The sequence below is a fragment of the Streptomyces sp. NPDC021622 genome (genome assembly GCF_040640795.1).
Lineage (GTDB): Bacteria > Actinomycetota > Actinomycetes > Streptomycetales > Streptomycetaceae > Streptomyces.
The window spans coordinates 1-44864 of record NZ_JBFACK010000025.1 but is presented as its reverse complement, the minus strand read 5'-3'; the positions used below and the strand labels follow the sequence as shown (position 1 = coordinate 44864).

Here is a 44864-nt window from a genome sequence, read left to right as displayed (position 1 = left end):
ACGCCGACCGGGCCAATCGCGCCGCCCGCGCCGTCGGCGGCACTGCCGTCATACGCGCCGCCCCCGCCGCCCGAGTTGCCCGGATGACGCAAAAGCCCCGGATCCTGCCGCAGGATCGCCTCGTGGAGTGCCGTCACCTCCGGCCCCGGATCCAGGCCCAGTTCATCAGCGAGCTGCTCCCGCAGTTCCGCGTACGAGGCGAGTGCCTCGCTCTGGCGGCCCGTCAGGTACAGGGCCCGCATCTGGACCGCGCGCAGCCGTTCCCGCAGCGGATGCCGGGCCACCCGGTCGGTCAGTTCCCCGACCAGCAGGGTGTGGTCACCCGATGCCAGGCGCGCCTCGGCCTGTTCCTCGATCACACCCAGGCGCTGTTCCGCGAGGCGGTGCGCAGCGGCGCGTACGAACTCCTCGTCGGCGAAGTCCGCGTACGCGGGCCCGCGCCACAACTCCAGTGCCCGGGTGAGCAGTCCGGAGCGCAGGAGCGGATCGTCCGTCGTCCGGGCCTCGGCCACCAGGTCCCGGAAGCGGTGCGCGTCGACCTCGTCCCCGGCAGCGTCGACGCGCAGCCGGTAGCCGGGTGTCTGGCGCACGACACGGTCGCCGCCCAGCGCCCTGCGCAGCTGGGACACCTTGGACTGCAGGGCGTTGGCGGGACGGCCCGGCGGCTGCTCTCCCCAGAGGTCGTCGATGAGCCGGTCGGCCGAGACCGGCCGCCCCTCATGTACGAGAAGATCGGCGAGGAGCGCCCTGACCTTCGCCTCGGGAACCCTGACCGGTTCCCCCTCGTCGTCCCACACCGTCAGTGGACCGAGCACCCCGAACCGCATACGCGCCACCGTACACAGCGCACGTCGGACGATGATCAGCGGACCGTCGGCGGAGGGCCGGACGACCGTCAGCGGAGGGCCGGACGACCATCAGCGGACCGTCAGCTCTTCCGAAGCGGGCACCGGCACAGTCGTCCCAGACGGCGACGGAGAACAGTCGGCCGCAGACACCGCAAAGGTTGGTACCGCCATGTCCCGCTTGTTCGAAACCACTCAGCTCGGCACTCTGGACCTCCCCAACCGGCTTGTGATGGCGCCGATGACGCGCAACCGCGCCGACGCCGACGGCGTCCCGCAGGCGATCATGGCCACCTACTACGCACAGCGCGCCTCCGCCGGGCTGATCATCGCCGAGGCCGCCACGCCCAACGCGGTCGGCCAGACCTACCCGAACATCACGGCGATCCACAGCGATGCGCACGTCGCCGGGTGGCGCCAGGTCACCGACGCCGTGCACGCCGCGGGCGGCCGGATGTTCCTGCAATTGCAGCACGGCGGCCGGGTCGGCCACCCCGACACCAGCGGTCTGACGCCGGTCGCGCCGTCGGCCGTGCCGCTGCCGGACACGATCTTCACCCCGAGCGGGCACCAGCCGGCCGCCGTGCCACGCGAGATGACCCTCGACGAGATCGCCTCCACCGTGGCGGACTTCGCCGCGGCCGCCCGCCGCGCCGTCGACACCGGCTTCGCGGGAGTGGAGGTGCACGCCGCCAACGGCTACCTCCTCCACCAGTTCCTGGCGAAGGGCACCAACCGCCGCACCGACGCCTACGGCGGCCCGGTCGCCGGCCGCATCCGCTTCGTCGTGGAGGTCGTCGAGGCCGTCGCCGCCGAGATCGGCCCCGAGCGTGTCGGCGTCCGCATCGCTCCGGGCCTGACCGTCAACGGCATCGACGAGGGCGACACCGAGGACATCTACCCGGCGCTCGTCGACGCCCTGGCGGACATGGGCGGCCTCGCCTACCTGCACGTCGTCTTCGCCGACCCGGAGCAGGCCGTCTTCCAGGAGATCCGCAAGAACTGGCCGGGCGCGCTCATCGCCAACCCGGTGCTCGGCTGGGGAGGTCCGCTGCCCGCCGACGGCGGACGGGCGGCGGGCGAGCGGCTCCTCGCCGCGGGCGCCGACCTGATCTCGCTCGGCCGCGCCTTCCTCGCCAACCCCGACCTGGTCGAGCGGATGCGCATCGGGGCGCCGCTCAACCCCGTACGCGAGAAGGGGCTGATGTACACGGGCGGTGAGGCCGGGTACACCGACTACCCGGTGCTCGCCGAGGCTCAGGTGCCTGTGCTGTCCGCACCTTGAGCGGGCAGCACGCGGGCGCGCTTCGCCTTGCTCGCCCGGCGTCCCGCGACCGGTACGTCGAGCGGGCGGGCCAGGCCCACCACGCCTTCGTCGAGGCGCTGCAGATGGCGCAGGACGCGGTAGGTCACCGTGCCCGAGCGCAGCGCGCCGGAGCCGTCGGCCTCCAGCATGGAGGCGATGCTGGCGCCGGCCCTGACCTCGCCCTCCGCCTTGTCGTCGTCCACGTACGCGGTGATGACGTCGAGGTTGTGGGCGATGTGCCGGCCGGCCTTGGCCAGGCGTGGATCGGCCGCGACGGTCTTGCTGTACGGCACGAGTTCGGCGGTCGCCGCCAGCGAACGGGCGTGGTACGCGCAGGTCTCCAGGAGCGCCACCAGATAGCGGGCGGTCCTGCGGCGGCCGCGCAGCGGGGTGATCGGATGGGTCAGCGGCTGGATGGAGGCGCGCAGATCGTCGAGCGCGGTGTCCAAGTCGCGCGCCCTGTCGAGGAGATCGGCCGCGGGCCCGCCGCTCAGCTGCTCCACCGAGGCGGACACCACGTCGGCGAGCCGGGCGAGGACCGTGCCGAGCAGCTCGTCGGTGCGGCGGTCGGTGTGCACCGGCAGGACGAGGACGGCGGCGATGATGCCGCAGGCCGCGCCGAGCGCCGTCTCCTCGATGCGCAGCCAGAGCACGGAGAGGCTGTAGGTGTTCAAGAGGGTGTAGAGCAGGCCCAGCATCGCCGTGACGAAGAAGGACATGAGCGCGTACGACAGGGGAGCGGTGAAGAACATCGCGAAGATGAAGAGCAGTACGAGGCCGAAGGCGAGCCAGGTGTGGCCGCCGACGAGCCCCGCGAGGGCCACACCGGCGACCACTCCGAGGACCGTACCGAGCAGCCGCCGGTAGCCCTTGACGAGGATCTCGCCCGTCGAGGCGGTGTTGAGGAACACCACCCAGCAGGTGAGCACCGCCCAGTACCAGCGCTCGGTGGAGAGGAACTCGCCGCCGATGATGGCGAGCGTCGATCCCACGGCCACCTGGAAGGCCGCCCTGGTGGTGGGGCGCCGGAGGCCGGCCTGCTCGTCCTGCGGCTCCACGTCCTGCTCGACACCGGCGATCGCGATGTCCTCGGCGTCGAACTCCTCGCGGGAACGGGTCGTCGCCGGAGAGTCGTCGGACTCGTCCTGCGGCCCGTCCAGGGCGAGCCGCAGCCCCAGCACGGCGCGGGCGGACTCACCGATGCCGCGGAAGACGTCCTGGACGGCGATCGAGGCCCGCGGCAGATTGTCCTCGTCGCGGTAGCCGAGCAGCCTGTTGCGTACGTGTGCCAGGGCCGTGCCCCGGTCGGCGGAGACCGGCCTGGACACCAGCAGGTGCAGCGCCCGCAGGTCCCGGCGCAGGGTGAGCGTCGCGTCGTCCTCGGGGTGGATCCGGGTGCCGGTCTCCGGTACGGGCGCGTGCGGCAGATGCAGGGTGAGGGTGTCCGCGCGTTCGGCGCTGCGTGCGTTCAGGAGGAGGACGCCGAGACGTTCGGCGGCGATCTCCGCGTCCGCGACACGGCGTTGCACCAGGGCCGCGGTCGCCGCGTCCGGTGTGCCCTCCTCCAGGCGGCCCTGGATCATCAGGGCCGTCTCGTGCAGCCGGGCGGTGCCACGGCGCAGCTCGTCGAGGACCTTCTCCAGCTGCTCGGGGGTGGCGTCCAGGAGCTCGATCTGGGTGGCCACCAACTGCGCGAGCCGCGCCCGGAAGGCGACCCGGAGCCGGCCGAGGTCACGTTCGGGCGACTCCGGCACGACGGCGAAACGGACGACGGCGCCGCACACGAAGGCGACGGTCAGGGCCAGATACAGCTCGGGCAGCGCCGCCACGGTCGCGCCCACGAACAGCGAGACGAAGTAGACCTGGAAGCCGATCAGGCCCAGGGCCGTGCCACGGTCGCCGAAACGGCGGCTGTAGACGGCGCCGAAGATCAGCGCCACGAAGAACACGTCACCCGCGATGACCTGGTCGTGCAGGAGCGCCGCGAGGGATATCGCCGCCAGCGAGACGGGCAGGCCGAGCGCGAGCGTGACCGCCTGGTCGCGTACCTCCTTCTCCTTGATGGCGAAGGTGGCGACCATGGCCGTCATGGCGCCCGCGACCATGTGCGTGACGTCCGTGCCGAACAGGGCGAGCACGACGAGCGTCAGGGCGATCGCCGCGACCGTCCGGAGCCCCGCCATCAGCCGCAGCAGTCCCGGGTCCGATGCCACGAAGCGGTCCCATGTGCCGGTCCTGGTCCGCCGTGTCACTGCGCTCACACCCTCATCGCCGCTGTTCAGGCCGAGATTCTGTCACGGGAAGACGCAACCGGGGCTTGAGGGTTGGGGGCGTCTCGACCCGTAAGACGAGGGGCGGAAGCGGCGAAAGTCTCCGGAGCGACTTCAACGAAAGACTTGAAGTCATGAATCCGTCAGACAAGGAAATCCCCGGGGCACAGCTGTGCCCCGACACCGCTGACACCGCCGACAGCCTTGACGCGCGCCCGACCGCCGCGCGCCCCGCACCAGGACCACGCCGCTTGTGGACCCTCCTCGCCGTCAGCGCCGCCCAGCTCCTCGTCGTCCTCGACGGGACGATCGTGAACATCGCGCTGCCCTCCGCGCAGAGCGCCCTCGGCCTGTCCGACGCGAGCCGCCAGTGGGCCGTCACCGCGTACGCGCTCGCCTTCGGCGGGCTGCTCCTGATCGGCGGGCGGATCAGCGGGGCGCTCGGCCACCGGCGTACGTTCCTCATCGGACTGATCGGCTTCGCCGCCGCGTCCGCGCTCGGCGGGGCCGCCGCGAACCCCGAGATGCTGTTCGGGGCGAGGGCCCTGCAGGGGGCCTTCGCCGCGGTGCTCGCGCCCGCCGGGCTCTCGCTCCTGACGATCACCTTCTCCGAACCGGGGGAGCGGGGGCGGGCGTTCGGCGTGTTCGCCGCGGTGGGTGCCGCCGGATCGGCCGTCGGCCTGGTCGCCGGGGGACTGCTCACCGAGTACGCGAGCTGGCGCTGGTGCCTCTACGTCAATGTCCCCGTCGCGCTGTTCGCCGTACTCGGCGCTGCCTTCGTGCCGAGGGACCGGCCGGTGCGCGGGGCGGGCGGCCGGCTCGACGTGGCGGGCGCTCTGCTCAGCGCCGCGGGCTTCGCCGCGATCGTGTACGCCTTCAACGAGGCCGAGCCGCGCGGCTGGGACGCGCCGCTGGTCCTCACCCTCCTCGCGGTCGGCGTCCTGCTGCTCGTCGCGTTCGCGGCCGTGGAGGTCAGGGCGCCGCAGCCGCTGCTGCCGATGCGGGTGCTCCTGGACCGCGCGCGGGCCGGCGCGTTCGTCGCCATCACCCTGCTGTTCGTCGCGATGTTCGGCTTCTACCTCTTCATGAGCTACTACACGCAGACGGTCCTCGGCTATTCGCCGGTCCAGGCGGGCCTCACGCTGATCGTCAACGCCGTTGCCGCGCTGGTCGGCGCGACGCTCGTCGCCGGGCGGCTGCACGGACGCGTCGCACCCGCGGCGCTGATCCTTCCGGGGCTGCTCGCGGCGGCCGCCGGGATGTTCGTCCTGACCCGGCTCACCGCACAGAGCACGCACGTCCTGCCGGCGTATCTGCTGCCCGCGCTGGTCCTGGCGGGGCTCGGCCTGGGCTGTGTCATGCCGCCGACCGCGAGCCTGGCCACCGCGGGAATGCGCCCGCAGGACGTCGGGGCCGCGGCGGCCGCCTACAACGCGTCGCAGCAACTGGGAGCCGCACTCGGCACCGCCCTGCTCAACACCGTCGCGGCGAGCGCGGCCGCCGCCCACCTGGCGTCCCGGGCCGACGCCACGCCGATGGCCGCGTCGGTGCACGGCTACGCGGTGGCCCTGACCGTCGCGTTCGGCATCCTTCTCGCCGCGGCGTGCGTCACCGCACCGCTCATCGGCCGGGGGCGCCGGCCCGCAGTCCGTCCATGACGAGGTCGAGGAGGCGTCCGGCGCGCACCTGCCAGTCGCCGTGCGGGTCGAGCTGCCAGAGGCCCGCGATGGCGAGCATGAAATCGTCGGGGGTCACGCCGGGGCGGATCGTGCCCGCCTCCTCGTTCGCCCTCAGGAGGGCCTCGACGGCAGCGGACAGCGAACCCTTGCTCAGCCCGATCAGGGTGCCCTTCGCGAGGGTCGCCCTGCGCATCGCGTCCGCCAGACCGGCCTTGGCCATGGCGTACTGCGCGAGCCGGTCCATCCACTCCCGCAGCGCCTCGTCGGGGGCGCGGGTGTCGAGCAGCTGGCACGCCGTGTCGCAGACCTGCTGGACCTCGTAGCGGTAGACCTCGAGGACGAGTGCCTCGCGGTTGGGGAAGTTGCGGTAGAAGGTGCCCTGTCCGACGCCCGCCTTCTTCGCGATCGCGCTCAGCGGGGCGTCGGCCGATCGCGTCAGTTCCGCGAGGGCCACTTCCAGGATGCGCTCGCGATTCCGTTGCGCGTCCGAGCGCAGCGGTGCGTCCTTCTGCTCCCGCACTCGTCCTCCTCCCGGGAATCACGGCGTGGGTCAGCTCGTTGCAGCCCGTGCCGGCCTTGCTAAGCGGACAACTGTCCGCTAAATTCAATGCTTGCGGACAGCTGTCCACTTAGGCTCACCATACCGGCAGAATCAGTCGGCGGGGGATGGCCGGTCGCGATCGCGGCCGACCGCCTCTCGCCGCACTTCGACGGTGTCGCGTGCGGCACCCCTACGCACAGCGCCATCTCTTCCCGAACTCACCGTCGGGATCGCCTCGTTCCACGCTCCCGCTCTTGAGCGGCACTTGCTGAAGAAGCTGCACTTGCTGAAGAAGCTGACAGAAGCGAAAGAAGGCCGATCGTGGCTCCATCGACGTCCAGCGCCATCACTTTGAACATCAACGGCGAAAAGCACACGCTGCCCGTCGACCACCGCACCACCCTGCTCGACGCGCTGCGCGAGCGCCTCGATCTGACCGGCACCAAGAAGGGCTGTGACCAGGGCCAGTGCGGCGCCTGCACGGTCCTGATCGACGGCCGCAGGGCCGTCTCCTGTCTGCAGCTCGCGGTTGCCGCCGAAGGCCGGGTGATCACCACCATCGAAGGCGTCGCCGACGGCGAGCGACTGCACCCCGTGCAGCAGGCCTTCCTCGACCTCGACGGATTCCAGTGCGGTTACTGCACGCCGGGGCAGATCTGTTCGGCCATCGCGGTGATCGAGGAGCACGCCGCGGGCTGGCCGAGCGCGGCGACCGCCGACGTACGGCCCGATGCGGTCGTGCCGCAGCTGACCGCCGACGAGATCAGGGAGCGGATGAGCGGCAATCTCTGCCGCTGCGGCGCGTATGTGTCGATCGTGCAGGCGGTCGCCAAGGCGGCCGCGAACGAGACCGCGAACGAGACCGCGGGCAGTACGGAGGCTGTGGCATGAGGGAATTCGACTACCGGCGCGCGATCGACGTCCCCGGCGCGCTCGCGCTGCTCGGCGCCGACCCCGACGCGCGCGTCCTCGGCGGCGGCACCAACCTCGTCGACCTGATGAAGACGGGCGTGGAGCGGCCCGCCCTGCTCGTCGACGTGCGCGAGCTCCCCCTCGACCGGATCGAGGTCACCGACGACGGCGGCCTGCGGATCGGCGCGACCGTCACCAACAGCGACCTCGCCGCCCACCCCGAAGTGCGCCGCCGCTACCCGGCGTTGGCGCAGGCCGTGCTCGCCGGCGCGTCGGGACAGCTGCGCAACATGGCCACGGTCGGCGGGAACCTGCTCCAGCGCACCCGCTGCGGCTACTTCACCGATCTGTCGAAGCCGTGCAACAAGCGCGCCCCCGGCAGCGGTTGCCCCGCCATCGAGGGCGAGCACCACAACCACGCCATCCTCGGCGCCTCCGGACACTGCGTGGCCATCCATCCCTCGGACATGGGGGTGGCGCTCGCCGCCTTCGACGCCGTCGTGTCGTACGAAACGGCCGAGGGGACCGGCGAGTTGCCGCTCGCCGAGTTCTACCTCCCGGTGGGCGAGACACCCCACCTGGAGACCGCGCTGCCGACCGGCGCGCTGATCACCGGCATCACCCTGCCGCCCGCACCGGTCGCCACCGTCTCCCGCTACCGCAAGGTGCGCGAGCGCGCGTCGTACGCCTTCGCGATCGGCTCGATCGCCGCAGCGCTCGACGTCCAGGACGGTGTCGTACGCGAAGTGCGCATCGCCTTCGGAGCGGTGGCGTCCCGGCCGTGGCGGGCTCTGGAGGCCGAGCGTGTGCTGACCGGGGGCCCGGCGACCGCCGAGGCGTTCGCCGCCGCAGCGGACGCCGAACTTGCGGCCGCACAGACGCTGCCCCACAACGGCTACAAGGTGACGCTGCTGCGCAACCTCGTCGTCGCGATGCTGACCGAGCTCACTGAGGAGGCACCCCGATGAGGACGCCGACGACGCCGACCACGACCACCACATCCACCGGGGTGACGGGCGCCGTCGGCGCTTCGTACACCCGCGTGGAGGGCCGGGCCAAGGTCACCGGCGCCGCCCGGTACGCGGGAGAGATCCCCTTCGCCGAACTCGCCCACGGCTGGCTGGTGTTGTCCACGATCGCCCGCGGCCGGATCAGCTCGGTCGAGTCGGACGCCGTGCGCGAGATGCCCGGTGTCCTGTCGGTCCTGCACCACGGGAACGCGCCGCGCGTCGACGGTGACTACATCAGCATGCTCGGCCCGCCCGACCCGATCGTCGAGGTCTTCCAGCACGACCGGGTGCCGTTCGTCGGCTGGCCCGTGGCGCTGGTCGTCGCCGAGACCTCCGAGCAGGCGCGAGAGGCCGCCGAGGCGCTGGTGGTCAAGTACGAGGCGGAGCCGCACGACGTCGCGTTCTCCGCCGCACACCCCGACACGTACACCCCGGACGGCGACAACCACCAGATGGCGAAGGGCGACCTGGACGCCGAACTCGCCGCGTCCGCCCATGTCGTGGACGAGGAGTACAGCACACCCGAAGAGCACCACAGCTCCATGGAGCCGCACGCCGCGATGGCGCGCTGGGATGCCGGACGCCTCGAAGTCGTCGACTCCAACCAGGGCAGCACCTGGGTCGCCGACGAGCTGGCGAAGCTGTTCTCGCTCGACCCGGCTTCGGTACGGGTGCGGTCCGAGCACGTCGGCGGAGCCTTCGGTTCCAAGGGCGTACGCGTCCACCAGATCCTCGCCGTGATGGCGGCGACCGTGCTCGACCGCCCCGTCAGGGTCGTCCTCACCCGTCGCCAGCTGTTCTCGCTCACCGGCTACCGCAGCCCCACCGCCCAGCGCGTCCGGCTCGGCGCCGACGCCGACGGGCGGCTGCGCGCCGTCGGCCACCAGGCGCACAGCCTCACGTCGAAGGTGCATGAATTCGTCGAGGGGAGCGCCGGGTTCGGGCGTCCGATGTACGCCGCCGACGCCCACCACAGCGTCAACCGCGTCGTGCGGCTCGACGTGCCGACGCCCACCTTCATGCGCGCGCCCGGCGAGGCTCCCGGATCGTTCGCCCTGGAGTCCGCGATCGACGAACTCGCCGAGCGGACCGGCCTGGACCCGATCGCGCTGCGGGCGCGCAACGAACCGGACGTCGGCCCCGTCTCCGGGCTGCCGTTCGGCTCCCGCAATCTCGTGTCCTGCTTCGATGAGGGGGCCCGCAGGTTCGGCTGGGCGGACCGGGACCCGCGCCCCGGCCTGCGGCGCGAAGGCCGCTGGCTGATCGGCACCGGCACGGCGGCGGCCACCTTCCCGGTGCTCGCGATGCCGTCCACGGCGGCCGTGACCGCGGAGGCCGACGGCACCTTCACGGTGCGGATCACCGCGTCGGACGTCGGTACGGGGGCGCGGACCGCGCTGACCCTGATCGCCGCCGAGGCCCTCGAAGTGGCGCAGGACCGCGTCCATGTGCGCATCGGCGACAGCGACTTCGGCCCGGCGGCGATCTCCGGCGGCTCGATGGGCACCCGCTCCTGGGGCTGGGCGGTCACGGCCGCGGTGCGTGAGCTGCGGGAGCAACTGGCCCTGGGCGGCGACATCCCGCCGCAGGGGATCACCGTGCGATCCGACACCAGTGAGTACGTCTTCGCGCTCGCGCAGAAGGAACGGCACTCCTACGGGGCGCAGTTCGCCGAGGTCGCCGTGGACGTGACCACCGGCGAGGTGCGCGTACGGCGGATGCTCGGGATCTTCGCGGCGGGCCGCATCGTCAACCCGCTGACCGCACGCAGCCAGCTCGTCGGCGGCATGATCTGGGGCCTGTCCATGGCGCTGCACGAGGAGGCGGTCAGGGACCAGGCGACGGGCGGCCATGTCGGCGCCGACTTCGCGGGCTACCACTTCGCCGCCAACGCGGATGTGCCGGACATCGAGGCGGACTGGGTGGACGACCCGGACGCGGACGACCCCGTCGGCATCAAGGGCATCGGCGAGATCGGCATCGTGGGCGCCGCCGCGGCGATCGCCAACGCGGTCTGGCACGCGACCGGCGTACGCCATCGTGCGCTGCCGATCCGCCCCGACCGCGTCCTGGACGCGGCAGGAGTCCGGGATGCTTGACATCGCCGCCGAGCTCGACCGATGGGTGCGGGAGGGCCGGGCGTTCGCCGTCGCCACCGTCGTGGCGGTGGGCGGCAGCGCCCCGCGCCCGCCCGGCGCCGCCATGGCCGTCGACAGCGAGGGCACCGCCATCGGTTCGGTCTCCGGGGGCTGTGTGGAAGGGGCCGTGTACGACCTGTGCGTGCAGGCCCTGGAAGACGGCACGGCGGTGCGCGAGCGCTTCGGCTACAGCGATGAGGACGCCTTCGCCGTGGGCCTGACCTGCGGCGGGGTCATCGAGGTCCTGGTCACGCCGGTGACCGCGGATGCGCCCGTCAGGGCCGTGTTCGCGGCGGCCCTCTCGGCCGCCGCGAACGGCGAGGCGGCGGCGATCGCCCGCGTGGCGGAGGGCCCTGCCGAACTCCTTGGCAGGCCCCTGCTGGTGCGCGCCGACGGATCGTACGAAAGCGGCCTGGCCGGGCACCCGGAGCTCGACCGCACGGTGGCGGGGGAGACCCGCGCGATGCTGGACGCGGGCCGCACCGGCGAGTTCGGCGTCTCGGAGGACGGCTCGCGCTGCGGCGCGCCCCTGACACTGTTCGTCGAGTCGAGCGTGCCGCCGCCCCGCATGATCGTCTTCGGAGCGGTCGATTTCGCCGCGGCCCTGGTGCGCACCGGCAAGTTCCTCGGCTACGAGGTGACGGTGTGCGACGCCCGTCCGGTCTTCGCCACCCGGGCCCGCTTCCCCGAGGCCGACGAGGTCGTCGTCGACTGGCCGCACCGCTATCTGCGGGGCACCAGGACGGACGCCCGCACGGTCCTGTGCGTGCTGACGCACGACGCCAAGTTCGACATCCCGCTCCTGGAGGCGGCGCTGCGCATGCCGGTGGCGTTCGTCGGCGCCATGGGCTCGCGCCGCACCCACGAGGACCGCAACCGGCGACTGCGCGAAGTGGGCGTAACCGAAGGGGAGTTGGCACGGCTGCGGTCCCCGATCGGCCTGGACATCGGAGCCCGTACGCCGGAGGAGACGGCCCTGTCCATCGCGGCCGAGATCGTCGCCACCCGCCGCGGCGGCACGGGCATGCCGCTGACCGGATCGGGCACGCCGATCCACCACGACGGGGAGGACGGCTCGGGCGGGGCGCACGCGGCGGCGTGACGCGGCCGGGAGCCTCGGCTCCCGGCCGCAGCCGGCCGCTAGCCCTTGAGGCCGATCGCCGCGCAGGCCGCCTTGTACGCGGGTGTGCAGATCTCCGACGTCTTGTAGATGCCGTCCGCGATGACCGTGGACTTGATGGTGTCCTGGGTCAGCGGGCGGACCGACACCAGGAGGGACGGGATGTCCTTCGTGGTGGCGTTGTCGGACTGGTCGCCGGCCAGGGCATCGAACTCGACCATGCGGCCCTGGGCGATCCTGACCGCCATCTGCGCGGCGCCCACCGCCTCCTCGGGGTACGACTTGTAGACGCTCATGTACTGCTCGCCCGCGACGACGCGCTGCACGGCCGGCAGCTCCGCGTCCTGGCCGGTGACCGGCGGGAGCTCGGTGAGGCCCGCTGCCTTCAGGGCCTTGATGATGCCGCCCGCCATGCCGTCGTTGGCGGAGTAGACGCCCGCGATGTTGTCCTTGCCGAGCGCGGTGATCGCGTCGGTCATATGGGCGCGCGCCGTCTCCGGCTTCCAGCCCTCGGTGTCGTACGACTTGGCGACGTCCAGCTGGTTGTTGAGCTGGGAGAGCGCGCCCTCCTTGAAGACGGCGGCGTTCGGGTCGGTCGGCGAACCGTTGATCATGACGATCTTGCTGTTCTTGCTGGCCCGGCTCCCGAGCGCCTTGATGAGCCCCTGGCCCTGGACCTGGCCCACCAGCTCGTTGTCGAAGGCCACGTAACCCGAGACGGGCCCCTCGGCGAGCCGGTCGTAGGCGATCACGGGGATGTCCGCGTCCTTCGCCTTCTTGACAGCCGGGGCGATCTTCTTCGCGTCCACGGCACTGACCAGCACCACGTCGACCTTGTCGGCGACCATCTTGGCGAGCTGGCGGCTCTGCTTGGCGGCGTCCTGGTCGGCGTTGGCGTAGACGACCTTGCCCTTGCCGTTGGTGAGCTTCTTGACCTGCTTCTCGATGATGGGGTGGTCGAACTTCTCGTAGCGAGCCGTCTCTGATTCGGGCAGCAGCAGGCCGACGGTGACGTCGTCGCCCTTCCTGTCGTCCTTGGTTCCTTCGTCGCTGTCGAGCAGGCCACATGCGGCGAGCGAGAGGGCGAGCACGCCCACGGTCACGACGACGGTGGCTTCACGTCTACGGGATTTCATTCGTCCACTTCCTAGACCTGACCGCTTCCATGCGGTCCGAGGTGGCTGAAAGCCAACCCGGCGACCCTCCTGACGTCAAGGAGTCAAGTGATAACGAGATGACAATGGCACCATGTGTTTCAGAGTTGAACTGTTCTGGATATGCCGGACCTGTGGGTGGCGAGGGGCAGGCGGCGGCTCGGCGCGGCGGGTGACGCCGACGGGCGAGCCGATCGGGCCGCAGGGTCCTCCGTGGCGTGTGTGACCCCTCCGGCAGGGCGGTTCTCCCCGCATTTCTCGTTCTCGCGGGAGAAATATTTAGCGTCTGACCGTGCCCTGAAGCTCATGCCGTGCTACTGTTGATCGAAGTTGCAGTTGTGGTTCCCATAAGACTTCAAGTGCCTTAGGTGGATCTGATCCGCCGGGCACTTTTGTATTTCCGGTGCAGTTTTCCGGACGGGGCAATCAACGTGGCGACGCCGGGGTTCGCACAGTGTGGACTCCGGGCTTTGCCCCGAAGGAGATTTTAGTATGGCTAACGGCACCGTGAAGTGGTTCAACTCGGAAAAGGGCTTCGGCTTCATCGAGCAGGAGGGTGGCGGCCCGGACGTCTTCGCCCACTACTCGAACATCGCCACCCAGGGCTTCCGTGAGCTCCAGGAAGGTCAGAAGGTGACCTTCGACGTCACGCAGGGCCAGAAGGGCCCGCAGGCGGAGAACATCCTCCCCGCCTGACGCTGACGCGTTGACACGAGGCTGGTGCCCGCACCTCACGGTGCGGGCACCAGCTCGTTGCTGTTTACAGAGTTTTTCTTTTATTCGGCTCGTGCTTGCAATTCGTTCGGCTGGGTTTCGCCGAGAATTCCTCGATGCGTGCCATATCGAGGAAGGTTCTCCTTGAACCGTTCAGGTCGTACGAACGATCGCTATTCCGGCAAGTCCAACCCCCGTGGTTTCGCCGCGCAGCGTTCTCGTGGCGCAGGCGGCCGTCCCGGTGGTGGGCAGAGCCGCCGCCCCGCCGCACTGCAGGGTGAGTTTGCGCTCCCCGTCACCGTCACCCCGGGTCTGCCCGCCGTCGAGGCCTTCGGCGAGCTCGACATGCCGGAAATTCTTCTGAAGACGCTGACCGGCCTCGGCGTGACCGAGCCGTTCCCGATCCAGGCCGCCACGCTGCCGAACGCGCTCGCCGGACGGGACGTACTGGGCCGTGGCCGCACCGGATCCGGCAAGACCCTCGCCTTCGGCCTGCCGCTCCTGGCCCGCACCGCCGGGCAGCGCGCCGACTCGAAGCAGCCGCTGGCCCTGGTCCTCGTGCCGACCCGCGAGCTCGCCCAGCAGGTCACCGAGGCGCTCACCCCGTACGCGAGGGCGCTGAAGCTGCGTATCGCCACCGTGGTCGGCGGCATGTCGATCGGCAGGCAGGCCGGCGCGCTGCGGAGCGGTGCCGAGGTGCTCGTCGCGACGCCGGGCCGCCTGAAGGATCTCATCGAGCGCCGGGACTGCCGCCTCGACCGGGTGGCCGTCACCGTCCTCGACGAAGCCGACCAGATGGCCGACATGGGCTTCATGCCCCAGGTCACCGAACTGCTCGACCAGGTGCGGCCCAACGGCCAGCGGATGCTGTTCTCGGCCACCCTCGACCGCAACGTCGACCTCCTGGTCCGCCGCTACCTCCAGGACCCGGTCGTCCACTCCGTCGACCCGTCGGCGGGCGCGGTCACCACGATGCGCCACCACGAGCTGCATGTGCACGGCGCCGACAAGACCGCCGCCGCCACCGAGATCGCGGCCCGCGACGGCCGCGTGATCATGTTCCTGGACACCAAGCACGCCGTCGACCAGTTCACCCGGCATCTGCTGGGCAGTGGCGTACGCGCGGCCGCGCTGCACGGCGGCAAGTCGCAGCCGCAGCGCACCCGCACCCTCGCCCAGTTCAAGACCGGCGACGTCACGGTCCTGGTGGCGACGAACGTCGCGGCCCGTGGCATCCACGTCGACAACCTCGACCTGGTGGTCAACGTCGACCCGCCAAGCGATCACAAGGACTATCTGCACCGCGGCGGCCGCACCGCCCGCGCCGGCGAGTCCGGCAGCGTGGTGACCCTCGTCCTGCCCAACCAGAAGCGCGACATGAGCCGCCTGATGGCCGCTGCCGGGATCAGGCCGCAGATCACCCAAGTCCGCTCCGGCGAGGCGGAGTTGAGCCGTATCACCGGCGCGAAGGCGCCCTCCGGCATCCCCATCAGCGGCGCCGCGCCCACCACTGAGCGCCCCAAGCGGGGCGGCGCCCCCTTCCGCGGGATGGGCACCCGTCCGGGGCGGGCCACCGGCGGCTCCCGGCGGACGGCCGAGTCCCGTGAGCTGGCCGAGGCCCGCAAGGCTGCGCGGGTGCGGCGCAGCGCCTGACGGCTGACGCCTGATGCTTGACCTGTGCCGTTCTTGACCTTCGGGTCAAGAACGGTCTACAGTCATGATCATGGGAAGGCCGAAGCAGTTCGATCCGGACGCCGCCGTCGAGCAGGCCATGGACGTGTTCTGGCGCAAGGGGTACGCCGCCACCACGCCGCAGGACCTCGTCGACGCGCTCGGTATCGGCAAGGGCAGTCTCTACAACACCTTCGGCAGCAAGCACGCCCTGTTCGAGCGGGCGCTGCGCCGCTACCGCGACAGCCAGGCCCTGGCCCTCATCGAGATGCTCGAGGAGTCGGGGCCCGTCAAGGAGCGGTTGCGCGCGGCGCTCTGGCTCCTCGTCGACATGGACCTCGCCGACCCGGACCGCCGTGGCTGCATGGCGGTGAACGCCGCGGCCGAGCTGGCTGGGGTGGACGAGGTGGCGACCGAACTGGTGCGGCGGATGTTCGACCGCACCGAAGAGGCGTTCCAGGCGCTGATCGAGAAGGGGCAGCGGGCGGGGGAGATCGACCCCGCGCGCGATGCCCGGGGTGCCGGGAGTCTGCTCCTGACGACGGTCGTCGGCCTGCGGCTCATGGCCCGCGTCGCCGAGGGGCCGGACCGCCTTTCCCGGGTGATCGACGCGACGGTCGACGCGCTCTGACGTACTCGCCCTGACGTACTCGCCCTGACGTACTCGCCCTGATGGTCGTCCATCCCTCTGCCCGCATTTTGTACTCGTAGTTCAAGAACTGTCCGAACTCCACTCAACTCCACCCAAGGACCGGGGAAACCATGCAGCTCGACCTGAACTCCAAGACCGCCGTCGTCACCGGCGCGAGCCGCGGCATCGGCCTGGCCACCGTCAAGTCGCTGATCGACGAAGGCGTACGCGTCGTGGGCGCCGCCCGCACCATCACCCCCGAACTCAAGGAGACCGGCGCCTTCGCGGTCTCCGCCGACCTCAGCACCGCCGAGGGAGTGGCCACCCTCATGGACGCCGCCTTCGCCGAACTCGGCGGCATCGACCTGCTGGTGAACAACGTCGGCGCCGGTGACGCGGTGGAGCCGGTCGGCTTCCTCGACACCGGTGACGCGCAGTGGCAGGGCATCTTCGACCTGAACCTGCTCAGCGCGGTCCGCGTCACCCGTACCGCGCTGCCCAGCCTGATCGAGCGGCGCGGCGCGATCGTCAACGTTTCGTCCATCAACTCCCGGCTCCCCGCGGCTGGTCCCGTCGCCTACAGCGCCGCCAAAGCGGCGCTCACCGCCCTCGGCAAGTCACTGGCCGAGGAGTTCGGACCGAAGGGCGTACGCGTCAACACGGTCTCGCCCGGCGTGGTGCGCACCGCCATCTGGGAGGATCCCGAGGGCTTCGGCGGCAAGGTGGCCGCCGGTGCCGGGGCCGAGCACGGCGCGTTCCTCGCACGGATCCCCGACGCGTTCGGCATCACGACCGGGCGGATCACCGAAGCGCGGGAAGTGGCGTCCCTGATCACGTTCTTGCTCTCCGACGTGGCCGGGAACATCACGGGTGCCGACCACGTCATCGACGGCGGCACGGTCAAGACGATCTGACGCGACGGCGCTACCAGTCTGCGTCACTCCGGCTGTACGTTCCCCAACTCGGCCCGGGTCCTTGCACCTTGGGCGAGCAGCCACCGTACGACGTCGTCGGCGTCCTGGGTGCGGGCGATGTCCAGGGGCGTCATGTCGTCGTAGCCGATCCAGTCGAGGTCCGCCCCTTGCTGGAACAGGCGTTGTGCGGTGGGGAGTTGGCCGCCGTGGCAGGCGCCCCAGAAGGCGCTGGTGATCGCCGGGCCGGTGGGCGGTTCGGGTGCGGTGAGGAAGGCCTCGACCTGGTCGAGCAGGCCGAGCGTCGCCGCATCCTGGAGGTCCGCGCGGGCGCCGTGCTCCAGCAGACGGCGGGCCGCGCGCCACTGGCCGAAGCCGCGGGCGTCGGCGAGCGGGGTGCCGCCGCCGATGACGGCGCCGGTGGCCTCGATGTCGGCGCCCGCGGCGATCAGCGCGTCCAGGGCGATGACGTCGTCGTTGCTCGCGGCCCAGTGGAGCGGCGTCTCGGCATGGGAGCCGACGAACCGGGCACTGGGGTCGGCGCCCGCCGTGGCGAGGGCGGCGATGATCTCCGGGGCCTGTGGGTAGCGCCCCGGCCAGTCGGTCGCGATGTGCAGCAGGCTCCGGCCGCCCGCGGCGGGACCTTCCGTGGTGATGGTGCCGGAGGCCAGACCGGGGTGATCGGCGAGGAGTCGGCGAAGCGCCTGGACGTCGCCCTTGCGGATCGCCTCGGTCGCCGTGATGGCAAGCGGGTCAAGGGAGTTGAGATTCTTCACGAGGGGGTCGGCCTCCTGTTCGGGCGCTCTCGGATGCCCTCGGGCGGTCTGGTCCAGACCTATTGACGGCAGGTCTGGACCACTTTACGGTGTGGCGCACCGCACCACGTACGTCTCCAGGCGTCTCCAGGCATCACTGTCCAGGAGGTCAGCGTGTCACCCAGAACCTCTCGCCGCCCCCAGGTTTCCCAGACCGCGCTCCGCGCGCCGTCCCGGCTGTTCGCGGTCGGCCTGGCGATGGTCGTCGCCGTGTCGACGCTCGTCGGTGCCGCGCCGGGCCCGTCGCAGGACAGTGGCACCGCCCAGGATCGCCGCACCGCCCAGGACGAGACTTGCGCGGTCAAGTCGAAGCCCGCCGGAAAGGTGCTCCAGGGCTACTGGGAGAACTGGGACGGCGCCGCCAACGGAGTGCATCCGCCGTTCGGCTGGACCCCGATCACCGACACCCGCATCCGCGACCACGGCTACAACGTCATCAACGCCGCGTTCCCCGTGATCCGTTCGGACGGCACCGTCCTGTGGGAGGACGGCATGGACTCGACGGTGAAGGTCGCCACGCCCGCCGAGATGTGCCAGGCCAAGGCGGACGGCGCCACGATCCTGATGTCGATCGGCGGCGCGACGGCCGGTATCGACCTCAGTTCGAGCACGGTCGCCGACCGTTTCGTCGAGACCGTGGTGCCCATCCTGAAGAAGTACAACTTCGACGGTATCGACATCGACATCGAGACCGGCCTGGTCGGCAGCGGAAACATCACCAATCTGTCCGCCTCGCAGGCCAACCTCATCCGCATCATCGACGGTGTACTCGCGCAGATGCCCGCCAACTTCGGCCTGACGATGGCGCCCGAGACGGCGTACGTCACCGGAGGCAGCGTGACGTACGGCTCCATTTGGGGCGCCTACCTCCCCATCGTGAAGAAGTACGCGGACAACGGCCGCCTCTGGTGGCTCAACATGCAGTACTACAACGGCAGCATGTACGGCTGCTCCGGCGACTCATACTCCGCCGGAACCGTCGAAGGCTTCACCGCCCAGACGGACTGCCTGAACAAGGGCCTGGTCGTCCAGGGCACCACGATCAAGGTCCCCTACGACAAACAGGTCCCTGGCCTGCCCGCCCAACCGGGCGCGGGCGGCGGCTATATGGGCCCGAACCTGGTGGCCCAGGCGTGGAACCACTACGGCGGGGCGCTGAAGGGCCTGATGACGTGGTCCATCAACTGGGACGGGTCCAAGAGGTGGACGTTCGGGGACAATGTGAAAGGGCTTCCGTGGCGTAGTTCGCTGAACTAGGCAAACTTGCATGTCAGTTGGGGTCGTGCCCTCCGGGGTGCGGCCCCCATTCTGTGCCCGTGCTGGATAGGTGCTGGATGGGGTGTGCTTCGCCGAACAGTCAAGCCGAAGAAAGCGTTCGGTTGGACGTGGGGACATCGCCGTGGATCGTGTCGGATGGGCTCTGGGACCGGCTGGAGCCGTTGCTGCCACAGCGTGAGCGCAGGTTCCGGTATCCCGGCCGCAAGGCATTGCCGAACCGTGAGGTGCTGTGCGGGTCTTGTACGGTGCCCACGGGCATTCACGGTAGTGGCGGGCCGGGGCGCGGACAGCCGATCGGTGAAAGCCGCGGGCCCGGTGCTTAGGGGGTTCGGCGCGCGCCCGGCCCGGGTTTGCACCCTGCTTGCGAGGGCACCCCGTACGGCGGCGATGCCGAGGAGGAGTCATGGGCCTGGTGAAGGCGGCAGCGATAGTGCTGGACTGCGCGAACCCCGAGGAACTGGCCGAGTTCTACAAGGCGTTCCTGGGGGCGGAGGAGTGCCCCGGCGCCACCAGCAACCGACTCGACGTGGGGACCGAGACGGGCATTCGGATCGGCTTCCGCCGTGATCTGAATGCCACGCCGTCCAGCTGGCCACGCCCCGAGGACTCCTACCAGTCCCATCTCGACTTCCTGGTCGAGGCGGACGACCTGGACCAGGTGGAACGTGACCTGGTCGGGCTCGGCGCGACGCCGATGGAGTCGTCGGGGCGCGGCGGGCCCAATGAGGCGCGGACGTACTTCGATCCGGCGGGCCACTCCTTCACCGTGCGCTCGTCGCTGCGGCATGGGCCGAAGACGGACTGAGCCGCCGGGGCCCGGCTTGTCGACGGGCAGGTCGGGATGTCAGGGCGTCAACGGGCTCGTAGCGGCGTACGCACTCGACGCAGTCCCACATCCAGGCCGGCGGGATCGGCCACTGGTTCTCGGGCCCGGCGACAGGCTGAGCCTTCACGGATGGGCGGCCAGAACCCTTCAGTTGGCCACTGAGCGTTCGAGCCGGCCAGTCAAGCGCGGTGTTCTCGAAGGTCGGCCATCTCGTCGGAGCGACGTTCCACACTCCGGGCCGCAGCGCGCCCAAGCACCCGATCAGGGTGCTTCCATCGCCGCGCGCGCCGCTTCGACGAACCGCCCAAGGCACCGGAGGTATGCCCGCTGTATCTCGTCGAAGCGGGCGCGCGCGTCCGCGTCACCGCAGGTGATGCGCCACAGGCACCGGTTGACCTGCTGCGCCGCGTCCAAGACGCCCTGTGCCGCTTCAGCCGTGGGGGGCGGCCCTTCCAGAGTGACGACACGGACACTGTGCATGAGAGGGTCGTAGGCTTCGCGCAACTCTGAACGCAGTTCCTCGAAGCGCGTCAGCTGCTGGTCCGGGTCGGCGACCTGGATGAAGGCGTCCATGACCCTCCGGTACAACTCACCGATGACGTGAGCGTGTTCCATCAGCTCCAGGTACGCGGCCCGTCTCAACTCCCGTACCCGGCCCCGGTGCTCGGCCTGCGCCGAAGCCTCGGCCTGGACCTGGGCGGCCCGCACGTTCCCGAGATTGGTCACCCAGCTCGCGAGCACGGCCGTACCGCCGGTGAAAGCCGCGACCCACACCGCGATGTCCCCCACGCCGAGCAGTGTCGGTGAGACGCCGGCCCATGTCGAGGACGCCTTGCGGACCTGTCCGGCGGATCCTGGCCAACTGAAGGGTTCTGGCCGCCCTTCCGTGATGGCTCAGCCTGTCGCCGGGCCCGACAGCGTCGACGACGGCGTTCCATGCTGTTCAGATATCGGTCGGCGGCGGCCCGGCGTGGACGCGGGCCGCCCTTCTGGCGTAGTCGTCACGGAAGAGCGGTCAGAACCTCGGAAGGCAACGGCACCCAAGACCAGACAAGAGACTCTCGGGGCTGCTCTGACATGGGAGGAGTCGACTACGCAGCGGGACCAGTCCCGGCGCGAGGCCGCATTCAGTTCGGCCGGCAGGACCTCGTGCGGCCGCTGCCACACGCCGGCCTCGTTCCAGTCCCGCAGACGGCGCCAGCACGTCATGCCCGACCCGAACCCCAACTCTTGCGGCAGGTACTACCACTGGATTCCGGTGTGCAGTACGTACACCCCGCACAGCACCTCACGGTTCGGCAATGCCTTGCGGCCGGGACACCGGAACCTGCGCTCACGCTGTGGCAGCAACGTCTCCAGCCGGTCCCAGAGCCCATCCGACACGATCCACGGCGATGTCCCCACGTCCAACCGAACGCTCAACTCCAGTCCCGGACATGGCCATCAGGACCGATCCACCTCATTGTGTTAGCCGTTGTAAGGCCTGCTGGCGAGTTCCCGACGTGCGGCGGGGTGACCCCGACTCGGGCCCGTCACAGCTGCTGCTGTGGTGCGGGGTCTTGCTCATGGTCAGCGGAGCCAGCTGCGCGGCCTGGGCCATCTCGCCGAACCTCCGCAAGGAGCGGCGGGGCCCGGAACCTTGTAGGAGGCTGTGACACGGCCTGGTCACCACAGTGTGGGCTCGCACTCCGCACCAGGGTTGCCGGGGGAGCCCGGGAGGTACTGGCGCTGCGGTCAGGTCGGCCCAGGTCTCGTACTCGTCGGCCATCGTGAGGAAGAGCAGGGCGGTTGCGAAGGCGTCGTAGGTCGCCCGGTGTCGCTGAGCGGGTGCGGCCGTCAGGTCGAGGTGGGTGTGTTCGATGAGGGCGTCCAGGGAGTGTGTCGGCGCCTCTGGGTAAGTGGTGCGGGACAGGCGCAGTGTGTCGATCACTCCGGTCGGCTGCCAGCCGCGTAGGTGGTCGGTGAGTGCGCGGTAGTCCACGTGCGCGTTGTGGGCGCAGAGCCAGGCATCTGCGAGGAACTCACGTACGCTGTCGCGGACTTCGGGCCAGGTGGGGTACCTCGCCAGGTGGTCGTTGGTCAGGCCGTGCGCCTAGGTGACCAGCACCCACGTGAAGGCACGGGTACGTGCCGCGCTGGCTGCCACCGTCTGCTCGTCCCGGCTGCTTTGTCCGCGGGGTGACAGTGCACGGACTTTGGCGATGCACTGGTCGAGCTTGAGGCGGTGGAGTCGAACGAACTAGACATGCCGGCCGAGCTGTTGGTCGGCCCCGCCCAGTGGGCGCATTTCGCCGAAATGGCTACGCGCGTCGAGGCCGCCACCGCCGCCCCCGATCCGAACCCGCCCGCCCCACGGTTCGCCAACCTCTCCGAAGTCCGCGCCCACCTCGCCGACCTGGCGGTGCGTCTCGTGCCCGACATCCAAGGGACCCGTTCCGGGCGCATCCGGCACAAGGAGCGCAGCCGTGCGGAGTACGCGGGGCAACTCGCGACCAACCCAACCCTGGAACTCACCCCCAGCCGCCGACTGGCGATCCACGGCTCGGCGGGCAACGGCTGGCACGTGGTGGCGCCCGGCTCCGCCAACGCAATCGTGTCCTGGGGTGTGAAGTCACGTCGGCACGACCACGACCACGACCGCGGTCGAGGGCAGCGGCACCGGACCGGTCAGCCGGCGAACGCTGCCCGGAAGTACGGGCGTGTGAGGTGAAGCACAGTGATCACGCGTGGGCTCGAAACGGTCAGAAGACGGAGCGTGAGAAGAGTGAAACGGGCACGGCCGCCACGTGGTGCTCCGCGCCTCGGACACGGAGTGTGGTGCGTCAGATACTCAGGAGTCAGATGTCGCGGACGCGAACTGCGGCGATTGATGCCAGGTAGTGGAGGTGTCGGGCATTCGCGGTGGCATATACGTGGGCGCGTTTACCGCACCGGGTAAGGCGCTCCGAGTGCCACTTGAGAAGTGTGGTTCTGCTTCCGCTTGCCACAAAAAGAGAGTCTGGTGCGGGCTACACCCGCTCGGATACTGTTGGCCAGGCGAGGGGTCAGAGGTATCGCGTTTGATCCGGCCGTGCCCCCCTCGTCCGCAGACTGAATCGGTCTTCTCGGAGCGCCGCTCCTGCGGTCCTCCGTATCGATCCCGGCGACTGTTCGGGGCCTATATATAGGGGGGATGGGCATCCGCCGGTCGCGACGCAAGGCCCGGCACTCGCAGGCGTGTCGCCTTGGCTAATACGCGAAGACCAAGGGGTGCCGTTCCTGCACCCGAACGTAATTCACTGTGTTCCTGAACGGGTTATGTCGCTCCGCACCTCTCGACTGATGCGTGGCGAACCCCGACCATCGCGGAATTCGAACCCGGCCTGCGCCTCGTGGAGTCGGCCGGGGGTTAGTGCGCCGCTCTTCGTGCGCCCCGCGCCCGTATCCGCGCCCGTCCCCTCGCCATCGTTGCGCACCACTCGGCCAATGGAGTCTTGAGCGGTGTGACAGGCGTCGCCCCTGCAGGACGGCGCGACCACCCCCCCTGTGGCCAGGGCTTCCCTGGCTCCGCCCCCACCCACGGCTCGGTCAACGAGCTGGTTTCAGCCCCCTATTCATTCGGCGCTTCAGCGCGGTGACGCATGGGGGGCCGGATTTTAACGGGATCCGTATGGCCGGAACGTGACGGTCGAATGGCGGGTTATTGATGAACGGGTGCCGTCGCAATTCCGTCCGCCCGCGTGTGAGCCACCCCTGCGCGATGGGGCAAAAGGCGCTGCACGATAGGGCAGGAGCCGCTTGGCGACAGGACGGGGAGGCGGGCCCGCTGCTCTCCTGGCCGCGCCGATAGCCAGGTAAATTTTGGAAGTCCGTCCGGTAAATCGCGCGAGCGGGCACGGCTCTGACCCGCGCTTACGGCCCTACGAGCGTTTTCCGCCTGTGACAGACCGAAAATAGACCGCAGTTGACAATTTCTGGATATCTGGCTTTGACTTGCGCTCGTTGTCGCGGCAAGTGGCCGAGAAAGTATCGAGCCCATTCAGGCCAACCATGCATGTATCCAGTTCCAGTTGGATGACCGACGAAGGCAGAGGCTGCCATGCGCTTATCAGAAGGGCTGCACACCGGCACTGTCGCCGTCATTGGGGTCGCGTCCGCGGCACCGGTGCGGGCGGAGCGCGATCACGGTGTACTTGTCGAGCTGACCGGTGTGCCGCTGCCCGCGGGCCGGACGGACGAACTGGAGTCGGCGTGGACGGCCTGCGAGGACGCGGGCATCGGCGCGGACGACCGGGCAGGCGTCGGTGTCCATCTGGCCGCCGGCACCGAGGACGCGGACGACGCGGGCGAGCTGGCACGCGTGCTCGGCCTGCACGGCCCCTGCCGGACCGGACACGACCCTCTCGCCGAAGCCGTCGCCGCCGTGCGTTCCGGTGAGTGCGACCTGGCGCTGGTCGGGACGGACGGTGCTTTCGCCGTGCTCACGCGTGGGGACAGCGCACGGACCGAGACCTTCGCCTACCGGCTCGACACCGACCACGCATGGTCCGACGGCGTTCCCGCGCTGGTCGAGGCCGCGTTGCGCTCGGGCAGGACCGAGCCCGGCCGCGCCGCACCGGACGGACCCGCCGTCCCGATCACCTTGTCGGCGCACAACCAGGACGCGCTGCGGGCGCGGGCCGCTGACCTGCACTCGCTGATCGAGGCCGAGCCGACCCTGCCGCTCGTCGACCTCGCCTTCTCGCTCGCCACCACCCGCCCCGCTCTCGCCCGTCGCGCCGTGCTGGTCGGCGGGGACCGCACCCGGCTCGCCGAGGAACTGCTCGCCGTCAGCGAGGGGCGAATACCGGTGCCGGGGCTCGCGGCCGGAGGACCGGCGCGTGCCGCGGCAGACGACGTCGCCTTTGTGTTCCCCGGTCACGGGCCGCAGTGGCTGGGCATGGCCGACGAACTCCTCGCCACGTCGCCGGTGTTCGCCGAGCAACTGCATGCCTGTGCGGAAGCCCTCACGCCGTTCGTGGACTGGCCCGTCCTCGACGTGCTGCGCGGCAGGACGGACACGCCTTCCCTCGACCGCCCGGACGTGGCGCAGCCCGCACTCTGGGCGATGATGGTGTCCCTGTCCGCGCTGTGGCGCTCCTGGGGTGTGCGGCCCGGTGCCGTAATCGGCTCCAGCGTCGGCGAGATCCCGGCCGCGACGGTCGCGGGCGCACTGTCCGTCGAGGACGGCGCGCGGGCCGTGGCCCTGTTCAGCCAGGCGCAGGTGCACCTGCTCGAACGCGGCGTGATGCTGTCCGTACTGGCGTCCGCCGACGAGGTACGTGAGCGGCTCACCCGGTACGAGGGGCTCGACCTGGCCGCCGTGCACGCGCCCACGTCGGTCCTGGTCTCCGGCGACGAGGACGCGGCCACCCAACTCCTCGCCGACCTGGCCGCGGACGGCATCAGGGCCAGAGGCATCGCGATCCGTCTCGCGGCCCACGGCCGCCAGGTCGACTCCGTGCTCGACATGCTGCGCGCCGACCTCGCCCCCATCACGCCCCGCCCGACGGACGTACCGATCTACACGGCCACCACGGGCACGAGGGTCGACCCGCTCACGCTCACCGCGGACCACTGGTGCCGCAACCTGCGCGGCACCGCGGACTTCCAGAGCGCCACACGCGCCGTCCTGGCCGCCGGGCACCGACTGCTGCTCGAGCCGAGCCCCCACCCCGTGCTCACCCGGGCCGTGCAGGAGACCGCCGAGGACACGGGCGTGGAGGCCGCCGTCGTCGGCACGCTGCGCAGGGACCGAGGCGGCGCCGACCAGATGACTGCCGCGCTCGCCGAACTGCACGCGCAGGGCGTACTCCCCGACTGGAACGCGGTGTTCGCGGGCCGGGACGCACGCGCGGTGCCGCTGCCCGCCTACCCGCTGAACGCGGCGCCCGGGGCCGTCCCCGCCCCGTCCTTCGACGACCGGCTCGCGGACGCCCCCGACCGCACCGACTTCCTGCTCGACCTGGTCCGCGCGCAGGTGGCCGCCGTCGTCGGGAACGCCGGGCCCGCCCCCGACGCGGACGCGCCGCTCCTCGAACTGGGCGTCGACTCGGCGGGCGCGGTGCGACTGCGCAACCTGCTGAACGCGGCCACCGGCCTGAACCTGCCGGTGTCGGCGGTGTTCGACACCCCGACGTGCCGTGGCCTCGCCGAACGCATCGACCGGGTCCTGCTCGGCACACCGGCCGATGACGACCAACTGCCGGCCTTCGCGGTGGCCGGGGACGACGAACCGATCGCCGTCGTGGCGATGAGCTGCCGCCTGCCCGGCGGAGTGCGCAGCCCCGAGGACCTGTGGGAGCTGCTGACCACCGGCGGCGACGGCATCACCGCGTTCCCCACCGACCGGGGCTGGGACCTGGACGGGCGCTACGACGAGGACGCCGAGCGGGCCGGCGGGTACTACCAGCGCGAGGCCGGATTCCTGCACGACGTCGACAAGTTCGACCCGGAGTTCTTCGGGATATCGCCGCGCGAGGCACTGGCGATGGACCCGCAGCAGCGGCTTCTCCTCGAAATCGGCTGGGAGGCGATCGAGCGCGCGGGCATTGAGCCGACAGGGCTGAGGGGCAGTCAGGCCGGCGTGTTCGTGGGCGCGATGACGATGGACTACGGGCCGAGGCTGCACGAGGCCCCCGCCGACCTCGAGGGCTATCTGCTCACCGGCAACACCGCGAGCGTCGCGTCCGGCAGGCTCTCCTACTCGTTCGGGTTCAACGGACCCGCCGTCACCCTCGACACGGCGTGCTCCTCGTCGCTGGCCGCCCTGCACCTGGCCGTGCAGTCGCTGCGGCGCGGCGAGTGCCCCATCGCCCTCGCGGGCGGCGTCACGGTCATGCCGTCGCCGGGCATGTTCGTGGAGTTCAGCAGGCAGCGCGCGCTTGCCCCCGACGGGCGCTGCAAGGCGTTCTCGGCGAGTGCCGACGGGTTCGGCCTCGCCGAGGGCGCCACCATGGTGCTTCTGGAGCGTCTTTCCGACGCGCGCCGCAATGGACACCCCGTACTCGCGCTGATCAAGGGCACCGCGATCAACCAGGACGGTGCGTCCAACGGCCTCACCGCCCCCAGCGGCCCCGCACAGCGCAGGGTCATCCGGCAGGCGCTCGCCGACGCGGGTGTCACGGCCGCCGAGGTCGACGCCGTCGAGGCGCACGGCACCGGCACCCGCCTCGGCGACCCGATCGAGGCGGACGCCCTTCTCGCCACCTACGGCCGTGAGCGCCCCGCCGACCGGCCGCTGCTGCTCGGCTCGGTGAAGTCCAACATCGGTCACACGCAGGCGGCCTCAGGCGTCGCGGGCCTGATCAAGATGGTGCTCGCGCTGCGGCACGGCGTACTGCCCGAAAGCCTGCACATCACCGAGCCCACCCCGCACGTGGACTGGGCATCGGGCGCCGTGTCACTGGTCACCGAGACCACGCCGTGGCCCGAGGCCGGGCGCCCCCGTCGGGCCGCCGTTTCCTCGTTCGGCATCAGCGGCACCAACGCCCACGCCGTCCTTGAACAGGCGCCCGACGAGACCCCGATCGACCCGCTGCCGACTACCGGACCGGTTCCGCTGGTGTTCTCCGCGCGCACGGAAGCTGCCCTGCGCGCCCATGCCGCCCAACTCGCCACCGCAGCAGAGGCGTTTGCGCCTGCCGACGTGGCGGATGCCTTGCTGTCGCGGTCGGTGTTCGATCACCGGGCGGTGGTGGTCTCGGGCGGTTCCGACGCGTTGGCGGCGGTGGCGGCGGGCTCTGAGTCTGCTCGTGTGGCGGTCGGTGTGGCGCGGCCTGTGGGCAAGGTGGCGTTCGTCTTTCCGGGTCAGGGTTCGCAGTGGCTGGGGATGGGTGCGGAGTTGGCGGAGTCTTCGCCGGTGTTCCGCGCTTCTCTTGACGCGTGTGCTGGTGCGCTTGCGCCGTATGTGGACTGGTCGTTGCACGAGGTGCTGGCTGATGGCGCCGAGTTGGAGCGGGTGGACGTCGTGCAGCCCGCACTGTTCGCGGTGATGGTGTCGTTGGCCGCGTTGTGGCGTTCGTACGGTGTGGAGCCGGACGCGGTGGTGGGGCACAGCCAGGGCGAGATTGCCGCCGCGCATGTGGCGGGGGCGTTGTCGCTGGCGGATGCGGCCAAGGTGGTCGCGTTGCGGAGCAAGGCGATCCTGGCGCTGTCGGGTCAGGGCGGCATGGTGTCCCTTTCGGTGACGGCCGATGCCGCGCGTGAGCGGATCGCGCGGTGGGACGGACGGATCTCGCTCGCCGCGGTCAACGGCCCGGGTTCGGTGGTGGTGGCGGGTGACGCCGACGCCCTGGACGAGCTGATGGAGTCCTGCGCCGCCGAAGACGTGCGCGCCCGTCGTATCCCCGTCGACTACGCCTCCCACTCGCCGCACGTCGAGCGCATCCAGGAAGAACTGGCCGCCGTGCTGGCCGGGGTTGAGCCGAAGGCCGCGAGCGTGCCGATGCTCTCCACGGTCACGGGGGAGTGGCTGACCGGGACCGAGGTCGGCGCCGACTACTGGTACCAGAACCTGCGGAACACCGTGCGGTTCGAAGAGGCCACGCGCGGTCTGCTTGACCGGGGCATCGGCGCGTTCGTCGAGTGCAGCCCGCACCCCGTCCTCACCTTCGGAGTGCGCGAGACGCTGGACGCGACCGACGCCGACGCCGTCGTCGTGGGCACGCTGCGCCGGACCGACGGCGACCTCGACCGCTTCCTGCTCTCCGCCGCCGAGGCGTACGTGGAGGGCCTGCCGTTCGACTGGCGTGCCGTGGTGCCCGCCGGGCGGCCCGTCGACCTGCCCACCTACCCCTTCCAGCGCAGGCGGTTCTGGCTCGACGAGACCGCCCGCCCGGCCACGGCAGGCGATCCCGCCCTTGAGGAGTTCTGGTCCTCGGTGGAGCGTGGCGACCTCGCCACGACGCTGGACGTGCCCGCCGACGCGCCGCTCTCCGACGTGCTGGCAAGCCTGGGCGACTGGCGGCGCCGCAGGCAGGAGCGCTCCACCGTCGACGCGTGGCGCTATCGGGTCACTTGGCAGGCCCTCGGCACCGCCGCCACCCCGGCCCTGTCCGGCACCTGGCTCGTGATCGGCTCGCCGTCCGAGGCGGAGCACCCGTGGCGTGCGGCGGCGGTCGACGCCCTGCGCGCCCACGGAGCCGACGTCCTGGAGGTCGAAGGATCGGCGGATTCGCTGCGCGCCGTGGACGTCGTACCCAGCGGTGTGCTCTCCCTCCTGGCCTTCGACGAACGGCCCGACCCCGCGGCGCCGACCGTCCCGAGGGGACTGTCCGGCACGCTGGAGCTGGTACGGGCACTCGGTGACGCCGGGATCGGCGCACCGCTGTGGATGGCGACGACGGGCGCGGTGTCCGTCGGCCGGTCCGACCCGCTGACCCACCCGACGCAGAGCCAGGTGTGGGGTCTTGGCCTTGCCGTCGGCCTGGAACAGCCGGGCCGCTGGGGCGGCATCGTCGACCTCCCCGTGACCCCCGACGCCAGGACCGCGACGCGGCTCGCCGCCGCCCTGGCCGGACTCGCGGACGAGGACCAACTGGCCATCCGTGCCTCCGGGTTGTCGGCGCGACGGCTGACCCCGGCCCCCGCACCGGCGGCGGCACCCGCCTGGCGCGCCACGGGCACCGTACTGATCACCGGCGGTACCGGCGCCATCGGCGGCCACGTGGCCCGCTGGCTCGCGGGCAACGGCGCCGAGCACATCGTCCTGACGAGCCGCAGTGGCGCCGACGCGCCCGGCGCGCAGGCGCTGGAGGCGGAGCTGACCGGACTCGGCGTCCGGACCACCATCGCCGCCTGCGACGCCGCCGACCGTGCCGCGCTCGCCGACCTGTTCGCCCGGCTCGACGCCGAAGGCACCCCGATCCGCTCGGTCTTCCACGCGGCGGGCACCGTCCCGTCCCTGCCGCTGGCCGACACGGAGACCTCGGACCTCGCGTACGCCCTGGAGGCGAAGGCCGTCGGCGCGGCCCACCTCGACGAGCTGTGCGCAGGACGCGATCTCGACGCGTTCGTGCTGTTCTCCTCCGGCTCCGCAGTGTGGGGCAGCGGCGAACTGGGCGCGTACGGCGCCGCCAACGCCTTCCTCGACGGCCTCGCGCAGCGCCGCCACGCCGAAGGCCTGCCCGCCACCTCGGTCTCCTGGGGCATGTGGGCCGGCGGCGGCATGGTGACCGGCGACCTCGACGACCAGCTGCGCCGCAGGGGCATGCGTCCCATGCGGCCGGAACTCGCGGTCAGCGCGCTCGCCGCCGCCCTCACGGCAGGCGAGACGACCGTGACGGTCGCGGACGTCGACTGGGCCCGCTTCACCCCCGGCTTCACGGCGGCCCGTTCGCGCCCCCTGATCGGCGAGATACCCGACGTCGTCGCCCTCGCCGCGCAGGACGCGGTGGAACAGCCGGCCTCCGGCGGTGCGCTCGCCGACCGCCTGACCGGGCTCGCCGAGGCCGACCAGCACCGGCTCCTGCTCGACCTGGTCCGCGGCCACGCGGCGACGGTGCTCGGCCACGAAGGACCCGACACCGTCACGCCGGACCGGGCCTTCCGCGAGCTGGGCTTCGACTCCCTCACCGCCATCGAGCTCCGCAAGCGCCTCAACACCGTCACCGGCGTACGTCTGCCCGCGACCGTCGTCTTCGACCACCCGACGCCGGACGCGCTGGCCGACCACCTGTACTCCGTGGTCCTGGGCGAGCGGCAGAGCACCGCCCCGGTCCCGGCCGCCGCCCGCGCCGCCGACGATCCGATCGCGGTGGTGGCGATGAGCTGCCGCTTCCCCGGCGGCGTACGCGGCCCCGAGGACCTGTGGTCGCTCGTCCTGGGTGGACACGACGCCGTCGGGCCGTTCCCCGACGACCGGGGCTGGGACCCCGACCGGCTGTACCCGGCCGACGCGGAGGCGCAGGGCCGCAGCCGTACGTTCGAGGGCGCCTTCATGGACGACGCGGGCGGGTTCGACGCGGGCTTCTTCGGCATCGCCCCGCGCGAGGCCCTCGCGATGGACCCGCAGCAGCGGCAGGTGCTCGAACTGGCCTGGGAGGCCTTCGAACGGGCGGGCATCGACCCGTCCTCCGTACGCGACAGCCTCACCGGCGTGTTCGTCGGCGCCTCACCGCAGAGCTACGCGGGCACCCTGGAACAGGCCACGCCCGAGATGGACGGCTACCGGCTCACCGGCGACGCGCTGAGCGTCGTGTCCGGCCGCATCGCCTACTCGCTCGGCCTGCGCGGGCCCGCCGTCACCGTGGACACCGCGTGCTCGTCCTCGCTGGTCGCCCTGCACCTCGCGGTGCAGGCGCTGCGGTCGGGGGAGTGCTCGATGGCCCTGGCGGGCGGCACGGCGATCATGGTGACGCCGACGCCCTTCGCCGAGTTCAGCCTCCAGGGCGGCCTTGCCCCCGACGGGCGGTGCAAGCCCTTCGCCGATGCCGCCGACGGCGTCGGCTGGGGCGAGGGCGCGGGCCTGATCCTCCTCGAGCGGCTCTCCGACGCACGGGCCAACGGCCACGAAGTACTCGCCGTCGTCCGGGGTTCCGCCACCAACCAGGACGGCGCGTCGAACGGCCTTTCCGCACCGAACGGACCCGCACAGCAGCAGGTCATCCGCGCGGCGCTCGCGAACGCGGGCCTGTCCACCGCGGACGTGGACGCCGTCGAGGGCCACGGCACGGGCACCAAACTGGGCGACCCCATCGAGGCACAGGCGCTCCTCGCCACCTACGGCCAGGACCGTCCCGCCGACCGGCCGCTGCTCCTCGGCGCCCTGAAGTCCAACATCGGCCACACCCAGGCGGCTTCGGGCATCGCGGGCGTCATCAAGATGGTGCAGGCGATGCGGCACGGCGTACTGCCCCGCACCCTCCACCTCGACCGCCCCTCCGACCACGTGGACTGGACGACCGGCGCCGTGGAACTCCTCGCCGACCAGCGGCCGTGGCCCGAGGCCGGCCGGCCGAGGCGCGCCGCCGTCTCCGCGTTCGGCGTCAGCGGCACCAACGGCCACGTCATCCTCGAACAGGGCGAACCCGCCCCGGCGGCACCGACCCCGGACCTCGCCGGTGAGCCCGACGGACGCACCCTCGCGTGGGCCCTGTCCGCCCGCGACACCGCCGCGCTGCGCGAGCAGGCCGTCCGTCTGGCGGCCACCGTGGACGCACGGCCCGAGCTGTCGCCGGTGGACGTCGCCGCGACGCTCGCGACAGGGCGAGCCGCACTCGACCACCGCGCGGTCGTACTCGGCACGGGAACACCCGAACTGCGCGCCGGACTCGACGCGCTGGCCGAGGGCACCGACGCCCCGGGAGTGGTGCGCGGAGCCCCCGACGGCGGCAGGCTCGCCGTGCTGTTCTCCGGCCAGGGCTCCCAGCGCATCGGCATGGGCCGCGGCCTGTACGAGGCGCACCCCGCGTTCGCCGACGCGCTCGACGAGGCGTTCGCCCACCTCGACCCGCTCCTCGACGTGCCGCTGCGCGACGTGGTCTTCGGCGACGACCAGGCCCTGCTCGACCGCACCGAGTACGCCCAGCCCGCGCTGTTCGCCGTCGAGGTCGCGCTGTACCGGCTGTGGGAGTCCTGGGGCCTCAAGCCCGACGCGCTCGCAGGACACTCGATCGGCGAACTGGCCGCCGCGCACGTGGCGGGTGTCTTCTCGCTGGCCGACGCCTGCACGATCGTCGCCGCCCGCGGCGCGCTCATGCAGGAGCTGCCCGCCGGAGGCGTCATGGTCGCCGTGCAGGCCACCGAGGCCGAGATCGCACCGGAGTGCTCCGAGCACGTCGGCATCGCCGCCATCAACGGCCCGGACTCACTGGTCCTTTCCGGCAGCGAACCCGAGGTGCGCGAGCTCGCCGACCGCCTCAAGGCGCAGGGGCGCAAGGTCACCGGACTGCGGGTCAGCCACGCGTTCCACTCCCCGCTGATGGAGCCGATGCTCGAGGAGTTCCGCCGCGTCGTGGCGGGCGCGACCGCCAACCCGCCCACCCTGCCGATCGTCTCCACCCTCACCGGCGCGCCGGTCGACGCCGAGGAACTCGCCGCACCGGACCACTGGGTCCAGCACGTGCGCCGGCCCGTACGGTTCGCCGACGGCGTCACCACCCTCGTCGCGCAGGGCGTGACGACGATGGTGGAGGCCGGACCCGGCAGCGTGCTCACCGCGATGGGCCAGGACAGCGCACCCTCCGCCGTGTTCGTGCCCACGCTGCTCTCCGACAGGCCCGAACCGGACACACTGGCCCTCGCCGCCGCGCAGCTCCACGTCCGGGGCGCACGCCTCGACCTGGCCGCCGTGCTCGGCGGCCCGGGCACCCGCGTCGACCTGCCCACCTACGCCTTCCAGCACGACCGTTACTGGCTGACCGCCGCCGTCGCCCCCGCGGGCGACGGGGCGACTGCGGCACTCGGAGTCGCCACCGGCGACCACCCGCTGCTGCGCGCCGCGGTCGCGCTGCCCGACTCCGACGGCGTCGTGTTCACCGGCAGGCTGTCCACGCGGACCCAGCCGTGGCTCGCCGACCACGGTGTCGGCGACCAGGTGCTGTTCCCCGGCACGGGCTTCCTCGACCTCGCCCTGCACGCCGCGGGCCACTGCGGTCTCGACACCGTGGAGGAACTGACCCTGCACGCCCCGCTGGTCCTGCCCGAGCGCGGCGCCCGCGTCCTGCGGGTCACGGTCGGCGCGGAGACCGACGACAGGCGCAGCGTCCGGGTGCACTCGCGGGCCGAGGACGCCGACCGGGACGCGCCGTGGACCGAACACGCCACCGGCACGCTCACCACGAGCGATGCCCCGGCGACCGAACTCGCCGTGTGGCCGCCGCAGGGCGCGACACCGATGGACGCCGACGACGTCTACGACCGCCTCACCGAACTCGGCTACGGCTACGGCCCGGTGTTCCGTGCGCTGCGCGCGGCCTGGCGCCTCGGCTCCGACGTGTACGTAGAGGTGTCCCTGCCCGACGGGACCGGCGGCGAAGGCTTCAGCGTGCACCCCGCCCTGCTCGACGCCGCCCTGCACGCGCCGGTGCTGCGCGCCCTGGAGGAGACCGGCGGCGGCCCCCGGCTGCCGTTCGCCTTCACCGGGGTGCGGCTGCACGCCGTCGGCGCCTCGACGCTGCGGGTGCGCTGGTCGTCCAAGGGGCAGGACGGGCAGAGCGAGATGTCGCTGGCCGTCGCGGACCCGTCCGGCAGGCCCGTCGCGACCGTCGATTCGCTCGTGATGCGACCGGTGGAGCTCCACAAGGCCGCATCCCGTACCGCCGACGCCCTGTTCGAGCTGGAGTGGACGCCTGCCGACGGAGCGACAGGGGAGAGGTCGGTCAGGCTCGCCGTGCTCGACGCGCACTCTGCCGGCCCGGACGGCCTCACCGCGGGAGACCTCGGCATCGACGTGCCGACCGTGCCCGACTTCGGCGCCCTCGACGTCGTGACCGACCTGCTCGCGCTCTGCCCCCGACCGTCCGGCCTGAACGGGCCGGACGGGACGGCGGCGCGGGAAGCGGTGTCCTGGGCGCTGGAGCTGGCCCAGGACTGGATCGCCGACGAGCGGACGGCGGACACCCGCCTGGTGTTCGTGACCCGCGGCGCGGTCGACAACGAAACGCCCGACCCGGCGCAGGCCGCCGTGTGGGGACTCGTGCGGTCGGCGCAGACCGAGAACCCCGGCCGGTTCGCGCTGATCGACCTCGACGACGCGGAGGAGTCCGCCCTCGCACTGCCGGCCGCGCTGGCCACCGGTGAGCCCCAGTCGGCTGTCCGGGCCGGCCTGGTGAGCGTGCCCCGGCTCGCCCGTGTCACCGCGGGCAACCTGCTCGCCCCGCCCACCGAAGGACCGTGGCGCCTCGACGTCACGGCGCGCGGCTCCCTGGACGGCCTCGCCCTGGTGCCGCACCCCGAAGCAACCGCACCCCTCGCGCCCGGCGACGTACGCATCGCCGTCCGCGCGGCGGGCCTGGACTTCCGGGACGTGCTTGCCGCCATCGGCGCACACCACGGTGAGAGCCGGCCGGGCAGCGAGATCGCGGGCGTGGTGACCGAGGTCGGCGCGGCGGTGACCGAACTGGCCGTGGGCCAGCGCGTGCTAGCCATGGCCACCAAGGGCTTCGGATCGCTCGCGGTCACCGACCGCAGGCTGGTCGCACCGGTGCCCGCCGGATGGTCCTTCGCACAGGCGGCATCCGTAGCGCCGGCGTTCCTCACGGCCTACCACGCCCTGCACGACCTGGCGGATCTGCGCCGGGGCGAGTCCGTCCTCGTGCACGACGCGGCGAGCGATGTCGGCATGGCGGCCGTGCAGCTCGCGCGGCACCGGGGCGCGGAGGTCTTCGCGACCGCGAGTCCCGCCGAGTGGGACGCAGTACGGGCGGCGGGCGTGCCCGAGGCACACCTGGCGTCCTGCCTCGACACCGGCTTCGCGGCGCACTTCGCCGCCGAGACCGGCGGACGCGGCGTGGAAGTGGTCCTGAACTCGCCGGTACGGGAGTTGGTGGACACCTCGCGGCAGCAGCCGGAGCCCACGGACGGCTCCCCGCGACTGCCGGAGTTCACCGACGACTCCCCGGAAATGCGGGAGTTCGTGCAGGCCTCCCTGGAACTCCTCTCCGACGGCGGGCGGTTCATCGAGCTGGGCAAGGGCGACGTACCCGAACCCGATGACCTGCCGCCCGGCGTCAAGTACGCCACCTTCGACCAGACACAGCCGGACCCCGACCGCTTCCAGGACATGCTGGCCGAAGTGCTCGCGCTGTTCGCCGCAGGCGTGCTGAGCCCCCTGCCCGTACGAGCCCAGGACGTCCGCCGCGCACCCGAGGCGCTGCGACACCACAGCGAGAGTCGGCACATCGGCAAGGTCGTCCTGACCGTGCCCGCCCCGCTCGACCCGGACCGCCCGGTCCTGGTCACCGGCGGCCTCGGCACGCTCGGCGCACTGGTGGCCCGCCACCTGGTCACCGACCGGGGCGCCCGCAACCTCGTCCTCGCAGGACGCAAGGGCCTTGCGACCGACGGCGCACAGGAACTGCGCGACGAACTGACGGCACTGGGCGCCCAGGTGTCCGTGGCGGCGTGCGACGTGGCCGACCGCGACGCCGTAGCCGCGCTCATCGCCTCCCTCGACCGGCCGCTCGGCGCGGTCGTGCACGCCGCCGGAGTCGTCGACGACGGCGTCATCGAGTCGCTGACGCCCGAGCGGGTCGACCGTGTCTTCGGGCCGAAGGTCGACGGCCTGCTGCACCTGGACGAACTCACCCGGGACGCCGACCTGTCCGCGTTCGTCGTGTTCTCCTCCGCGGCCGGGATCATCGGCAGCGCCGGCCAGGCGAGCTACGCGGCCGCCAACGCGGCGCTCGACGCACTCGTGCGCCGCCGCCACGCCCTCGGCCTGCCCGGCGTCTCGCTGGCGTGGGGCATGTGGGCGGCCGCGAGCGGCATGACGGCGGGTCTTGACGCCGACGACCGGGCCCGGCTCGGCCGCTCCGGCATCCTCGAACTGCCCACCGAGGACGCCCTCGCGCTGTTCGACACCGCGGCACAGGACGACCGCGCCGCACTCGTGCCGGTCCTTCTCGACACCGCGACACTGCGCGGACAGGCGGCGGACGGCACGCTGCCCCCGATGCTGCGGGCCCTGGTCCGCGCCCCCGCCCGCCGCGTCACGGCGGAGACGACCACCACGGGCGCGACGTTCACCGACACCATCGCGGGCCAGTCCGCCGCGGACCGCGAGCAGACGGTCCTCGACCTGGTCTGCGCGCAGGTCGCCGCAGTGCTGGGCCACGCGGCGGGCACCCAGGTCGATCCCGGCCGCGGGCTGCAGGACCTCGGGTTCGACTCACTGACCTCAGTGGAGCTGCGCAACCGGCTCACCGCGGCCACCGGGCTCCGACTGCCGTCGACGCTCGTGTTCGACCACCCTTCGGCCGCCGCGATCACCCGGCACGTACTCACGCTGCTCCCGCGCACCGAGGCCGAGCCGGAGACCGGCGTACTGGACCAACTCGACCAACTGGAAAGCGCGCTGCTCTCCCTCACCGACGACGGCACCGCCACCAAGGCGGACCTGCGGCTGCGGGCCCTGCTCGCCAAGTGGAGCGACGCACGGGCCGACGACGTCGACGAGGACGTCGAGTCCGACCTCACATCGGCCACCGACGACGAACTCTTCGGCTACCTCGACGACGAACTCGAGACCTCGTGACCGAGTCGGACCGCAACGATCTCCCCCGCACCGCTGTAAGGAGCACACGCCAGATGCAGAACGAGGACAAGCTCCGCGATTACCTCAAGCGGGCCACCACCGATCTGCGCACCGCACGCCGACGCCTGCGCGAGGTCGAGGAGCGGGAGAACGAGCCCATCGCGATCATCGGGATGAGCTGCCGCTACCCAGGTGGTGTCGAGTCCCCGGAAGACCTCTGGCAGTTGGTGGCCGAGGGCCGCGACGCCGTGGTCGAGTTCCCCGCCGACCGCGGCTGGGACGTCGAGTCCCTCTACGACCCCGACCCGGAGCACGCGGGCACCTCGATCACCCGCCACGGCGGCTTCCTGCAGGGTGCCGCGGGCTTCGATCCGGCGTTCTTCGGGGTCAGCCCGCGCGAGGCCGCCGCGATGGACCCCCAGCAGCGGCTGCTCCTCGAGACGTCGTGGGAGGCCTTCGAGCGCGCAGGCATCGACCCGGCGCAGGCCAGGGACAGCAGGACCGGCGTGTTCGCGGGCGTCATGTACAACGACTACGCGACCCGTCTTCCGCAGGCGCCCGAAGGGTTCGAGGGCTTCCTCGCCAACGGCAGCGCGGGCAGCATCGCGTCCGGCCGGATCGCCTACACCCTCGGCCTCGTGGGGCCCGCCGTGACGGTGGACACGGCATGCTCGTCGTCGCTGGTGGCACTGCATCTCGCGATGGTGGCGCTGCGCCGCGACGAGTGCTCCCTCGCGCTCGCGGGCGGTGCCACCTTCATGTCCACACCGCGTACGTTCGTCGAGTACAGCAGGCAGCGCGCCCTGTCCGTGGACGGCCGCTGCAAGGCGTTCTCCGACAGCGCCGACGGCACCGGCTGGGGCGAGGGCGTCGGCATGCTCCTGGTGGAGCGCCTCTCCGACGCCCAGCGCAACGGACACCCCGTCCTCGCGGTCGTCCGTGGCTCGGCAGTGAACCAGGACGGCGCATCCCACGGCCTCACCGCTCCGAACGGCCCGTCCCAGCAGACCGTGATCAACCAGGCCCTTGCCAGCGCGCGGCTCACCCCTGCGCAGGTGGACGCGGTCGAGGCCCACGGCACCGGCACCACGCTCGGCGACCCGATCGAGGCCCAGGCCCTCATCGCGACCTACGGCGCGGAGCGGGAAGCCGACCGGCCGCTGCTCCTTGGATCGCTCAAGTCGAACATCGGCCACTCCCAGGCGGCGGCCGGAGCCGGCGGCATCATCAAGATGGTCATGGCGATGCGGCACGGCGTGCTGCCCAAGACCCTGCACGTCGACGAGCCGAGCAGCCACGTCGACTGGTCGGCTGGCACCGTGGAACTCCTGACCGAGGGCCAGGCGTGGCCGGAGTCCGGCGAACCGCGCCGCGCAGGTGTGTCCTCGTTCGGCGTGAGCGGCACGAACGCCCACGTCATCCTGGAGGAGGCGCCCACCCCCGAACCGGCACCCACGGCGGACGCCGAAGCTCCGGAGCCCACAGCGGCCGCCGAGCTTCCGGCCCCCACCGTCACGCCGTGGGTGCTGTCCGCCCGTACCCCCGACGCACTGCGCGCGCAGGCCGGCCGTCTCCGGTCCGCCGTGGAGGCCTCGGCCGACTTCGACCCGGCGGGCATCGGCTTCTCGCTGGCCACGACACGGTCCCTGTTCGAGCACCGCGCCGTACTCATCGCCGAGGACCGGACCACCACCACCGACCGGCTCGCCGCGCTCGCCGAGGGGCGTGGCGGTGCGGGTGTCGTGGTGGGTGAAGCGGTGTCGCACCGGTTGGGTCTCTTGTTCTCGGGTCAGGGGTCGCAGCGGCTCGGTATGGGTCGCGAACTGGCTTCCCGTTTCCCGGTGTTCGCCGAGGCCCTGGATGCTGTGCTTGCGGAGTTTGGGCCTGAGGTCCGTGAGGTGTTGTTCGGTGAGGATGCCGATGCGCTGAATGAGACGGGGGTGACGCAGCCTGCGCTTTTCGCGGTCGAGGTGGCGTTGTTCCGGCTGCTTGAGTCGTGGGGTGTGCGGCCTGACGTGTTGGCGGGGCATTCGATCGGTGAGCTGGCTGCGGCCCATGTGGCCGGTGTGTGGTCGCTGTCCGACGCGGTCAAGGTGGTGTCGGCGCGGAGCGCGCTGATGCAGGCGCTGCCCGGGGGCGGTTCGATGGTGGCGATCCAGGCCACCGAGGCCGAGGTCGCGTCGGACCTGTCGGAGACCGTCGGGATTGCCGCGGTCAACGGGCCGTCTTCGGTGGTGATTTCAGGTGTGGCCGCTGATGTGGAGGCGGTGGCTGAGCGTTGGCGTGAGGCGGGGCGCAAGGTGTCCCGGCTGCGGGTGAGTCATGCGTTCCACTCGCCGTTGATGGATCCGATGCTCGACGACTTCCGCCGGGTGCTGGAAGCAGTGTCGTACGAGGCGCCCGAGATCCCCATCGTGTCCACGCTGACCGGCGCCCGCGCAACGGCGGAGGAGTTGGGCTCGGCGGAGTACTGGGTGCGGCACGTACGTGAGTCCGTGCGGTTCCACGGCGCGGTCCTGGGGCTGCGTGAGCAAGGCGTCGACGTCTTCCTGGAGGTCGGTCCCGGCGGCGTACTTTCCGGTCTCGGGCAGCTCAGCGCCCCGGAGGCCGCTTTCGTACCCGCCCTGCGTGGTGACCGCTCCGAACTCGTCGCACTGACCACCGCCATCGGCCAACTGCACGTACGCGGTGTCCCGGTGGACCTGACCGCCCTCTTCGACGGCAGCGGCGCCACCCGGGTCGACCTGCCGACGTACGCGTTCCAGCGCGAGCGCTTCTGGCTGGACGCGCCGGCCGCAGAGGAGAACTCCGAGCGGATATCGCCGGTGGAGGCGCGGTTCTGGGAGGTCGTGGAGGAGGGTGATCCCGCGGATCTCGCCCGCACGCTGGGCGTGTCGTCCGACGACCCGTTGAGCGCGGTGCTGCCCCGCCTGTCGGCGTGGCGTCGGAAGCAGCGGGAGCGGTCCACTGCCGATGGCTGGCGGTATCGGGTCGAGTGGCGGCCGGTTGCCGCAGGGAGTCGGCGACTGGAAGGTGCCTGGCTGGTTGTCGCACCGACCGGTGATGAGCGCGCCGAGTGGGTGCGTGAGTCGCTGACGCGGAACGGTGCGGACGATGTGTACGTCCTGCACGTGGACGCGGCGGAGGCCGTCGACCGGGCGGAGCAGTTGGCCGGGCTGCCGTCTCTGGGCGGAGTCGTTTCGCTGTTGGGGCTCGCTGACGCGGGCGCATCGTCCGTGCCTGCGGGTGTCGCGGCCACGATCGGGCTCTTACGGGCGCTCGGTGACGCGGACGTGTCCGCGCCGCTGTGGTGCCTGACGTCGGGCGCGGTCTCGGTGGGCGAGAGCGAGAGCGTTGCCGGGTTCGAGCAGTCGATGCTGTGGGGCCTTGGCCGGGCGGCCGCGCTGGAACACCCCAGCCGCTGGGGCGGATTGGTCGACCTGCCCGAGACGCAGGACGAGACGCAGGACGAGACTCAGGACGAGAAGACCGGAGACCTCCTCGCCTCGGCCCTCGCCGAACCGACGGGACCCGCCGAGAGGACCGGCGAAGACCAGATCGCCCTGCGCGGCAACGAGATCTTCGGCCGCAGACTGGTCCCCGCCCCGCTGGGCCGCGACACCCCCGGCGAGAACTGGTCGCCGCGTGGCACGGTCCTGGTCACCGGCGGCACCGGCGCCCTGGGCGGCCACGTGGCGCGCTGGCTGGCGACGCACGGAGCCGAGCACATCGTGCTGGCCGCCCGTCGCGGCCGGGCCGCCCGAGGAGCGGAGGACCTTGAGGCCGAGCTCGTCGAGCTGGGCGCGCGCGTCACGTTCGCCACCTGTGACGTGGCCGACCGGGACGCCGTCGCGGCGCTGCTCGAGAGCGTCCCGGCGCTCACCGCCGTCGTGCACACGGCAGGCGTCGAGCGCTCGGCCGCTCTCGCCGACCTCGACCCGGACGACCTCACCGGATTCGCCGAGGTCCTGGCGGCGAAGGTCGACGGCGCGCGCAATCTGCACGAGCTCCTTGCCGACACGCAGTTGGACGCGTTCGTGCTGTTCTCGTCCATCGCCGGAGTGTGGGGCAGCGGCGGCCAGGCAGCCTATGGGGCGGCCAACGCCTATCTGGACGCCCTCGCCGACCACCGCAGGGCCGCGGGTCTGCCCGTCACGGCCGTCGCATGGGGCCCGTGGGGCGGCGGCGGCATGGTTGAGGACTCCGGGCAGGCCGCCCACCTCCAGCGCCTCGGCCTGATCACGATGGACCCCGAGGCGGCGCTCGCCGGTCTCGGCTCGGCCATCGAACACGGCGACGACAAGGTCACCGTCGCCGACGTCGACTGGACCCGGTTCGCGGGCACCTTCATGGCGCAGCGCCCGAGCGCCCTGCTCGGTGAACTGCCCGAGGTGCGCGCCGCGTTCGACTCCGCATCCGCCGAGCAGGGCGGCACGTCGGCTCTCGCGCAGCGGCTCGCGGGCCTGGATGAGGCCGAGCAGGAGCGGCAGCTCACCGAGCTGGTCCGGACCGAGGCGGCCGCGGTGCTTGGCCATGCGTCCGCTGACGCGTTCTCCGCTACGCGTGCCTTCAGGGAGCTCGGCTTCGACTCGCTGACGGCCGTGGAGCTGCGCGCCCGGCTCAGCGAGGCCACCGGCATCGCCCTGCCCGCAGCCGTGGTGTTCGACTATCCGACAGCCGCTGCCCTGGCCGCCTGTCTGCGCGTGGAACTGTCCGGGGCCGCGCCCACCGCCTCCGCCCCCAGCGCTGTGTCCGGTGTGACCGACGAGCCGATCGCGATCGTGTCGATGGCGTGCCGGTTCCCGGGTGGTGTGGCGAGCCCGGAGGACCTGTGGCAGGTCCTGCTGTCGGGCGGCGACGCGGTGACGGAGTTCCCCACCGACCGCGGCTGGGACGTCGAGGCGCTGTACAACCCCGACCCGGACGCGGCGAGCGTCGGCACGTCGTACTCCCGCATGGGCGCATTCCTCGACCACGTGGCGGACTTCGACCCGACGCTCTTCGGTATCTCGCCGCGCGAGGCGCTCGCGATGGACCCGCAGCAGCGACTGCTCCTCGAAACCTCCTGGGAGGCGTTCGAGCGGGCGGGCATCGACCCCAACTCACTGCGCGGCAGCAGCTCGGGCGTGTTCGTCGGCACGAACGGCCAGGACTACACGACGCTGATGATGGCCGCGCCGGACAGCGTCGACGGCTACTTCGGCACCGGCAGCGCGGCGAGTGTCATCTCCGGCCGCCTGTCGTACACGTTCGGCCTCGAAGGACCCGCGGTGACGGTGGACACAGCGTGCTCGTCGTCCCTGGTCGCCCTGCACCTGGCGGTACAGGCCCTGCAGAAGGGTGAGTGCGAGCTGGCGCTCGCGGGTGGCGTGACGGTGATGTCCACGCCCGCCGCGTTCGTGGAGTTCAGCCGCCAGCGCGGGCTTTCCGTCGACGGCCGGTGCAAGGCCTTCGGGGCGGACGCGGACGGCACCGGCTGGGGCGAAGGCGTCGGCATGCTGCTTGTCGAGCGCCTTTCGGACGCCCGGCGCAACGGGCACCAAGTTCTCGCGGTCGTACGGGGATCCGCCGTCAACCAGGACGGCGCGTCCAACGGCCTGACCGCCCCGAACGGCCCCTCGCAGCAGCGGGTCATCCGGGCGGCGCTGGAGGCAACGGGCCTCGTGCCGTCCGATGTCGACGCGGTCGAGGCGCACGGCACCGGCACCAAGCTGGGCGACCCGATCGAGGCGCAGGCGCTCCTCGCCACCTACGGCCAGGACCGCCCCGCCGACCGGCCGCTGTGGCTCGGCTCGATCAAGTCGAACATCGGTCACACGCAGGCGGCTGCCGGTGTGGCGGGCGTGATCAAGATGGTCATGTCGATGCGGCACGGCGTGCTGCCGAAGACGCTGCACGCGGACGAACCGTCACCGCACGTGGACTGGTCCATGGGCGCGGTGGAGTTGCTGACGGAGTCCCGGCCGTGGCCGGAGACCGGGCAGCCGTGGCGGGCCGGTGTGTCGTCGTTCGGCTTCAGCGGCACGAACGCCCACGCCATCATCGAGCAGGCCCCGCAGACCCCTGAGATCGAGCAGGAAGATCTCCCGGAACCGCTGCCGGCCGGCACGGCCGTCCCGTGGACGCTGTCGGCCAACACCCCCGAGGCGCTGCGGGAGCAGGCCGCACGGCTCAAGTCCTTCGTGGACGAATCGCCGGACCTGGCCGTGGCGGACGTGGCTCGCGCGCTGGCGTTCTCGCGGGCCGTCCTTGACCACCGCGCGGTGGTGGTCGCCGCGGAGCCCGCAGAGTTCCAGTCGGCTCTGAGTGCGCTTGCCGAGGGGCGTGGCGGAGCGGGTGTCGTGGCGGGTGAGGCGGTGCCGCAGCGACTTGGCTTCTTGTTCTCGGGTCAGGGGTCGCAGCGGCTGGGGATAGGCCGTGAACTGGCTGCTCGTTTCCCGGTGTTCGCCGATGCTCTGGATGCTGTGCTTGCGGAGTTTGGGCCTGAGGTCCGTGAGGTGTTGTTCGGTGAGGATGCCGATGCGCTGAATGAGACGGGTGTGACGCAGCCTGTGTTGTTCGCGGTGGAGGTGGCGCTGTTCCGGCTCCTGCAGTCGTTGGGTGTGCGTCCCGATGTCCTGGCGGGGCATTCGATCGGTGAGCTGGCTGCGGCCCATGTGGCTGGTGTGTGGTCGCTGTCTGACGCGGTCAAGGTGGTGTCGGCGCGAGGTGCGCTGATGCAGGCGTTGCCGTCTGGTGGCGCGATGGTGGCGATCCAGGCCGCTGAGGCCGAGGTCGCATCGGACCTGTCGGAGACCGTCGGTATCGCTGCGGTCAACGGGCCGAACTCAGTGGTCGTTTCCGGAGTCGCCGCTGACGTTGAAGCAGTCGCGGAGCGTTGGCGTGAGGCGGGCCGGAAGGTGTCTCGCCTGAAGGTCAGTCACGCGTTCCACTCGCCGCTGATGGACCCGATGCTCGACGACTTCCGCCGAGTCCTTGAAGCAGTGTCGTACGAGGCGCCCGAGATCCCCATCGTGTCCACGCTGACGGGCTGCCCGGCAACCGCCGAGGAGTTGGCGTCCCCGGAGTACTGGGTGCGCCACGTGCGCGAGTCCGTGCGCTTTGCCGACGCAGTGAGCGCGTTGCGGAACGAGGGTGTGACCACGTTCGTCGAGGTCGGACCCGGCGGAACGCTGTCCGCGCTGGGCCAGGAGTCCGCGCCGGAAGCGGCCTTCGTACCGACGCTGCGCGGCGACCGCCCGGAGGCGGTGGCCGCCACCACGGCTGTCGGGCAGTTGCACGTACGCGGTGTCGAGGTGGACTGGGAGGCGTTCCTCGCCGGTCGTGGCGCGCGGCGGGTGGACCTGCCGACGTACGCGTTCCAGCGTGAGCGCTTCTGGCTGGACGTGCCGGCCGCAGAGGAGAACTCCGAGCGGGTATCGCCGGTGGAGGCGCGGTTCTGGGAGGTCGTGGAGGAGGGTGATCCCGCGGATCTCGCCCGCACGCTGGGCGTGTCGTCCGACGACCCGTTGAGCGCGGTGCTGCCCCGCCTGTCGGCGTGGCGGCGGAAGCAGCGGGAGCGGTCCACTGCCGATGGCTGGCGGTATCGGGTCGAGTGGCGGCCGGTTGCCGCAGGGAGCCGGCGACTGGAAGGTGCCTGGCTGGTCGTCGCGTCGGCCGGTGAGGAGCGCGCCGAGTGGGTCGGCGACGCGCTGACCCGCAACGGTGCGGACGACGTGCACGTCCTGCACGTGGACCCGGAAGTGGCCGACTGGGCGGAGCAGTTGGCTGGTCTGTCGGCTCTGAGCGGCGTGGTGTCGCTGCTTGGGCTCGCTGATGCGGGCGATTC

Annotated in this window: 22 protein-coding genes and 2 pseudogenes; 16 read left to right on the top strand and 8 right to left on the bottom strand. The window is 71.6% G+C overall.

Features of this window, described 5'->3' with window-relative positions; translation table 11 throughout:
* A partial coding sequence (locus tag AB0G47_RS37015; RefSeq protein WP_360779229.1) for an AfsR/SARP family transcriptional regulator occupies nucleotides 1–827 on the bottom strand: 827 nt, incomplete at its 3' end.
* 190 nt (nucleotides 828–1017) lie between these two features.
* Between AB0G47_RS37015 and AB0G47_RS37010 the strand changes: the two genes are divergently transcribed.
* The gene (locus tag AB0G47_RS37010; protein WP_360779227.1) at nucleotides 1018–2130 is read left to right on the top strand and encodes an alkene reductase; all 1113 of its coding nucleotides are present in this window, start codon (nucleotides 1018–1020) and stop codon (nucleotides 2128–2130) included.
* On the opposite strand, the gene AB0G47_RS37005 is transcribed toward AB0G47_RS37010, so the two are convergent.
* Nucleotides 2103–4334 (bottom strand): FUSC family protein, encoded by a 2232-nt coding sequence (locus AB0G47_RS37005; protein ID WP_360779438.1) that lies wholly within the window; start codon nucleotides 4332–4334, stop codon nucleotides 2103–2105. The two genes, AB0G47_RS37010 and AB0G47_RS37005, sit on opposite strands and share 28 nt — an antisense overlap.
* 221 nt (nucleotides 4335–4555) lie before the next feature.
* Between AB0G47_RS37005 and AB0G47_RS37000 the strand changes: the two genes are divergently transcribed.
* The gene (locus AB0G47_RS37000; RefSeq protein WP_360779224.1) at nucleotides 4556–6079 is read left to right on the top strand and encodes an MFS transporter; all 1524 of its coding nucleotides are present in this window, start codon (nucleotides 4556–4558) and stop codon (nucleotides 6077–6079) included.
* Here the strand turns inward: AB0G47_RS37000 and AB0G47_RS36995 are convergent.
* On the bottom strand, nucleotides 6042–6620 hold the full coding sequence (locus AB0G47_RS36995) for a TetR/AcrR family transcriptional regulator (RefSeq protein WP_360779222.1): 579 nt from the start codon (nucleotides 6618–6620) through the stop codon (nucleotides 6042–6044). The genes AB0G47_RS37000 and AB0G47_RS36995 overlap by 38 nt on opposite strands.
* Nucleotides 6621–6962: 342 nt before the next feature.
* Between AB0G47_RS36995 and AB0G47_RS36990 the strand changes: the two genes are divergently transcribed.
* Genes AB0G47_RS36990 through AB0G47_RS36975 form a run of 4 tightly spaced genes read left to right on the top strand, consistent with a single transcriptional unit; the run spans nucleotide 6963 to nucleotide 11803 of the window.
* Nucleotides 6963–7532, top strand: a complete 570-nt coding sequence (locus AB0G47_RS36990; protein WP_360779219.1) for a 2Fe-2S iron-sulfur cluster-binding protein — start codon at nucleotides 6963–6965, stop codon at nucleotides 7530–7532.
* Nucleotides 7529–8521 carry a xanthine dehydrogenase family protein subunit M gene (locus tag AB0G47_RS36985; protein ID WP_360779216.1) on the top strand — a complete coding sequence of 331 codons (993 nt, stop codon included), beginning with the start codon at nucleotides 7529–7531 and terminating at the stop codon, nucleotides 8519–8521. The genes AB0G47_RS36990 and AB0G47_RS36985 overlap by 4 nt, the downstream gene beginning before the upstream one ends.
* Nucleotides 8518–10662, top strand: a complete 2145-nt coding sequence (locus AB0G47_RS36980; RefSeq protein ID WP_360779213.1) for a xanthine dehydrogenase family protein molybdopterin-binding subunit — start codon at nucleotides 8518–8520, stop codon at nucleotides 10660–10662. The genes AB0G47_RS36985 and AB0G47_RS36980 overlap by 4 nt, the downstream gene beginning before the upstream one ends.
* The gene (locus tag AB0G47_RS36975) at nucleotides 10655–11803 is read left to right on the top strand and encodes an XdhC/CoxI family protein (protein WP_360779210.1); all 1149 of its coding nucleotides are present in this window, start codon (nucleotides 10655–10657) and stop codon (nucleotides 11801–11803) included. Before AB0G47_RS36980 ends, AB0G47_RS36975 begins: the two co-directional genes overlap by 8 nt.
* A gap of 38 nt (nucleotides 11804–11841) precedes the next feature.
* On the opposite strand, the gene AB0G47_RS36970 is transcribed toward AB0G47_RS36975, so the two are convergent.
* Nucleotides 11842–12957, bottom strand: a complete 1116-nt coding sequence (locus AB0G47_RS36970) for a substrate-binding domain-containing protein (RefSeq protein WP_360779209.1) — start codon at nucleotides 12955–12957, stop codon at nucleotides 11842–11844.
* A 510-nt stretch (nucleotides 12958–13467) separates the two neighbouring features.
* On the opposite strand from AB0G47_RS36970, the gene AB0G47_RS36965 reads away from it, so the two are divergent.
* The 4 genes from AB0G47_RS36965 (at nucleotide 13468) to AB0G47_RS36950 (ending at nucleotide 16905) form a co-directional block, all read left to right on the top strand.
* Entirely contained in the window at nucleotides 13468–13671 is a 204-nt protein-coding gene (locus AB0G47_RS36965; RefSeq protein ID WP_150210372.1) for a cold-shock protein, read from the top strand.
* 162 nt (nucleotides 13672–13833) lie between these two features.
* On the top strand, nucleotides 13834–15342 hold the full coding sequence (locus AB0G47_RS36960; RefSeq protein ID WP_360779206.1) for a DEAD/DEAH box helicase: 1509 nt from the start codon (nucleotides 13834–13836) through the stop codon (nucleotides 15340–15342).
* Nucleotides 15343–15412: 70 nt separating this feature from the next.
* Complete coding sequence (locus AB0G47_RS36955) at nucleotides 15413–15991, top strand: TetR/AcrR family transcriptional regulator (RefSeq protein WP_360779203.1); 579 nt, start codon at nucleotides 15413–15415, stop codon at nucleotides 15989–15991.
* Between the two features lie 131 nt (nucleotides 15992–16122).
* Nucleotides 16123–16905: an oxidoreductase gene (locus AB0G47_RS36950; protein WP_360779200.1), complete on the top strand. Its 783-nt coding sequence runs from the start codon at nucleotides 16123–16125 to the stop codon at nucleotides 16903–16905.
* 23 nt (nucleotides 16906–16928) lie between these two features.
* On the opposite strand, the gene AB0G47_RS36945 is transcribed toward AB0G47_RS36950, so the two are convergent.
* On the bottom strand, nucleotides 16929–17678 hold the full coding sequence (locus AB0G47_RS36945) for an ankyrin repeat domain-containing protein (protein WP_360779197.1): 750 nt from the start codon (nucleotides 17676–17678) through the stop codon (nucleotides 16929–16931).
* A 237-nt stretch (nucleotides 17679–17915) separates the two neighbouring features.
* On the opposite strand from AB0G47_RS36945, the gene AB0G47_RS36940 reads away from it, so the two are divergent.
* The 3 genes and pseudogenes from AB0G47_RS36940 (at nucleotide 17916) to AB0G47_RS36930 (ending at nucleotide 19800) form a co-directional block, all read left to right on the top strand.
* Nucleotides 17916–18974 (top strand): chitinase, encoded by a 1059-nt coding sequence (locus AB0G47_RS36940; RefSeq protein ID WP_360779435.1) that lies wholly within the window; start codon nucleotides 17916–17918, stop codon nucleotides 18972–18974.
* Nucleotides 18975–19051: 77 nt separating this feature from the next.
* Nucleotides 19052–19231, top strand: a pseudogene (locus tag AB0G47_RS36935) (IS5/IS1182 family transposase); the annotation flags it as partial.
* Between the two features lie 167 nt (nucleotides 19232–19398).
* Nucleotides 19399–19800: a VOC family protein gene (locus AB0G47_RS36930; RefSeq protein WP_360779195.1), complete on the top strand. Its 402-nt coding sequence runs from the start codon at nucleotides 19399–19401 to the stop codon at nucleotides 19798–19800.
* 282 nt (nucleotides 19801–20082) lie between these two features.
* Here the strand turns inward: AB0G47_RS36930 and AB0G47_RS36925 are convergent, their stop codons facing one another.
* The 3 genes and pseudogenes from AB0G47_RS36925 to AB0G47_RS36915 all read right to left on the bottom strand — a co-directional run bounded on the left by AB0G47_RS36925 (nucleotide 20083) and on the right by AB0G47_RS36915 (nucleotide 21889).
* Nucleotides 20083–20610, bottom strand: coding sequence for a hypothetical protein (locus AB0G47_RS36925; RefSeq protein ID WP_360779193.1), 528 nt, complete (start codon nucleotides 20608–20610; stop codon nucleotides 20083–20085).
* A gap of 279 nt (nucleotides 20611–20889) precedes the next feature.
* A pseudogene (locus AB0G47_RS36920) lies at nucleotides 20890–21225 on the bottom strand (transposase); the annotation flags it as partial.
* Between the two features lie 55 nt (nucleotides 21226–21280).
* Nucleotides 21281–21889 carry a 3'-5' exonuclease gene (locus AB0G47_RS36915; protein WP_360779432.1) on the bottom strand — a complete coding sequence of 203 codons (609 nt, stop codon included), beginning with the start codon at nucleotides 21887–21889 and terminating at the stop codon, nucleotides 21281–21283.
* Nucleotides 21890–22066: 177 nt separating this feature from the next.
* Between AB0G47_RS36915 and AB0G47_RS36910 the strand changes: the two genes are divergently transcribed.
* The 3 genes from AB0G47_RS36910 to AB0G47_RS36900 form a co-directional block, all read left to right on the top strand.
* The gene (locus AB0G47_RS36910; protein ID WP_360779191.1) at nucleotides 22067–22531 is read left to right on the top strand and encodes a hypothetical protein; all 465 of its coding nucleotides are present in this window, start codon (nucleotides 22067–22069) and stop codon (nucleotides 22529–22531) included.
* A gap of 1368 nt (nucleotides 22532–23899) precedes the next feature.
* Nucleotides 23900–37036 carry a type I polyketide synthase gene (locus AB0G47_RS36905; protein WP_360779188.1) on the top strand — a complete coding sequence of 4379 codons (13137 nt, stop codon included), beginning with the start codon at nucleotides 23900–23902 and terminating at the stop codon, nucleotides 37034–37036.
* A gap of 53 nt (nucleotides 37037–37089) precedes the next feature.
* Nucleotides 37090–44864 (top strand): type I polyketide synthase (locus tag AB0G47_RS36900; RefSeq protein ID WP_360779186.1); only part of this gene is annotated, 7775 nt, incomplete at its 3' end.

What these genes read in the sequence shown, in the direction of transcription:
- AB0G47_RS36930 (WP_360779195.1), top strand. Translation starts at nt 19,399, where the DNA reads ATGGGCCTGGTGAAGGCGGCAGCGATAGTGCTGGACTGCGCGAACCCC.
- AB0G47_RS36975 (WP_360779210.1), top strand. Translation starts at nt 10,655, where the DNA reads ATGCTTGACATCGCCGCCGAGCTCGACCGATGGGTGCGGGAGGGCCGG.
- AB0G47_RS36970 (WP_360779209.1), bottom strand. Translation starts at nt 12,957, where the DNA reads ATGAAATCCCGTAGACGTGAAGCCACCGTCGTCGTGACCGTGGGCGTG.
- AB0G47_RS36985 (WP_360779216.1), top strand. Translation starts at nt 7,529, where the DNA reads ATGAGGGAATTCGACTACCGGCGCGCGATCGACGTCCCCGGCGCGCTC.
- AB0G47_RS36940 (WP_360779435.1), top strand. Translation starts at nt 17,916, where the DNA reads ATGGTCGTCGCCGTGTCGACGCTCGTCGGTGCCGCGCCGGGCCCGTCG.
- AB0G47_RS36910 (WP_360779191.1), top strand. Translation starts at nt 22,067, where the DNA reads ATGCCGGCCGAGCTGTTGGTCGGCCCCGCCCAGTGGGCGCATTTCGCC.
- AB0G47_RS36980 (WP_360779213.1), top strand. Translation starts at nt 8,518, where the DNA reads ATGAGGACGCCGACGACGCCGACCACGACCACCACATCCACCGGGGTG.
- AB0G47_RS37005 (WP_360779438.1), bottom strand. Translation starts at nt 4,334, where the DNA reads ATGGCGGGGCTCCGGACGGTCGCGGCGATCGCCCTGACGCTCGTCGTG.
- AB0G47_RS37010 (WP_360779227.1), top strand. Translation starts at nt 1,018, where the DNA reads ATGTCCCGCTTGTTCGAAACCACTCAGCTCGGCACTCTGGACCTCCCC.
- AB0G47_RS36905 (WP_360779188.1), top strand. Translation starts at nt 23,900, where the DNA reads ATGCGCTTATCAGAAGGGCTGCACACCGGCACTGTCGCCGTCATTGGG.
- AB0G47_RS36955 (WP_360779203.1), top strand. Translation starts at nt 15,413, where the DNA reads ATGGGAAGGCCGAAGCAGTTCGATCCGGACGCCGCCGTCGAGCAGGCC.
- AB0G47_RS36965 (WP_150210372.1), top strand. Translation starts at nt 13,468, where the DNA reads ATGGCTAACGGCACCGTGAAGTGGTTCAACTCGGAAAAGGGCTTCGGC.
- AB0G47_RS37000 (WP_360779224.1), top strand. Translation starts at nt 4,556, where the DNA reads ATGAATCCGTCAGACAAGGAAATCCCCGGGGCACAGCTGTGCCCCGAC.
- AB0G47_RS36950 (WP_360779200.1), top strand. Translation starts at nt 16,123, where the DNA reads ATGCAGCTCGACCTGAACTCCAAGACCGCCGTCGTCACCGGCGCGAGC.